The following is a 44,736-nucleotide window of genomic DNA, read 5'->3' on the forward strand; positions in this document are numbered from 1 at the left end:
AGCGCTTCAGTTTCAGCTTACTGCTTCAATTGAAATCGGGAACTAAACGCGACACCATAGGTCGTCTTCAGACGTCTCTTCAAGCCCCTCCGTATCCACTAGAGGATCGTCAAAACGTTCATCTTTCATAGAGACTTGAGGCTTCATATATGCAAAATATGGCACTTTTGCATTTTACCCAAGGGTTTTATTTGGGTGCGCCCACACTCCTTATATGGCACGCGCGCGCGGTGGTCTGCGAGAGATCTCTGATCGTGTTCAGCGTATGGAAGCTAAGGGTTCCCTGCTGAACAGCGCCAAAGTGCACGCCCTTGCATTCGTTTACAAATGGTCGTTTAGTGGTGATATATGAAACTGCAAACGGTCCATTTTGATGCCCTTAATCGGCTACGCCCGCGTCTCGACCGAAGATCAAACCCCCCTGCCCCAGAGCCAAGCCCTGAAATCCGCAGGCTGCGCCGAGATCTTTGAGGAGCAAGGCTCAGGCGGCAATCGTGCGCGGCCGGTGCTGGCGCGAGTGCTGGAGAGGATCGGCAAGGACGACACGCTCGTCGTGGTCCGCATTGACCGCCTGGCGCGTTCTTTGTCCCATCTACTCGAGGTGATCGAACGGTTGGATGCCAAGGGGGCCTTCTTTCGCTCGCTGCTGGACCCAATCGACACTGCGTCCCCGCAAGGCAAATTCACGCTGCAGGTATTGGGCGCGGCAGCCGAGTTCGAACGCGCGCTGATCCGTGAGCGTACCAAAGCGGGCCTGGCCAGCGCCCGCACCAAGGGACGCGTCGGTGGGAACCCTGGTCTGCGAGCCAAAGATCCTGCAGCGTTGCGAAAGGTTCGTCTGGCGCGCCAAGATGGATATATGGAGCGCCTGAATGAGACAGCTCAGGATTGGGTACCCCATGTCCGCCGGTTGCGCCCGGACATGGCCTGGGAAGATGTGCTGCGCATCGTAAATGCCCCCCTGCCCGAAGCGCGGCGCTGGACGCAAAGCCGCCTGTTGCGTGCCGTGAAGGCCTACGTGCGCGACGGCTTCCTGTCTGAGGCCGTTCTTGGCCGTGCCGGGCGACGCGAGACCAACGACCGCCTGCCGGCAGTCGTCGCCGCCATCAAGGGAGCAGACCCTGATATCACGCTACAGGCGATCTGCGCCCGGTTAGAAGCGATGCGCGAACGCACGCCGCGCGGGCGAAATGGCTGGCAGCCTTCATCCGTCAAGATACTGTTGGAGCGCGCTGTGAAGCTGGGGATGCTGTAGTCAATAAATTATAGATGTTCGTCGAGCCACAGACGACATCATGTTTCCAGAATCATCCCCGCCTAAGCCACGAAATCTCGGATTTCTCAACAAAGAAGGGGGGTTACGGTGTCGCCGGGTCATTTTTTTGGTGCAGGGCGTATCGTGGTTAGCAATCATTTTATATATTACTATCAATGCCTTAATTCCTATTTATGCGCGAACAGAGGGTTGTTGCTGTGGATAACTTATACACCACATCTAGATTCTTCTTGCCGGATGCGCGCGTTCATGGCATTTCCATTCTGACGGCGAAACGCGTCAGGCGTACTTTTGATCGTCAGAATGAGAAAGAGCCTTCGAAAAGGCCACGAGAGGCGGCAGAACATGGATGATCGTAACGCTGGATATGCGCAAGGTATAGGCTCATCTGATATTGGAGCCTTCGCGGACAACCTAGCCGAGTCGCTCGATCGGCAGATGAAAATCGCGTTCGAGCCCGAAGAGCGCAAGTCTTTGAGACGTTTTAGTTCGACTGAGGTCGCGAGTGTGCTCCGCGTCAGCACATCAAACCTGCGCAATCGACATAAAGACGGGAGCTTCCCCGACGTTCACACCGATAATCGCGGCCATAGGTTTTACAGCGCCGAGGAAGTAGATACTCTGCGCGAAATCCTCGGTCGCACCGGAAAGAACGCGGACGCCTATCGTCCCGGGCGGCGGGAGGGTGATCGCCTCCAAGTGATTTCGGTGGTCAACTTTAAGGGTGGGTCGTCCAAGACGACGGCGACAATTCACCTAGCGCAACGTTATGCTTTGCGTGGCTATCGAGTGCTCGTACTTGATCTGGACCCGCAGGCCAGCCTGACTACTTTCTTTGGCTTCCGACCTGAACTGGAGTTCGCGGACGGCGGCACCATTTACGACGCTTTGCGGTATGAAGATCAGGTTCCGCTCTCAGAGGTCATTCAGAAGACCTACTTTCACAAGCTCGACATGGTCCCGGCTGGGTTGATGCTTTCCGAGTACGAAACCGAGACAGCAAATGCACTTGCCCGCAGGGCCCAACCGATCTTCGCAGAACGCTTGGCTTTGGCATTGGAAGAGGTCGATGCCGACTACGACATCGTTCTGATCGATTGCCCCCCTCAATTGGGCTTTTTGACATTGACGGCACTGTCTGCATCGACGGGCCTTCTTGTCACGGTCGTCCCGGGTATGCTCGACATTGCTTCAATGAGCCAATTCCTCAAGCTGGCATCCGAGACAATAAAAGCTGTCGAAGAGGCCATTGCGAGACGCGTCACATGGGACTTCGTCAAGTTCCTAGTCACACGATATGAGCCGTCCGACGGTCCTCAGACACAGATGGCCGGATACCTTCGATCCATTCTAGCAGGGCAAGTCATGACGGAACCGATGCTGAAATCCACCGCGATCTCCGACGCCGGCATGACACAACAGACCATTTACGAGGTTGATCCGAACCAGCTCATCCGAAAGACGCTCGATCGTGCGCTGACGAGCATAAACAGCGTCGCTGATGAGCTGGAGCAAACAATTCAGATGGCATGGGGGCGTCGCTGATGGCTCGCAACATCTTTAACCAGCCTCCGAAAGAGGATTCCGAAGTCACGGCTTCACCCCCTGCCCCGGCAAAATCTTCCAGACTTCCAGGATCCGTCGGCGGGTTGCGTGACTCCTTGCGCGAGATCACAGCCAATTCGATTCGCGACATTGATCCTGACCGGATTGACATAGACGGCTTGCGAGACCGTCTCGTGCTTGAAGACGACAGTATAAATGAGCTTGCCGAAAGTATTCGAAAGCATGGTCAGCAAGTGCCTATCATGGTCCGCCCTTCGGACCAGCCAGACAGGTATCGTGTCGTTTACGGTCGCCGCCGACTCGCTGCCATCCGAAAGGTTGGAGGGACAGTCAAAGCGATTGTGCGAACGTTGGACGACGACGCGTCCCTGATCGCGCAAGGCCAAGAGAACAATCTCCGACTGGACCCCTCTTTCATCGAGAAGGCTCTATTTATCAAAGAGATGCAGGAAGCAGGATACAAGCCAGGTGTCATTCAGGACGCTTTGGGCCTTACACGCCAAGGCGTCTCAAATCATCGCGTGGTGATCGAGCAATTGCCAGACGAACTAATCCGCCTCATTGGGCCGGCACATGGCATCGGTCGGCGCCAATGGGGGGATCTGGCCGCGCTGTCTAAGAAAGCTCCCTTGATGGACATCGCAAGGGAGACGCTCTCCTTGGTGAAAAACGATACGCCAAGCCCTGAGAAGTTTCAGGCCGTCTTCGATTCGGCCTCCAGCAAGGCGCGTGGTGTCGCTAAGCGAAAGACCCCAAGTCAATCCAGTGTGGTCAGAGATGAAAGCGGCGCTCCGCTTGCCATGCTTGCCATCGATGGTCGATCCGTCGCCATCAAGATCACGCGGAAAGATAACCCAGAATTCGGCCAATGGGTCGAAGAGAACGCCGAGGCAATGCTTCGCCAGCTCTTCGACCAATGGCGGAATGAGAGAGGCTCGGGGTCCTGACCCCGGCTACAACGAGAAACACGAGCAGAGGAGAGAGACGAAGGCCAATAAGAAAAGAGCCCCCCAAGGTTTCCCCCGGAGAGCCCTCATCATCAGTTTTGCACCTATGATGTAGCAATCTCCAACAATGCGGTCAAGAGTCACCGATTCGGTGGACATCTTTTTATTGCCTTTTCACGCACCAACTTGCGGGAAGAGATGGGGAAGTTGTGGGCAAAACAGCCCTCGTTCATAGAAACATGACATTCACAAAACTGTCCATCAAACGCAGCGAGGCTTACCAAGCCATCGGTGAAGCAACATCTAAGACTGAAACTGACGTCTGGGTCATCTTCAGGGCTCTCAGAGACTCACACACCCAGTTTGGGCTTCGGCCAAACCACATGCAAACACTCCAAGCCATGCTCAGCTTTCTAAAGCCAGGCCAGGGTGAAACAGTGTTTGCCTCCAACTTTGAGATCTGCCGCCGTGTCGGAGGTATTGATGAACGAACTCTTCGCAGACACATTGATCGCTTTCTCGAACTCGGCTTCATGACACGCCACGACAGCCCAAACCGCAAACGGTATCGTGTTCGATCCTCAGACGGCCAATGCATCAGCTACGGGCTGTCTCTCTCTCCTTTGATCGAACGTGCGAACGAGCTCATGGCTATGGCTCAAGAGGTAGAAAATAGACGCCGTGACTGTATCTTTGTTCGCAAACAAATCCTCACAAGACTTGCCCAACTAGAAGAGTTTTGGCCTGAAAGCACTTTTCCATCAGAGGTCAGGAAAACTCTTAGAAGGAAGTTGTCTCTGGCTGAGTATCACGCATTGCTCACTAAGGCAGAGGCTGAATGTGATCTGATGTCCACCGCGGTGGACGCACCCAAAGCAACCTATTTGTCCGCCAATGACGGACAAGTTGACCGGCATCATTCTAAGTCAATAAAAGAAGATAAAGATTTAGAAAGAGCGGAAAAACCGGAAGTCAGGACTTTGACCTCAATATGCAATCAGGCAACGGCATTCGCTACGAACACGCTTAGAACATGGGAAGACGTAGAACATCATGCGCAGACGTTGGCACCAATGATGGGAATACACGCCTCGACTTTCGAAAAAGCTAAGAAAGCCATCGGTGGTCAAAAAGCATCCAGCGCGATCTTCATTATGCTTCAACTCGGCAATCGCATTCGAAACTTTGGAGCGTATTTCCACAGCATTACACTTGGCAGACGCGTACATCAGTTCAACCCATCTCTCTTACTCGAAAGACTAGCAAACTCAGAAAGGGCACACGCATGATGTCCACCGCGGTGGACATTCTCCAATCGCTTAGAGGAAGAGAGTGGCTGTGAAGGGTTTGACGGGAAGTGAGATCGGGAGAGTGGCTTCCGACGCCCGTCGTGGAGAAGAACTGATGGCAAAAGTAACCCAGAAAATCATCCTGTCCCCTTCCCGGGATATCCCCTTTGACAAGCTCGTGCTGAGCCAGTCCAATGTGCGACGCATCAAGGCTGGCGTATCCGTTGATGAGTTGGCCGAGGACATCGCCCGCCGCGGCCTACTGCAGAGCTTGAGCGTGCGGCCTGCCCTGGCGGATGACGGTACCGAGACTGGCAGGTACGAGATCCCGGCCGGTGGTCGGCGCTTCCAGGCACTGTCGCTGCTGGTTAAGCAGAAGCGTTTGAACAAGAGTACGCCTATTCCCTGCATCGTGCGGGACGCGGGCTCTGACATCCTCGCCGAGGATGACTCTCTTGCGGAAAACATGCAGCGTGTTTCTCTGCACCCCCTAGACCAGTTCCGTGCCTTCGTGGCGCTGCGCGAAAAGGGCCAGGGCAATGAGGAAATTGCGGCTGCCTTCTTCGTCACGCCGCAGATCGTGAAACAGCGGTTAAAACTCGCCTCCGTCGCCCCTGCCCTGCTCGAGGCCTATGCCGAGGATGGCATGACGCTGGAACAGCTGATGGCCTTCACTGTGAACCCAGATCAAGACCGTCAGGTTCAGGTCTGGGATGTGATCAATTCTTCCTGGAACAAGGAGCCCTTCCAGATCCGACGCATGCTCACCGAGACCTCGGTCCGGGCGTCGGATCGTCGTGCGGTATTTGTTGGTGTCGACGCCTATGAAGCTGCTGGCGGCACGATGCTGCATGACCTCTTCCAAGGCGACGACGGCGGCTGGCTTGAAGACCCTGCGCTGCTCGATCGCCTAGTGACGGACAAGTTGCAGGCCAAAGCTGAGACGATCGCTGTCGAGGGCTGGAAGTGGATCGAGGTGTCGCTTGATCTCCCCTATGGCTACAGCCATGCGCTGCGGCGATTGGCCGGTGATCCTGCGCCGATGACGGATGACGAGGGCGCGGCCCATGCCAAGCTGCTGGCCGAGTATCGGGCGCTGGAAGAGGAATACGCTGGCCAGGATGAATTCCCCGAAGAGATCGACACTCGTCTCGGCGAACTCGAGCAGGCGATGGAGAAACTTGAGATCCGGCCGCTGATCTTCGATCAAACAGAAGTCGTGCGGGCAGGGGCTTTCGTCACGCTCGACCGTTACGGTGAACTCGCTGTCTACCGGGGCTATGTGCGTCCTGAGGATGAGCTGCGGATCGAGACCGCGGTCCAAGACGGGATCGATCCAGCGGCAGCGGGGCAGGGGGATGAGCTGACTACCACGGATGGCAATGGCAGTGATGCTCATGGTATTGTCGGGACCATCATCACGTCGGGTGGTCAGCCCTTTGAGGTTGGTCTGGCGGATGACGAGGATGATGGCACGTTGAAGCCATTACCCGAGCGGTTGGTCATGGAACTGACAGCGCACCGGACCTTGGCGCTGCGGGAGGCCGTCGGGCGCTCTCCTGACGTCGCGCTGACGCTGCTGCTTATGAGGCTGGTCACCGACACGTTCCAATCTACGGGTGCGTCGGGAGGCTGCTTGGAGGCTTCGGTTCGCCAAGTCTATATGTCCGCGCAGGCTGCCGATCTGAAGGACAGCTCAGTAGCGCAGGCTGTGGACGAGCGTCACGCCGCCTGGGAAGCAGAACTGCCGCTTGGCGACGATGCGGCCCTCTGGGACTATCTGACGAACCTTGATCAGGCGAGCCGCCTGTCGCTGTTGGCCCATTGCCTCAGCTTCGGGATCAATGCGCTGCATGAGAAGGTGAATCCCTATGGTGCGGGTATCTCGGCTAATGGTCTGACCCGGCGCATGGTGCAGGCGGATATCGTGGCACAGGCAGTCGATCTCGACATGGTCGAGGCGGGCTGGGAGCCGACGGTGGACACCTATCTGAACCGCGTGCCCAAGGCCCGCATCATCGAGGCCGTGCGCGAGGCCAAAGGGGAAGGGACCGCTCAGCTCCTTGATCATCTCAAAAAGGGCGAGATGGCGACCGAAGCCGAGCGACTGCTGAAGGGCAGTGGTTGGTTGCCCGAGGTCCTGCGCCGCGGCGATCTGGTGGTACTGGACGGCGAGGACAGTGTGGAAGGGCAGGGGGCGGATACGGCTGATAGCGTCAGTGACTCTGACCTTCCTGCTTTCCTGACAGACGATCTGCCTGCCGATAGCGCGTCGATGCTCGCTGCTGAGTGAGATCAACCAGCCGGGGGCGGGTACTCCCGCCCCTGATCACCATATAAATTAACTATATCAATAGGATGAGTGCGATTTCTCGCATTCGGGAAGAGGAATCATGTCTGCAACAACGATCATCGACACAGCACCCCTCGGGGCGCTCATTCGTTACACCGACGGCAGCCCCAAGCCTCCCTCACGCTTCACCAAGAAGCTGGCGGCCTGGGAACGCTCGAACGGAATGGGGCGCCTTGTAAAGAAGGAACCACCGCGCCCCTATCCGACGTGGACAGCTCCAGCGACGTTTACGCTCCACGAAGGCAACTTCGCCTCTGACGGGGTTATCCTCGTCACCATCATGCGCAGTCACTCGGCTGACAGCACCTTGGTCTTTGAGGTGGCAGAGAAACCGAGAGCCGGGCAGGTGCGCGTCTTGCTGGATTTCGGCGGCAACACGGAACTGCTGCATTTGGCCGAGTCGGTCACGGTGGCCGAACTCTGGATCGCCAAGGAGGGCTATCGCAACGCGCGGCTGGAGATCGTCGGCGAGGACGACAGCGATAGGGCAGGGGGCACGGAGATCGCTGCCTGAGCCCACATAAAACCAGAGGGGCCTACCGAAGGGTGGGTTTCTCACCCATCACAACCCTGTCCTTTGAATTCGCGGGACACCAAGGATCCATCCCCAGGAAGGAGGTCTTCAACCAAGAGCTTGGCCGGAAGGCGGGCGGGGTGCCAAGCATCAGCGGTACAACCGGCTCCAGTCGTCAGGGGACCATCCCCCGCTCGCCATTCCCTTCCTTGCCCCGAATCCCGTCTTCGAGATCAACCCGCGAGGGGTCGGACTACGGGCAAGCCCGTGCCGCCGGATGGATTCGGGCAAGCCGAACGCACCCGGTGATGTCAGCCAGTATTCGGGCCTGCGGGGTCCTGTCGCGCGGGGGATGGTCCCCCGCCTCCAAGACAGGAGCCAAACAGATGTCCCGCAAAGATGCACACGCCTTCGCCGCCTCCCTCGCCGCCACGCTCATGGTCTCGATCGTCGTCTTCCAGGCAGGGGATGGAACCTTTGGCGCCGTCCCCGCCGATGAAATCGACGGCGACGAGGTCGTGATCGTATCGGAATACGATCCCTTCGGGTGAGGCCTCTGGCCTCACTTTCCTTGGGCCCGGGTACGGCGTGGATTTACCTCCGGGCCTATATCGGTGCCAGTGCGCCGCTTCTCAGCGACATCCGGGAGGACCTGTTCAGCTGCTCGCAGGTCTTTTTTGTGTGTCAGCCCAAGACGGTGCAGGACGCGGCCGAACGCCGAGCGGTGTATCTCGATGCCATGGTTTGCCCTGAGTTCGCGCACCAGCGCATCGAGTGTCAGATCGCCCTGCGCCGCAATCCGCTCCCGCACCCGTAGGGCCACTTCCGCCAACTTGCGACGCCACTGATTACCCCGGCACTTTGCCTTGAGCTGCCGGTCTGGTTCCGCAACTTGATCATTTCAGATCAGACCGAAACGGAATCCTGAATCAGGTCAGGGACGACACGCTCTAGATGCAAAGCGATTAGGCCGTGATGCGCGATAAGACGCGAAGCTGCTGATGGACCATCTTTTGTCACGTCTTGGGCATCGCATCTCCCGCGACGGAATGCGGAACATCTGTAGGTAACCGAATGGAGGCCTGGAAACCAGAAGACTCACCCGGACGCGGTGACTCAAGATTGAGCGGGCTTCCGATCCGGTCCGCGATGGCCGCGACGATGGCGAGGCCGAGTCCGCTGCCATCGGTTCTCGTATTTGCCCGCTCGAAACGCGCCGTCAGGCGGTCGAGGGTGTCGCGCAACAGCACGGGACCGTCGTTCGCCACGATGAGCTGCCCGTCCAGCGTCACGGTCACCTCGACCGGGGCGGTCTCCGCCCCATGGCGCAGGGCGTTCTCCACTAGGTTTCGGCAGAGGATAGCGAAGGCATCGGGGTCGATATCGGACAGGACGGGAGTGTCCGGCAGGGTCAGCGCGATCCGGTCCATCGCACCCGTACGTGCCAGATCATCCACCACGACACGTGCGACGGGTCTGAGATCCGTGTTTCGGTCCGTTCGCAGTCGTCCGCCTTCCGCCCGCGCAAGTTGCATGAGGCGTTCCGACATCCGCGTTAATCGCTTGAGCGTCGCTTCGATCTCCGCGGCGCGCGCGTCAATGGCCGGATCATGGGTCTCCGACCGAAGCCTCTGCGCCTGCGCGATGGCGCCTGCCAGCGGGGTCCGCAATTCGTGCGCGGCGTTCGCCGCAAAGCTGCGTTCGGCCTCAAACGCCTCGCGCAACCTTTTCAGAAGGTTGTTTAGGGTTGCGGCCAGCGGTCCGATTTCTGCCGGCAGGTCGTCGGCGGGAACTTCGGACAGGTCGCGGGCGCTGCGTGCCTCGAGCCGTGTGCGGTAGCGGCGCAGGGGGGCGAGGCTGAAGCGGACGGCCAGGATGATTGCAGCGAGTGCGACGGGCAGCACGACCAGCAGCGGCAGAACGAGGCCCATCCGGATTTCCCGCGCGACCGACGCGCGATGCGCAAGCGGCTCGGCGACGGTGATGCGGATTGTCCCCTGAAGGGCCGCGTCGCTGTAGAGGCGATGGGTGGCGGTCTGCTCAAACCCCGGCTCGTTGTAAGCCGGGAACACGGCGGGGTCCGCCGCATGGGATTGCAGCAGGACGCGACCCTCGGCGTCAGTGACCACATAGGTGAAGAACTCGTCGTGCTCGCGGATCGGCGCGAGCCTCTGCGTCACGCCCTGGTCTTCGCGGCCCACGATGTCGGTCACCGCCAGCGGCAGGATGCGCTCAGCGGTCTCGCGCAGGGCGGAGTCGAAAACCTCGTCCAACTCGCCCCTGACGATCACCGCCGTGACCGTCGCGGCCAGCAACCAGAGGATCGTCAGCACGAGGCCGAGAGACAGACCGAGCCGTGCCTGAAGGCTGCGTGGCAGCCTCACGACTTGCCCAGCCTGTAGCCCATGCCGCGCTCGGTCTCGATGACCGCGCTCCCGAGCTTCTTGCGCAGGCGACTGACATGGACCTCGATGGTGTTGCTCTCCACCTCGGCGCCGAAAGCGTAGAGCTTATCCTCCAGCTGCGGCTTGGACAGCAGTTGCCCCGGACGCGCGAGGAAGGCCTCGAACAGAGCCCATTCGCGGGCCGTCAGTTGAACCGGCTTGCCGTCGCGATGAATGCTGCGCGCGGCGAGGTCGATGTCCAGCGCGCCATGGGTGACGATGGGGTTGGGATTGCCGCTGTATCGCCGGGCAACCGAGCCGATCCGGGCCGACAGTTCGGACAGGTCGAAGGGTTTCACGAGGTAGTCGTCGGCGCCCGCGTTCAGGCCCTCGATCCGGTCCGAGACCTGGTCGAGCGCCGTCAGGATGATGACCGGCGTCACATCGCCCCGCGCGCGCAGGCCCTTGAGGAACCCGATCCCGCGCCCGTCCGGCAGCATGAGGTCGAGCAGGATCAGGTCATAGGACGCCCCGCGCAGCGCGTCGCCCGCCGCATCCAGACGCGTGACCCAGTCCACCGATTGGCCATCGGCGGCGATCTGGTCGCGCACGGCAGCGCCGAGAGTCGTGTCGTCTTCGATCAGCAGGATGCGCATGTCTGGTCCCGTTCTTTTCCCGATGACTCCCCATGATCCGTCTGGCTGACACGAAGCTGAAGCTGTTGGGCACGCCGCTTCAGGCTGCCGTCAGCTTCGCCGCGCATGAAGTGCATCAAGAGGCGTGCCACGCGGAGTTTGACGCATGAAGAAGACATTGACAATTCTCGGTTTTCTCGCGGTCTTCCCGGCCGGCGCCGCGTTGGCGGACGACGACTGCTTCGTCCCGATGGCCGATTGGCAGCCGCGCGACGCCGTTGCCCGGCTGGCCGAAGAGAACGGCTGGACGGTGCGCCGCATCAAGATCGACGACGGCTGCTACGAGATCGACGGCCGCGATACCGAAGGGCGCCGGATCGAGGTGACCGTCCACCCGGCGACGCTCCAGGTGATCGAGTTCGAATACGAAGACGAGGACAACGACAAACGCCGCGACAAGGACCGGGGCCGGGATCGGGACGGAGGCGACAATGACTGAGGCAACCACGCATGACGCCCCCAAGATGAGTGCCGGGTCGTCCGGCAAGGTCCGGGTCTGGGATCCGCTGGTGCGGATTTTCCATTGGAGCCTTGTCGGTGCCTTTACGCTCGCCTGGTTGACGGCAGACGAATGGCAGACCACGCATGAAATCGCCGGGTATGTCGTTGCGGGCCTCGTCGGGTTTCGCCTCGTCTGGGGTCTGGTCGGCGGTCGCTATGCGAGCTTCGCCCAGTTTCTGCAGGGTCCCGCAGCGACGCTTGACTATCTGCGAGCGATGTTCGGGCGGCGAGAGCGCCGGTATCTCGGGCACAACCCGGCCGGCGCGGCGATGATCGTGGCGCTACTTGTCACGCTCTCGGCCACCGCCCTTACCGGCTGGCTCATGGAAGACCCCGACCGCATCACGCTGCTACCTGACCTGCCTCAGATCGTGGCACCGGCTTACGCCGACGAGGGCGAGACGGGCGGCAGCGACAATGATGCGCTTGAAGAGGTGCATGAGGCACTCGCCAATCTGTTATTGCTGCTGGTGGCGTTGCATGTCGGCGGCGTCGTACTGGCGTCCTTCCGGCATCGCGAGAACCTCGCCCGTTCCATGATTACCGGCGACAAGCGCGCGCCCGGTCCCGGCGACATCGTCTGACCGACTTTCCCTTCGGCGCGACCTGGCCCCGCTCTCACCGGCGGGGCCTTTTCTTCCTGACGGCAAGCTGAAGCGGGAATCGTTGCTCCGTCAGGAAGCCCTCAGATGGGGCTGGCAGAGTGTTTGCATCAGTAGAGGAGAGGCTGTCATGCAAACAAAACTCATCATCGCCGCCGTCATAACGGCGCTTGCCGTGCCTGCGATCGCGGCTCCGAATGAAACACCCTATGCACTGAGCGCGGTACACGCCGACAATCAGGGCCAGCTTGAACGGATCACCGGAAGGTCCGACGAAATCGGGGCTGCCGCTCGCGCTGCCGCCGACCTCTTGAAGCCGCACAATGCAGCGCAGGAGCGGCTGGTTCTGCCCATGCTCGGTTGGGCAGAATCTGCGACGACTGGAACGGTACTACCGACGGCGATACCTGATCGGAACAGCTTGGAAGCCGAGTTGTCGCAGCTCTACGATGGCGACGTGGACTTGGTCACCGCTCTGGTCGATCTCTACGCAGCGGCAGAAGAAGCGGGGGATTTAGAGACCGCGCGTCTTGCCGAACGGATGATCTGGCACGAGACGAACGATGTCCAGTTGCTGTATCCGGCGGCGCTTCTCGTCCATACTTCTATGACGTCGCGGGACGGGACTACTGGACCGATGGGAATCAGCCTGGAACCTGGTCCGCTCTACGGCGAACATCCGATGCCGATGATGGGCGTCGGGGACCCGCACCGGCCGCGTTCCGGAAACTGAGTCCAGCGGCGGCAGGCGTCGTCGGGACGGAATCCTACGTCCGGCCCGATCTGAGAAGGCCGGCTTTGCGCCGGCCTTTTTCTTCCTGACGGCAAGCTGAAGCGGGAATCGTTGCTCCGTCAGGAAGTCCTCAGGTCGGCTCTCCAGATTGTCCTCAGCAGACCAAAGGAGACCCTGCCATGAAAAAGACCCTGACCGCACTTGCCATTCTCGCACTGCTGCCTGCCGGCGCGGCGCTCGCCGATGACGACGATTGCTCCGTGCCCCGCAGCCAATGGCAGCCGCGCGAGGCTGCGATGCAAGTGGCCCAGAAGAACGGCTGGACCGTGCGAAAGTTCGAGATCGACGATGGCTGTTACGAGATGGAGGGCCGCGACGCGGCCGGACGGGAAATCGAAGTGAAACTCGATCCGGCGACGCTCCAGGTCGTCGAGATGGACTACGAGGATGACGACGACGACCGCGGCGGCGCTCCCAATCCCACGCCTGCAGGCACCGCCCAGCCGCCGCAGAACGGCCTCTTCGGGAACGGCGCGCCGCCGAAGGTTCAGGTGAACTGAGCCGCTCCGAACCAACCTCCCGAACAAGGATGAACCTGATGAAATCACTACTCGCAACGCTGGCGCTCACCACGGCGCTGACGCTTCCCGGTCTCGCGATGGCGCGACCGGTGACGCTCACCACGACCCTCAACAACTATGGCGGCGACGGGGCCTATCTCGCGCTCTATGTCACCGACGCCTCGGGCGCCTATGTCGGCAGTCTCTGGATGGCCGGCGGCAAATCGAAGTACTACGAGCATCTGAGCGATTGGCACCGCGCCACCGGCGGCGACACCGCACAGGTGAACGGCATCACCGGCGCCAGCGTCGGCGCGGGCCGGACGCTGGAGATCACCCTCGATCTGGCCGACGCGCTGTTCGATGCGGGCTACACGCTCCACATCGACGCCGCCGTCGAGGACATGCGCGACAGCCCGAACGAGGTGGCGGTACCGCTCACGACCGATGGCGCCGGCACGCCCGTTCGCGGCCGCCGCTACGTCGCCAGCTTCGCCTACGACATGTGAGGAGTGAGGGCCATGATCCGTGCACTCCATCGCTGGCCGGGTCTTCTGGCCCTAGCGCTCGTCACCGTCCTTTCGCTGAGCGGCGCGGCGCTGTCGGTCTTCCCTGCGGCCGAACGCATCGCCGCGCCGCAGGTGGAAGCCGGTCTGACCGTCGCCACCCTCGCGGACCGCATCCAGGCGGTCTATCCGGGCGTCGAGCAGATCCGCCGGTCGCCATCGGGTCGGATCACCGCCTACTGGTTCGACCAAGGCACGCCCGGCGCCGCCGTGATCGATCCGGCGACGGGTCAGGGTGTGGCCTCGGCCGATCCGAACCAGACCCTCCGCTGGCTCACCAACCTGCATCGCTCGCTGTTTCTCGGGGACGGGGGTCGCATCGCCATGGCGACGGGGGCTTTGGCGATGCTGGTCGTGTCGCTCTCCGGTGCGGCGCTGGTCGCGCGGCGGGTCGGCGGCTGGCGGCACTGGTTCACGCCTCTGCGGGGGCCGCTTGCCGGTCGGCTGCACGTCGAGATTGCGCGGATTGCGGTGATCGGCCTCATTCTGTCGTCCACCACAGCTTTGTGGATGACGGCCTCGACTTTCGATCTTCTCCCTGATGACGGCGCAGCGCCAGTCTTCCCGGCCGAGCTGAGCGGTGAAACGGGGTTTGCCCCTGATCAGATGACGACCTTGCAGCAGACGCCCGCCGCCGAACTGCGCGAATTGAGCTTTCCCTATCCCGGCGATGCGACGGACGCCTTCACGCTGAAGACCGACCGGGGGACTGGGTATCTCGATCAGGGCAACGGAGCGCTTCTGGCCTGGGCCGACCTGACCGGGTGGGAGCGGGTCTCGGAAACCATCTACATGCTGCACACTGGACAGGGCGCGGCGACGCTGGGGCTGGTGCTTGGGCTGATGGCGCTCGGCGTCCCGGCCATGGGAGCTACCGGCCTTCTGATCTGGCTCGCGGGACGGCGCGGGCGGCCCCGCATCCGGGGCAATCAGCCAGTGGGCCGGGCCGAGACGATCCTGCTTGTCGGCAGTGAGGGCGGTAGTACCTGGGGCTTCGCCGCAGCGCTCCACGCCGCGCTGTCGCAAGCCGGGCAGAGCGTGCATGTGGGCCCGATGTCGGACTTCGCCCCTGAGCGCTATGCAAAGGCCGAACGGATCATCCTGCTTGCTGCGACCTATGGGGCCGGCGCGGCGCCGGCCTCGGCCAAGGGGTTCCTTGATCGGCTGAGCGCCCTCGATCGCGCGCCCGACATCCCTCTGGCCGTGCTCGGCTTTGGGGACCGCAGCTTCCCAGCCTACTGCGCCTTCGCCAAAGCTGTCGTGACGGCAGCCGGGGCGAAAGGCTGGCCCGAACTCATGCCGCTCGACACGATCGACCGTCAGTCGCCGCAGGATTTCGCGCGTTGGGGCCGCGCGCTCGGCGAGGCGCTTGGGATCCCGCTGGAACTCTCGCACCAGCCCGTCCTGCCGAAAACCGAGACGTTGACCCTCGTCTCGCGCCGGGACTACGGTGCCGAGGTGCAGGCCCCGACGGCGATCCTGCGCTTCGCCCTGCCGCGCGCAACGCTCTGGCAGCGACTTACCGGGGGAGGGTTCGCGCGCTTCGTGGCCGGTGACCTGATCGGCATCCTGCCCGAAGGCAGCGTCGTACCGCGGCTTTACTCGCTTGCCTCAGGCCAGCGCGACGGGTTCATCGAGATCGTGGTGAGGAAGCATCCCGGCGGTCTTGCGTCCTCCCAGCTGACCGCACTGGAGCCCGGCGACACCGTGACCGCCTTCCTCCGCCGCAACCCCGGTTTCCGTCCGGGCCGGAGCCGCGCGCCCGTGATCCTGATCGGCGCGGGAACCGGCGTTGGGCCACTTGCGGGTATCGTGCGCGGCAACGCGCGCCAGCGGCCGATCCATCTGTTCTTCGGTATGCGTCATCCGGATAGCGACTTCTTCTACGGGGAGGAATTTTCCGCCTGGCAGGAAGAAGGGCGGGTGACCCGGCTGGTCACGGCCGTCTCTCGCGGGGCGCGGCCCCACTACGTGCAGGATGCTCTGCGGGGCGAGGCCACTCAGGTCGCGGATCTCATCCGCAATGGGGCCCGCGTGATGGTTTGCGGTGGACGCGACATGGCGGCGGGCGTGGCCGATGCGCTGGCCGAGATCCTCGCGCCAACCGGGCTCACGCCTGCGGTGCTGAAGGCGGAGGGGCGATATGTCGAAGATGTCTACTGAAATGGTGCGCCACGCTCTGAATGGCTCGACCATGGGCACGCGCTGGTCGGCGATGTTCTTCGCGGAACTGGGTTTCGACGCGAATGCAGTTCAAGGTGCATTGCAAGCGGCGGTTGATGAGGTGGACGCGCAGATGTCGACATGGAAGCCTGAGAGCGACCTGATGCGCCTCAACGCGGCACCGGTGGGCGAATGGGTGGCCGTTCCCGCGCGCCTCGAGCAAGTTCTTCGCCTCGGTCTTGAGATTGGGCGCGCCTCGGGCGGGGCCTTCGACATCGGCATGGGGGACGCGGTGACGGCTTGGGGCTTCGGGCCGGAGGCCGCCGCGGCCGAGGGCATCAGCGCTGCAATGGCCGCCACGCGCCGCCCGGCGCATGAGGTTCTGGGGATCGACGGCGACCAAGTGCGCAAGTCCTCGCCTATCGCACTCGATCTCAACGGCATCGCCAAGGGTTATGGGGTCGACCGGCTGGCCGAGACCTTGCGCGACCACGGGATCGCGGGCGCCCTCGTCGGGATCGACGGTGAAATGCGCGCGCTCGGCCTTCGGCCGGACGGAAAGGCGTGGACCATTGCGGTGGAAGCGCCTGACCCGGAGCGCCGGGCTCCCCATTCGATCCTCGGGCTGCAGGACGCTGCCGTCGCGACCTCCGGCGACTACCGCCACTGGGTCGAGGTGCAGGGACGACGCCTTGCGCACACGATGGACCCGAGGCGCGGCGCGCCGCTGATCGCTTCGCCGGCCTCCGTCACCGTCGTCGCCCGCACCTGTGCCGAGGCCGACGCTTGGGCGACGGCCCTCATGGTTCTCGGCTCCGAGGCGGGCGCGACGCTCGCAAGAAGACGCAGGCTCGACGCCCTGTTCCTCCTGCGCAATGATGACCGCAGCACAAGGGGCGTGGGAGTTGGACGACTTTTTCCCGAAGAGTCAGCGGCAATCGCCTCAGCAGAGGGGAGATGAGCCACGTGGAAACAACCCCTACCGATCGCTTCATGAGTGCGCGTGAAGATGCGGAAAGTCGCCGTTCTTCAGGAATGCCACTTCTGGCGATGTTGAATAAGGGTTCAGTAGGGAATTGCGATGCGGATAACGGCCTGAACATCCGATCGCCCGTTTTCCGTTATGGGCCTGCCGGACCCGCGTCAGGGAAACTCTTACCATATGCGCCGCCACGCATACTCGCGAACCAATGTGGTCTTCGTGGCTGCGCACCCCGTGCCACAACGTTTACTGGTAGCCGGGTGACCGATCATGATAGCTGACTCTTACTTTCTTGTTCCAGCATTCGGGTAGATATTGTGAAAAAGCTGTTCGCTGCAGATCGTGCGATGGTGTTGACGGGCCTGACGGTCCTCGGGATGCTTCTGGCGGCTCTCGCTCTCTGGCCACTGCGGGACATCGCAGCCCAACGCGTTTCCATGGTCGGTCTGCTGCTCGTATATCTGGCCGGGGGGGTGCCTGCGGCGTGGCGGGCGCTTGTGGCCCTGTGGAAAGACCGCATTCTGGATATTGATTTGCTGATGGTTGTCGCGGCCATTGCGGCCGCAGCCGTTGGCGCACCCTTTGAGGGTGCGGTGCTGCTGACGCTGTTCAGCGTTTCGACAACCCTGGAAGAGCGCGCACTCGGACGCGCGCGCCGCGCTGTCGAGGCCCTGATGGCGCTGCGCCCCGAGACCGCCTTGCGAAAGGCAACCGACGGCACGATCATGGAAATTCCCGCCGCCGATCTGAAGGTCGATGACATCTTCGTACTGCGGCCCGGCGCGCGCGTGCCCACCGACGGGGTGATCACTGCCGGGCGTGGAGCGCTGGACGAGGCGAATATCACTGGTGAATCCATGCCCGTCAGCAAGCAGCGGGGCGCAAAGGTGTTCGAGGCAACGGTCAACCTTGACGGAGTGCTGGAAGTCGCTGTTACGAAAACGGTCGAGGAAAGCACTGTCGCGCGGATGATCGCTCTGGTGACCGAAGCGCAGGCGGAAAAGGCGCCGTCCGAGCGTTTCAGCGAATGGTTTGGACAGCGGTATACGATTGCGGTTCTACTCGGCGCCATTCTCGCCTTTGCCGTCTTCATCAGGCTTGAGAATGACTGGCACGAGGCGCTTTATCGCGCGGCAGTGCTGCTGGTGGCGGCAAGCCCCTGCGCCATCGTGATTTCGGTTCCCGCCGCAATTCTGTCCGCACTCTCGGCGGCGGCACGGGGGGGCGTGCTGTTCAAAGGAGGGGCTGCGCTCGAAACGCTCGCCGCGGTCGATACCTTTGCTTTCGATAAGACCGGCACGCTGACCACAGGCAAGGCAGCGGTCACCAAGGTCGTTGCGCTTGATGGCAATGAGGAGAAATTCCTGTCCCTTCTGGCCGGCCTCGAAGCCCAGTCGGAACACCATAGCGGCGCGGCGATCCGGCAGGAAGCGGCCGATCGCGGGATCACGCAAGCCGAGGTCGAGAATGTCGTCGCGCTTCCAAGCGAGGGTATCACCGGCGACAGGGCAGGCGAAACCTTATGGGCCGGCAATCCGCGCATGGCGGCGCGGATGGGGGCCGGGATCGACCATCCGTCCCTAACGGCGCTGGCCGAGGACACGCAGACGGTCATCTACTTTGGCCAGGATTCCAGACTACTCGGTGCAGTCAGCCTCGCGGATCAGACCCGCCCAAGCTCCAGACCCGCCCTTGCGGCGCTTCGCGAGAGCGGCGTTACGAAGATCCTCATGATGACGGGCGATAGAAGGCCGGTCGCCTTGCGCATAGGCCGCGAACTCGGCTTCCAACCCGACGAGATCCACGCCGACATGCTTCCCGAGGACAAACTGCGTATGATCGGCGCGCTGGCGGCCAAGGGCAGGGTCGCTTTTGTCGGAGACGGGGTCAATGACGCGGCAGCGCTCGCGCGGGCCGATGTGGGGATTGCGATGGGCGCGGCGGGGTCGGAAGTCGCGCTTCAGGCCGCAGACGTCGCGCTTTTGTCGGAAGATATGGGGCAACTTGCCGAGGCGCATAGGCTGGCGCGCCGGACCGCCACGATCATCCGTCAGAACCTGATCTTTGCTATGGGCGCCATGGCCGTACTTGTTCTGGGCGGGCTGTTCTTCGATCTGCCCTTGCCTTTGGCAGTGATTGGCCATGAAGGGGGTACTGTTCTTGTTGTGCTCAATGGCCTGCGGTTGCTCCGCACACCCCGTCGGAATGCCGAAACCAAAATGCCTGAGAATGTGGAAGCGGTCGCCTCTTGAAAGTTCAGCAGGCGCTATCGTTAGCCCGTCGCAGCAGAGCCCTGCGACTCCCAGCAGGCGTGGTAGGGGTGACGGAAGTCTGTGCTTGGCATTTTCAGCCGCTAGTCGGATGCTGGACTTGGGTTCACGCAGTCCCGACTGGGCAAGGTGACAGGGTCTCGCATGTGCTCCCCGCGCCTCTCTGTCCTCTGGGCCATCCCTTCGACTGACAATCCCCTAATCCCGTTCGGTCTCCTGCGCGCAACCCCGCGTCAGCCCGGGCCGTGTTGGCCGCCTATGGCGTCCTGCCCGCACCACCCCGGTCCTTTGGGGGTTTCCGGTGTCCGTTCAGTCCACCGTGCACGCATCACCCGACGGGCTTTTTCCGGGTCTTGTCGAAGGGACGGTCCCGAAGACAGGAAACACAGGAGCTAATCATGCAGAACATCGTCATCCTCGCCGGCAACATCGGTCAGAAACCCGAAACCCGCACCACCCAGGGCGGCACCAACATCACCAACTTCAGCCTCGCCACCTCTCGCCCCCGCCTCTCGGAAGGTCGCGTCCTGCGCGACGAGAACGGCTACCGGGTCATGGACACGGAATGGCACCGCATCACCTGCTTCAACGGTCTCGGCAAGACGGTCACGGAGTATTGCGAAAAGGGCATGAAGGTCCTCGCCCACGGCCGTATCCACTACAGCAAGTGGATCGATAGCATGGGCATTGACCGCTACGGCTGCGAGATCATCGCCGAAACTTCCTTAGCCCCCCGAAGTCGACCGAGGGTCAAGACCCCGAGCTGGTCGACCGCGACGACGAGATCCCGTTCTGAAGAACGGTGTCTCCCCCTTCGGCCCGGCGGGACAGCCCGCCGGGTACAATGCGCGCCGTAAACGGTTAGGTCCAGCCTGGTGGCGCTGGCGCACTTATTGACAAACTTTGGCAATCTATGCCATCTTCATCAAAAAGGAGATCACGACCATGGCGACGATGAATGTCTCATTGCCTGATCCGATGAAAACCTGGGTCGAGGCGCAAACCAAGGATGGGCGCTACAGCAACGCCAGTGACTACGTGCGCGATCTGATCCGCCGGGATCAGGACCGCCACCGCGCCATTGCTGAGCTGCAGCAGCTCGTCGATGAGGGCATCGCCAGTGGTCCTGCGCGGCATTTGGATGTCGAAGCATTCCTTGCCCGCAAGCGAGATCAGAATGCCGACACCAACGGTCACTGAATACCGACTGTCTCCCGCAGCATTGAGCGATCTGGACGCGATCTGGGATTACACCCTGCGCATCTGGTCTGTCGGCCAGGCTGAAACCTACATCCGCGCCATTGCCAGTGATATGTCCCTGCTGGTCCGACACCCTGAAATCGCGCGCGAACGGCTCGAAATTCGCCCACCGGTGCGGGTGTACCGCTCAGGGTCCCATCTCATCATCTATCGGATCGAAGACAGCTGGCTGGACGTGCTGCGTATTGTGCATGCGCGGCAAAACTGGACGGCCTATCTCAACGAATGATCCTGTCCTTGTGTCCCACAAGCCGACAGTCGACATTTATCTTCCATATGAGGATTTGACCATGAAGCCCGCTGACGAAGACCGCATCGCGGCCAAACTTGCGAAGATCATGGCTATGATCTGCATCCGCAATTCGCGCCTCGAAGACCTGCACGCAGGCACGGTGCCGATAACCAGGACGGGGGATTATTCCGATGTCCTCGTGATCGATGCCGAGGGCCGCGAAATACCATGGCTTGAGGCCGCCCATATCGACGACGCCCAGATGGCAAGCCTGATGCGGGACATCGTCAACCGCCTGTTCACGTTTCACATGAAGAGTGACGATCCGGGTTTCCGTGAGGATCTGGATCGCTGGATGGCTGTCGCTGGTAAATGGGACGATCCGGTGCTGGATCAGGCCTTCCTTGATGCGGTGGCCAGCTTGAGGTCTAGACCCAACAATTAGACCAGCACCCGGTGTCCCTGTACCTGTGCCGGGCTGCGTGCCGACATGCGGTGCTTCGACCTCGGCCTGCGTTTGAGAGCGTAGCCGCAGCCGGGTGGTGCAGACCGCCGATATCCGATCGAGGCGGCGCGCGACAGACCCGACCGGTTGCAGTTGATCCTGCCGAAGGGTAAAAAACTGCTGAACTTACTTATTTGTGCAAAACGACATTAAGGGCTTCGCAGCAGCAGCCTTCTTGTCCCACGAACTGATATGCATACAGCATATGACCGGTTTCGCGGGCGGTAGGGCGCTCTGGTTCGCGCCCGGATATCGCCCGCGATCTGCCGTCTCGATCAGCCGGTGATCTTTGTGGTCATCTCCACGAGGCGCTTGGCCTGATGAGCCACTGCCGCCTTGCCGGCATCGTCAAAGCCATTGGCGTTGGTCGAGAAGCCGTAGGGGTTGCCGCCAGCGTCAAAAATGGACTGATCGGTAAAACCCGGCGCGACAATGATGGCGCCCCAATGCATCGCAGTGGTGTACAGGCTGAGTATGGTCGCTTCCTGACCGCCATGCGGATTCTGGGCGCTCGTCGTGGCCGTAAAGGTCTTGTTGGCCAGCTTGCCGGCACCCCACAGTCCTCCCAGCGTATCAATGAAGGCGCGAATCTGGCTGGCGGCCACGCCGAAACGGGTCGGTGTCGAGAAGAAATAGCCGTCGGCCCATTCCATGTCGTCGGCCGTCGCTTCGGGGATATCGCCCATCTTGTCCAGCTGCGCTTTCCAGGCGTCCTGGGTTTCGACAACCTCTTTCGGGGCGGTCTCGGGAACGCGGCGAAGGCGGACATCCGCGCCTGCATTGCGGGCGGCCTCTGCCGCCGCCAAGGCGACGGCATGGTTGGTTCCGTAGGTCGAGTAGAAGATAATTGCGATCTTGGGCTGTGCCATAGTCTTTTCCTTTTCAGTTGGTTGGTATTGCGTACCGTGCGGCATCCTCACGCTTGCTTTAGGAAGGTGCCGTTGTTCAGTTCAAAGATTGCCTGCCGTAGTTCTTCTTGGGTGTTCATCACGATGGGGCCATGCCAGGCGACGGGTTCCTGAATCGGTCTGCCGGTCATCAGCAGGAAACGAATGCCATCGTCGCCCGCCTGAACCGTGATCTCGTCGCCAGACCCGAAACGGACCAGCGTGCGGTTGCCGGTCTGATCACGGATATTCAGCTCTTGCCCGCGATATTCCTTTTCGACCTTGATGCCGACAGGATCGCTGGTATCGCGGAACGTGCCGGAACCGGCAAAGACATAGGCCAGCGCATTGGCCCGCGTGTCCACCGGAAGCACCTTGCGCCGACCGGCGGGCACTGAGACATCGAGCAGCATCGGGTTCGCCGCGATCCCGTCGACCGGGCCGGTCTTGCCCCAGAACGAGCCAGTGATCACCTTGACCACCGTGCCGTCGTCATCGCCCTCGACGGGGATGTCGCCGGCGGTAATGTCCTGGTAGCGCGGCGCCGTCATCTTGAGCGACGCGGGCAGGTTGGCCCAGAGCTGGAAGCCGTGCATCTGGCCCTTGGCGTTGCCCGCAGGCATTTCCTGATGCACGATGCCCGATCCCGCGGTCATCCACTGAACGCTGCCCGGGCCAAGCAGGCCGCGGTTCCCAAGCGAATCGGCATGTTCGACCTGACCGTCCAGAACATAGGTGATCGTTTCGATCCCGCGATGCGGATGCCAGGGAAATCCTTTGGAATAAAGCCGTGGGTCATCGTTGCGAAAATCGTCCATCATCAGAAACGGATCGGTCAACGACGGATCGCCGAATCCGAATACGCGCTGCAGATGTACGCCCGCACCTTCCAGTGCGGGTTGTGCTTTGCTGGTGGCTGCGACCGGTCTGAACGTCATGGGAGGCTCCTTTGCTCTTATACATCCAAGATGGGCCTTGGAGGCGAAATCGTGATTGGCGAGGATCTGACAGCCGCTGTGCGATAACGCGCAGATCCAATGCCGCGCAAGCAGGTGCCGTCAGCCGACCGCGCGCAGGGTGACGTGATCGCGGTCATGCGCGCGCGAAAAATCCGGCTCGCCGCCCTTGGGAACGATCTGCGTCGGATTGATGGTCCGCTGGCTCACATAGTAATGTTGCTTGATGTGCCAGAGACTCACGGTCTCGGCGACACCCGGCTCCTGGTAGAGGTCGCGGACGTAATTCGCCAGGTTCGGATAATCCTCGATCCGGTGCAGATTGGTCTTGAAGTGACCGTGATAGACCGCATCGAACCGGACCAAAGTGGTGAACAGCCGCCAGTCGGCCTCGGTCACGCGGTCACCCAGCAGATAGCGTGAGCGGCCCAGCCGGGCTTCGAGCGTATCGAGCGCGTCGAACAGCTGGTCGAAAGCGTCTTCGTAGGCCTGCTGCGTTGTGGCGAAACCGGCACGATAGACACCGTTGTTGATGCGCGGGTAGACGAAGTCGTTCATGGCGTCGATTTCAGTGCGTAATTCTTCGGGGTAGAAATCCAGCCTGTTGCCCGTGATATGGTCGAAGGCGCTGTTGAACATGCGGATGATCTCCGAGCTCTCGTTGCTCACGATGGTCTGCCGCTTTCGGTCCCACAGCAAAGGCACCGTCACGCGGCCAGTCATGTCGGGCACGACGCTGGTGTAGACTTGGTGCAGGAATTTGTGATCCCCGATCGGATCGGGGTCGGCGGGGTCGAATTCCCAGCCGTTCTCGAGCATGTGCGGATGCACAATCGTCAGACCGATCAGGTCTTCGAGTCCCTTGAGCTTGCGGAAGATCACCGTGCGATGGGCCCAGGGGCAAGCCAGCGACACATAGAGGTGATACCGACCCGCCTCGGCCTCGAAGCCGCCCTCGCCGCTTGGGCCAGGGCGGCCGTCGCGGGTGATCCAGCTGCGGAAACGCGCATCCTCGCGCTCGAATTTCCCGCTGCTCTTGCCGGTGTCGTACCAGCGGTCTTCCCATTTGCCGTCGATGAGCAGGCCCATTTTCATTTCCTCCGATGCATTCTGTTGCTTAGCATGTGGGTGAAACGGGGGCTGAGGCAAGTTGATCTCTGCGCAATTGACTGACGCGCTCAGCGCAACAATCCGTTTTTTATTTTCCATATTATGCTCCAAATCATCGCAATTGTTGCGTAAACTAACGCAAATATTGCAAAATCACCCGGCAATCCCCGCGTGGCAACTTCCGTGGGTCAGGGTGCAACTTTACTGCACAGATCGCAGCCTTATCCGCACGGCACGCATGGCAACGGGCAAAATTGGCACAACGTTACGCAAAATTGCTGCGCCTGCCGGGCGCGTATTTCCGTCCCTCATCTTTATCGTGGCTGGATGGGCCGGATTAGCTGTTACGAAGGCACCGCCGGTTACATCGAAACTATCAACATGCCCTGAGAATTTTTGCTGCGGCTCATCGCATTGCGAAGTCGGCGGCGGCAAATGCTACACCACCATCCGACCGCTCATGTCGGGGAAGGCGCGAACCTGTTCCTCGATGAACCCCGTGAAAGCTTCGACTTTCGCGGGGAGCATCTCGTATGGGGGATAGAAGGCCGTCAGCCAGATCTCAGGTGGCGTCCAGTCCGTCAAAATCCGGCGGAGCGTGCCTGCGGCCAGTTCATCACGGACAAGGAAATCCGGCAACATTGAAACGCCCCCGTTGCCGAGGGCAGACGCGACGATCAATTCGCCGCTGTTGCTTTCAAAGCCATGACGAACCGTTGCCGAACGGACCTCGCCGGTTCTGCAATGCGTCAGTTTCCAGCTTTGTCCGCCGGGGAAGTGGCTGTATCCAAGAATGGCGTGTCCGCCAAGATCTTCGGGCTGCTCAAGCGGCGGAGCCGTCTCAAGGTAACCGGGGCTGGCGACGATCGAGCGGCGGATGGGCATGATCTTGCGCCAGATGGTCGAGACTTCTTCCGGCGGCCCCGAGATACGCAATGCCATGTCGAACCCTTCCTCGATGATATCGATGAAACGGTCGGTCAGGTGAATCTTGAGCAGAACCTCGGGATAGCTCTCGCGGAACCCGGCGAGCACCCGCGGAAGGAATCTCTGCCCGAACGAGACAGGTGCCGACAGGCACAGCTCGCCCGATAGCGTGGCGTGTTGCTGATTGATCAGTTCATCCGCGCGGTCCAGGTCGGCCAGAAGCGTTTGCATCCTCTCCAGATAGAGCCGCCCGGCCACGGTGGTTGAGACCTTGCGCGTTGTCCGCACCAGAAGTTGCGCGCCAAGCTCGTCTTCCAACTCGCTGACATAGCGCGTGGCAATCGTGCGCGTGACGCCGAGTTCACGCGCGGCCGCCGCAAATCCATTAAGCTCGGCGACCTTCACAAATACCCTGATACGTTCGATTTGCCCGGCCAAAAATCAGCCCCCCATCCCTGGCCCACTATCGGGCGCATTCCTTTTTCTTGCGTTGCCGGGCAACCTCGAGACCGGCCGCTTTGCGGGGGCGATTGCGCATCGCGCAGTTGACGTATTTGCAGCATCCCGGCGATCGCCGTGCACACCTCACCCCTACTGATAAAACACGCCGCCGAGCGCCCTTCGTGGTTTGGTGTTCGTCTCGGGGAGCGGAATGAAGTCGGATTCATCACCAGGCACAGTGTCAAAGCGACCCCGCCGCCATTCCTCTTGGGCCTGCTCGATCCGTTCCTTGCGCGACGAGACGAAATTCCACCAGATCCAGCGCGGCCCCTCCATCGGCTCGCCGCCAAACAGCATGATACGCGCGGCACTCTTGGCCCGCACGACGATCTGGTCCCCCGGCCTCAGCACCAGAAGCTGGGCTGGCGCAAAGGACTGTCCCGCCACGTCGATCTCGCCCGAGATGGTATAAATGGCACGCTCGGTCACGGACGGTTCGACGGCAAAGCGCGCGCCGGGGGCGAGCTGGACATCGGCGTAAAGTGTTTCCGATGCCGTCGCGAGCGGGGACCGCGCCCCGAAGGCCGCGCCGGCGATCAGCCGCGCCTTCATTCCGCCCTCTTCGATTATCGGCAGGGCCTCTGCGCCGTGATGGACGAAGGCCGGATCGCCTTCCTCCTGCGCCTCGGGCAGCGCCACCCAGGTTTGAAGGCCGAAGAGGCGCTGGCCCTGTCGGCGCCGCTCCTCATCGGTGCGCTCGGAATGGACGATGCCGCGCCCCGCCTTCATCCAGTTGACGGCGCCCGGCTCGATCTCGCGATCCGTGCCAAGGCTGTCGCGGTGCCGAATGCGGCCCTCGAACAGATAGGTGACAGTAGCCAGATTGATATGCGGATGCGGGCGCACGTCGATTCCCTGATCGGTCAGGAATTCCGCCGGTCCCATCTGGTCGAAGAAGATGAACGGACCAACCATCTGCCGCTTGGTCGATGGCAGGGCACGGCGCACCTCCAGCCCGCCGAGATCGACGGCGCGGGGAATGATCAGCGTCTCGATCGCATCAACTGTTTCCGGTTCACCAAGCGTGGGATCGGGGCAGGGGCTCCAGCTCATGATTGCGTCTCCAGTTCAGCGTTTCAGCACATCGTGCCAGTCGGGATGGCGCAAGAACTGCGCCTTGGCAAAGGGGCATAGCGGGACGATGGAACGGCCTTCGGCCCGCGCATCCTCGACCGCGCGCCGCACCAGCGCCTGCCCGACCGAGCGGCCCCGCATCGCATCGGGAACTTCAGTGTGATCGATGATTATCATGCTTTCACCTGCGCGCGAATATGTCATCTCTGCTTCGTCCTCGCCTAACCGGAAGACATAGCGGCCTTTGCTCGGGTGCTCCTCGCGTTCAATGGGCTGCACCTGCGGAATCGGTCTGGACATGATCTGCCTTTCTGCTGTCGGTAGTTTGGCATGTTCGGCGAAGGTTCGCACCCGCCGGCCGAACACGGTTTTCCCCTACGCGACAGTGTCAAGCAACCGCCGGATATGCGCCGGGCCGGTCGGCCGGATGCCCGTCGGATTCAGCGCCTTGATTGAATAGTAGCCGCGCGTGATGTGATCCATATTGACCGTCTCCGCGACGCCCGGCAACCGCAGCACACGCTCCATATGCGCCGAAAGATGCGGGTAATCCGCGATTTGCCGGCAGTTGGTCTTGAATAGTCCGTGATAGGCCGCGTCGAACCGGATGAGCGTCACGAAAGCACGGATATCAGTTTCGGTCAGCTTGTCGCCGAACAGATACGGGCGGCCGTCACCGAGGCGGGACTCGAGCTGGTCAAGCATCGCGAACACCCCCGAGACGGCTTCGTCATAGGCCTCCTGGCTGGAGGCGAATCCGGCCTTGTAGACCCCGTTATTGAGGCTTTCGTAAACCTGCCTGTTCAGCACGTCGATCTCTTCGGCCAAATCGGCGGGATAGAGACGCAGATCGGATGGGGCGATCGCGTCGAAGGCGGTATCGAACATGCGCACGATATCGGCGCTTTCGTTGTTCACCATGACGCCGCGCTTCATGTCCCACAGCACCGGCACGGTAGCGCGGCCCGAGACATGGGGATCGGCACGGGTATAGAGTTCATGCATGTATTTCGACGCGTATAGCGGGTCCTCATCCGCGCCCGGATAGCCGCCGAACCGCCAGCCCTGATCGGTCAGCGTCGGGTTGACCACCGTGACCGGGATCAAATCCGCAAGCCCCTTGAGGCGCCGTGCGATCAGGGTGCGCGAGGCCCAGGGGCAGATCAGCGCGACATAGAGCCGGTACCGCCCGGCCTCGGCCTCGAAACCACCCTCGCCCGTGGGGCCGGGGCGTCCGTCGGGGGTGACCCAGTTCCGGAACTCCGAAACCTGGCGTATGAAACGCCCTTGTTCATCAGCCTTCTGGACCGGCTGCCAGTTCTCGACCCATCTTCCATTCACAAGCATGTCTTGTCTCCGTTTTTACTATCAGCTTCGCAAAGCGCATCACTGCGCCAGCGCGAAGGCGGTGCCCCAGGGATCGATGAAGCGGTCGCCGCCAAGGCGCTGCGTGATCGCCTGACGCGCTGTCGGATCGACGCCGAGGGTGATTTCGCTCAGCCCCGCCTCGGACGCGTCCCGCGTCCCGGCACTGCGGCTGTTCCAGATGTTGCCGGCCAGCTGGTGGTGATAACCGCCGCTGCCGTAGAAACTCGCGCCGGGATAGGTCGCGGCGATGTCGAGGCCGAGCGTGTCGTGATAGAAGCGATCCGCCTCTTTCGTGTCGCCGACCTGCAAATGAACGTGGCCGATGATGCCGCCTTTCGGGAAACCGGCCCATGTCCGGCCTTGCCCCGCGCGCATCAGATCTTTGAGGTCCAGCGGGTCCGTTGCCATGCGGATCTCGCCCGCGCGATCGCGCCACTGGCTTGGTGGTCGGTCGACATAAACCTCAATCCCATTGCCTTCGGGATCGGCCAGGTAGATCGCTTCGCTGACGATGTGATCCGACGCCCCCTGCAGCCGCGTGTCCCTTTCGGTGACATGGCCGAGCCATCGGGCCAGATCGCCGCGCGACGGCAGCAGGAAGGCGGTGTGAAACAGCCCCGCCTGCCTGGGATCGCGCGGACGAAACGACGGGTCGCCATCAAGATGCAGCAGCGGCGTTTCTTCGGTGCCCAGTGTCACGCTGCTTCCGGCTTCTGCCAGCGGCACCAGCCCCAGAACGTCACGGTAGAAGGACGAAACGGCATCCAGATCCCGCACCCTGAGCCGAACGGTATCGATGCGGATCGGCGCGGCATTCATGTCGAATTTTTCGATTGGATTGGCCATCGTGATACTCCTTTGGGGAATGGGGGCGGGGCTGCTTGCCCCGCACCATGAAGGCGGATCGGATCAGTTCCGGCTGCGCTTGAGCGCATAGGCGCCGTCGCCCAGCAGAGCTTGCACGACCAGTGTGATCGCCCAGAATGCGGGATATTCCCAGCCGCCGCCTTCATTCGAGAAGAAGAAACCGGCCGCGCCATGCGGCGCGTAGATCGAGCCGAGCAGGACCGGCACCAGCGCGAGCGACACCCAGCGGGTCCAGACGCCGAGGATCAGCGCCACGCCACCGGCAAGCTCGGCGGCCATTACGAGATAGGCGAGTGTTCCCGGAAAGCCGAGGCTTTCGAAGAAGGCGGTCGTTCCCGCCGGCGTGAAGATCACGAGTTTCAGCCAGCCATGGGCGATGAACAGGATTCCCAGCGCAACGCGCAGGATTGTGGCTGCCAGATCGGCATTCGCCACGCCGGGGATCAGCGGTGATTGAGGCGGGTTATGATGGTTTGCGTTGGACATTGTCTTTTTCCTTTGTTCGGGAGGTTGGGTCAGGCGGAAAACTGCCAGCGCGGCGCGATCTCGGTGCCTTTTCCGAGCACATAGCCGAACTGGATATTCAGGAAGCCAAGCGGCTCAAGCTGACGGGCGGTGGACAGGGAGCCGGCATCGACCGGCTCGAACCCGGCCTCTGCGGCCAGCGTTTTCACAGTTTCGCGCGCCGTCTCGTCGTCGGCGGCGATAAAAGTCTGCAACGGCTGACCGTCCAGCTTGAGATCCCCCGCATAGTGCTGGGCGAAGATCGTGTTGAATGCCTTCACGACGAACGCTCCCGGAACGAGCGCAGCGATCGCCTCGGCGGCCGACGTGGTGGTACCGAGTTGCAGGGCCGAGAAATCCTCGGTGACGGGGTTGGACACATCGATGACGATCTTGCCGGTGAAGTCTGCCTGGTCGGCGATTTCGGCAGCTGCCCCATAGGGTGTCGCGAAGATAACGATATCGGCCTCAGTCACGGCCTTTGCCACATCGTCGGCGCGACCAAAGGTCCCTACTTCATGTTGTGTTTTGCTCAGGATATTTGCCAGACCGGATCCGACATTGCCGTTACCAATGATTGCGATTTTCATGACTTGTTCCTTTCAGTGCGCGCCTTCAGGCGCTGTTTGATCTGTCAGGAAGATACGCCTTGCCTTTAGGCAATGAAATGGCGACTATGGAGAATGACTATCCACAAAATGTACTAAGTAATTTGCCATGGATATCGTCGATGAACTCCGGGCCTTCGTGGCCACCGCGCAGACGGGCTCGTTCACCGCGGCCGCCCATCAACTGGGCGTGTCGAACCGGCTGACTTCCAAATATGTGGCTGCGCTCGAGCAACGCCTCGGTTCCCGCCTGCTTCAGCGGACAACCCGCAAGGTGGGGCTGACACCGGCGGGTGAGGACCTGATTGCGCGGGCGCCGGCGCTGCTCGATGATCTAGATGAGCTGCTCGGCAGCGTTGCCGAAGGATCGCGCGGCCTGACCGGCGTCATTCGCATCTCGGCTCCTGTAACCTTCGGCGAAGTCTATGTAACGGGGATGTTGGCACGGTTTGCCCGACAAAACCCGGATCTTACACTCGATTTGCGGCTCGATGACCGCTATGTCGATCTGGCCAGCGACGGCTTCGACCTGGCTTTTCGCATCGGCCGGTCCGACATGCTGTCACTCAAGACGCTCAGGCTTGGCACCTTCAGCAGCCTTCTGGTGGCCAGCCCGGACTATGTCCGAGCACACGGAAAGCCCGGCTCACCCGAGGAACTGGCTGACCATACCTGTATAGTGGACACCAACCGGCGGGTTCCGCACAGATGGATCTTCGTCAGGAACGGGGTCGAGACAAATGTTCAGATCCACGGGCGGTTCCAGGTCAACTCCGCGCGCGCGGCCATGGATCTGGCCATCGGCGGCCTTGGGATCGCCAACATTCCGCGCTTCGCCCTGAGCAACGCCATCGAGACCGGATCGTTGGTCCCCTTGCTGGAGGAGTTCGGAGGCGACAGCGGTCCTGTCAGCGCGGCCTATCTCGAGGGCCGGGCCTTGCCCCGCAAGATCCGCGCACTGATCGACTTCGCCGCCGAGGATATTCGGTCTACCACGACCCTCTAGAGCATCGAGCCTTTAACTTGATCCATTTCCTGCTTCGCAGAAGTAATTCCAGCATTCAGGCGGTGTGAACAGATCGCAGACTCCGCGAGTGCGTCGAAAATCTGGTCGAATGTTCTGGCCCCTGTCCGTCGCAAGTGCGCCTTGAGTTTCGAGAGCGCCATTTCGATTGGGTTCAAGTAGGGTGAGTACGGCGGCAGATTGTCAATCTGCATCAAAACTGGGTTAGAGCCGATCATCAACGCCGACGGCTCAGTTTGTGAAGGCATCGATAAGGTTGATGACGGAGAGGATCTTTCTGGTGTCACGATCAACCCGATAGGCCCGGTTGCCCTCGCGATAATAGCGCCAATCGTCACGTGGTTCTAGATTTAGCCTACGGGGATCGCGAATAACCACGTAATCACCGATGCGAAGGATGTCCCCGATTCTAGAGCCGTAGTGATCATAGGTCTTGCGTACCTGCCCCGGCGGCACACAGGGCGGGTTCTTTTTTGCAAGTCCTGGCGGGCAATGTCCTGCAAATCCGTTGTGGTGGTCGCCGCGCGCCTTGCCCTTGCCGCGCCCAGGGTCTGCCGATGCAGGCACGGCGGCCATTGACACCGCTGCAATCGCCATTACGGCCAGTGTTCGAGAAAATCTCATAGCTCGCTCCGTTTCAAGTGTTGTCGGATAGATAGCGCTGAGCACGACAGAAGTCAGGCATAACGAACATCACCAGGCCATAATGCAGCAGAAACGGCGAGCTTCCGCCGGCCTCGTTGCCGCCTGCGAACAAGGCCAGGATGGGTCGATAAGCCTGGACGGCCCGGCCTTGAGCTAAGTCAGTTTAGCATTCGGCATGATGCGGGCAGAGCTGGACCGTGGTGCTCGCGGCCTTAATTGCTTATCTCGGTGCGGTGCTGGAGCCGAAGCCCAATAGCGTGTCCGGTGCAATCATCACGCTTCTTGCGTTGTTCCTGCCTGGCTTTGCGCGAGAACAGGACCGCGCTTGATCTGCTGACAAGCATGCAGGCGTGTCCCGAGTTCGCGTCTTGGGCGCGCAACACGGGCGGATTTTTCGAGGATTGGGGTGATATGCATCGGTTTGCCGACCATCTCATGCTGATGGCGGAATTTCGGCGCATGCCTGGAACGTGACGCAGGAGCGAATGGGAACACAGGTGGCAACGGCGGTTGAGGGCCCGTTGGTTTTGAGAAGGACAGGGTCCGTGCCCAGGAAAAGTGAAAGTGTCCTTCGGGTTTTGTGACTGACGGATGAGGGCCTTTGGGGTCCCTCAGATGGGTCCGGGCCGGATTCCGGTCTGTCTTTCCTGATGAAGGGCATTCCCATGCAAACAGGTGTCTTGCGCGTGTTGCGCGCGACCGCTGCCTTGTGGTGGCGGCATAGAGAGCTGCGCCGAACTGGCCAGACGGCGCTGGCACAGCGGCGCGAGCGTGGGATCGTCCTGCGTGATCTCGGCTATCTGAAGCAGGCGGCGTCATTGCCAAACGCGCATGTGATCTGCGGGGAGGGTGGGACATTCATCTATCTTGGTTGGACCACCGTGTCGAGTTTCGCACCGATCGAGCGCTTTCCCTTGGCCACTCTTGCGGTCGCACGAGGGACCCCGTTCATCGATATCCGATCCGTCACCGATGTCACCGCCGTCGCGAACTTGCCGTGCGTGGCGCGGGACGGATCGGTCGACCCTGACCCTTGCGGTCCTGGCAGGTCCGTCTCGCTGACCACCTACATCGACATGGTCGAAGCCCTCGGTGCCAGGATCGCCAACGATCCGCGCCCCCGCCAGTCAACCTGATCACCATTCCCTCTCACCAACACTCGAAAGGAGGCCAGCCATGGCCCGATCCCGCACGCCCAAATTCGATGCCTCCGAGGTCATCACAAACGAAATCATCCGCATCATCGAGCGCGGCGTCCTGCCGTGGCGCAAGCCCTGGACCGCAGGTGGCAGCTGTCGCCCCCTGCGCATGGGCGGGGAACCCTACCAGGGAGTGAACAACTTCCTGCTGACGATGCGGACCGTGATGGCGGGCCACAGCTCTCCCTTCTGGATGACGCTGCCGCAGGCCAATGCGTTGGACGCAAAGGTCCGCAAGGGCGAGAAGTCCTCTGTCGTCGTTTATTACGGTCAAAGCCGGAGAGACGCGGGCGGCGAGGACGACCGTAGCAGCGGGGATGATCACTCCGAGGAAGCCCGCATCTTCCGCTTCCAGAAATCCTACCGGGTGTTCAATGCCTGCCAGATCGAGGGCTTGCCCGACAGTTTCTACCCTGACCCGGAGCCCGTGCCCGAGCATCCGCCGTCCGAGCCCATCCCGCACATGCAGGCGTTTTTCGATGCTATCGACATCACGACTGTCTTCACAGGAACGGAAGCGTACTACCTGCCGCCCGTGGACAAGGTTTACATGCCGTCCATCACGCGGTTCCAGGACCCGCGCAATTTTTACGGGGTCTGGGCCCATGAGCTGGCCCATGCGACAAAAGCCCCCCATCGACTGAACCGTGATTTCGGTCTCTCGAAGTTTGGCAACACCTCTTACGCGCGCGAGGAGATCGTCGCGGAGTTGACCTCGGTGTTCCTGGGACAAACGCTCGGCTTCACGGCGCATACGCTCGAGATGAATGCCGCCTACCTCCATAACTGGTTGCGCGTCCTTCGGTCGGACAAGGGCGCGATCTTCCGGCACGCGGCTGATGCGCAGCGCGCCTGCGACTACCTGATCGCCAGATCGGAGGCGGGCAGGGCAGGGGACAGCGCCGAGGCCGCCTGACCACACAGAGAACGAAGACTCGCATGTCACGCAAGGAACCCAAGACGCTGCGGGTGGCCTGCTTCGAAGACGGCCGCCGCAAGATAATCACCTTCAAGCGCGGTGCCTATTGGTGGAGCCAGTCTGATGGCGCTTATCCGTTCTCGGCAGCGCTCGAGAGCATCAAAGAACAAGGCGGCTGGATCGAAACCATCCCTAACCCGAACTACAGAGTCAGAGGGCTGTTCGGATAAGGCGCCTTCGGCCTCAATTCATCCGCCAGGCGGAAAAGTGAAAGCAGGCTTTGGGAAGGGTGTTTCAACTTCTCAAAGGAGATCCCCATGGCCATGACCGTTCAACCCCAGCCAGATCGTCCCGACTCGACCGTGATCGCGGCGCAGAACGACGCGTTTCGCAAGCTCGCGTGCCTTGGAGTGCCGCCCGCGCAGCCCATCCAGGGCCGGATGCATGTCACCCGCTCGCTTATGGAGGCCGGTGACGGCTTCATGGCCGAGGCGGTGAAGGCAACCGGTGAGTTTGCCACGTTCGAGCCTGAGAATGACCCAGAAGGCTGGCACGATTTCGGGGCGGTCGAGATCCGGGGCGAGACCGTGTTCTGGAAAATCGATCTCTATGAAGCAGACTCGGATTTCCGCTATGGGGCCGAGGTCCCGGACAATCCTGCCACCACCATGCGCGTGCTGACCATCATGTTGGCGCGCGACTGGTAGGGCAGGGGACACCCCCTCCTGATACTCCAGGCAATGAAGGCCCACTGACCCCTCAAAGGGAGAGTGGGCCGTTTGTCGTCGTGATCCCCGAAGCCGGGGATTGGTCACGCGCAAGCGCGCGGGCCGTATCTCACCCACCGAGAAGGACATCCCATGACCACAAGCTTTGCCCCCCTCACCGTCGCGATCGGCGATCTGGTCCGGCATCCCGCCAATGTGCGCAGCAACTCTTCGGAAACCTATGATCCCGAGAACATCGCGCATCTGAAAGCCAGCATCGCTGTTCTGGGCCTGCTCCAGCCGCTCTTGGTCCAGAAGCTTGACGGCAAATATGCTGTCCTCGCTGGTGGCCGACGCCACGCCGCGCTGAAGGAGCTGGTCGCAGACAAGGCCGCCAAGGGGTTCACCGCGAAAACCAAGGTGGACTGCCGCCTTGTGCCGGAGGAGTGCGACGTCACCACGGCGCTGTCGCTCGCCGAGAACATCACCCAGGCGCCGATGAATGCCATCGACGAGTTCGAGGCTTTCGCGCGGATGATGGAGGTCGACGGCCAGACGCCCGAGACCATCGCAAAGACCTTCGGCACCACGATCGCCGCCGTGAAAGGCCGGTTGCGCTATGGCCTGATCCACCCCGACATCCGCGCCGCGGCCCGGGGCAAGGTGATCACGCTCGACACGATGAAGGCCTTCGCCGAGCACCCGAGCCAGGAGGCGCAGCGCGAGGTCTTTGAGGCGCTCACGAAAGACGGCGGCTATCTGCAGGCCTATACCGTCCGTCAGGCCCTCAAATCCCGCGGGGTGCAGGTCAGCGACGATATCGGGGCTTTCGTGCGCGAAGACTACGAGGCACGCGGCGGCGCCGTCGCGGCTGACCTTCTGGAAGAGCATTCCGTGCTCGAGGATGCGGCGCTGGTCGAAACCATCATGCTCGAGAAGCTCGGTGCCGCCGCCGAGAAGGCGCGTATGAAGCTGGGCTTTGCCTGGGCCGATGCGATGGTGCGCTATGATTACGCGACCATGGCCGACTACGGCCGCGTCTATCCCGGCCCGATCGAGCCGGATGAGGCTGCCCAGAAGCGCATCGATGAGATCACCGCCGAGCTTGAGAAATTGCAGCTCGAGATGGAGGATGAGGGGCTCGAGGACGGTGCCTACAATGCCCTTTACGACCGCGTGGACGCCTTGGAAGAGGAAGCGCGCGATCTGCAGGAGGCCTACAGCGCCGAGGACCTCGCGCGGTCTGGGGTGATCGCGTCGTGGCAGGGTGGGCAGATCACGCTCCATGTTGGCCTCGTCCGCCCGGAAGACACCGTCAAAGAGGAGGGCGCGCGCGGCTCCTCGGCCAACCCGACCGGGGAGGAGGCCCCGGACGCCGGCGAAATCACCTATCCAGCCTCACTGGCTGAGGACCTCAAGACCGAGCGAGCCATGGCGCTTGGGGCCGCGATGGCGCTGCATCCGGAGGCCACGCTCGATCTGACGCTCTTCAAGCTGGTCAGTGACGTTCTGGCCAGCGGCATGAGTGTCACGCAGGCGATCAAGATCGAGGCCCGCAAGGAATACCGCAGCCATGCCAAGATGGACGAGATCGACGAGACCTCGCTCGAGCAGGTGGCGGCGGCGCATGATGCGCTTGATCTCTCCTGGCTCGATGACACCCGCGCGCCCGCCGATCAGTTCGCGGCGTTTCGCGCGCTGGAGGCCGGCGAGAAGGCCAAGCTCGTGGCCTATGCCACGGCCAGCACCACGCAGTCCTGCTTCGCGCGGGACCGCCAGCGCGACAGCCTGATGCATGCGTTCGAGATCGAGATCATGCCCGACATCCGCGCCCACTGGACGCCGAATGCGGCGCTCTTCAACCGCTTCAAGAAGGCTTGGCTCCTGAAGATCCTCGGCGAGGATCTGGGTCTCGCCCAGGAGGCGGTGACGCTGGCCTCGTCGAGCAAGAAGGAGATCGTCGCCTTCTGCGACAAGCTCTTCGCCGAGCCCTTCGCCACGCTCACGGACGCGCAGCGCGCTGCCGTGGCCGCCTGGTGCCCGCCCATGATGCAGACCGCCGGTGTCGCCTGTGATGAGGCGGAGCCCGCTGCGGAAACCCCCGAGCCTGACAGCGAGGTCGCGCAAGCGGCCTGAGTCCTCACGCGACCCGCGCGAGGCATTCCCCGCGCGGGTCGACCCTCCCACACCCAACCGAAAGACATCCTCATGGCTATTCTCAAGTTCTCTGCGTCCGCTGTTGCGGCACAGATCGCCCATGCGCGCGCCTGCAAAACCTTCCTGCCCAACTGGAACGGGCCCGTGGACAGGCCCGCCCTGATCCTCATCGTCGGCAATGGTGTGCATCTGCGCTCAAACGGCATCGATGGCACGACCACCCGTATCGTCACCACCGAACAGGCCGATCCCTCCTTCGCCTTCGCCGACGGCATGAACCCGTTTCGGGACGCCGACTGGATGGCGCAGCGCCGCATGGCGTTTCGCGATCTGACCGGCCAGTTCTACACCGACATCCTGGATGACGTGCAGGTGCTCATCGACCGGGGGCGGGGGGCCATCCGGCTCGCCACCGATGGCCACAGCATCCGCGTCTTCGTGCGCCGGGCCTCGGACTATCTCATCGGCGGGACCTACGAGGTGCCCTCGGGCCTCGGCGGCACCTTCCGGGTCATCCTCAAGGATGCCTGCGACACCTTCGCGATCGTGCAGAACTGCGGCAATTGCGAGGATTTCGACGCCATGCAGCCCTACCGCGTGCCGCTCGATGCGCTGATGGAAATCGATGACCGGAGGGCGGCGTAACGCGCCCTTTCTCAAACAAGCATCGCCAATACCCTGCCGGGCCTGCGGCCCTCTCGGGACATTGGCGACAACAGTTTTCCAAACGAGAGAAAGGACTCTGAAATGGGTTGGCTCTTCTACACCGACGGCCGCGTCCAGACCTACGCGGATGAGAAAGCGGAGATTGCTCGGCTGTGCACCTTCGAGGGCGAAAGGCGCAAGACGGAACTGGTCAAAGCCTGCAAGGTGGGTTCGACTTGGTACGCGGCGGCAAAGGTCACAAATATCGACGGCACCCCTGTCGAAGACACGACCTATGTCACCGATGCGGATGGCTCCATCACTTTCGCCGCCGTATTCCTTACCCGATATGATGACGGCTGCTGGGGCTACAAGGACATGGAGGAAAGCGCTGGCCCGAACGAGGCTCGCGCGCCCCTTGGGCTGATCGAACTTCTCTCCGACTTGAAAGACCCGGACAGCTACGCCCAGGACTGGCGTCAGCGCTGCCGGAATTGGGCTGCGATCCCGGACTACGAGGAAGGCGACAAGATCAGGCTCGCCACGCCCGTGACGCTCACCGATGGCAGTACATGCCAGATCGTCACCGCGACGTACTACAAGCGGGGGCGGCAAAAACGCCGCTGCTACCGCATCGAGGAAACCGGTGGGCTCGTACGCCTGTCGAAGGCCTCGCTTGCGGGCTCAGAGCTGCTCAGCTCCGCAAAGGGCGCGGCCAGTCCTGTGCTGGCGGAATTCCTAGCGGGGCGGGACGCTTAGGGGCGCACTGCGAGTAGTGCGCGCACCGTCTCGATTTCCAGCACCCAGTTGCTGGTCGTTTCGTTGCGCCATCTTATGCAGCGGATGATCCGATCAAAATCATCCTGAAGGGCGCGCGGAAAAACAGGCTCATGGTGTGCGATTCTGTTGCGGAGCCTCCTCACGGCTTCAATGTCAGACCTTAATTCAGATCGGCGCTGGCTGGCAGCGACACCACGAGGCGCGTCCGGAAACACTGCGTAGAAATGATCGTCCCACAGTCTGCCTTGGTGCCTGTTTGTCAGCATCTTCTCCCAAAACACGAACTTCAGTTCGGCGACGACCTTTCCGGCAGTGGGTTGCTGTGCTGCGCAACCTTCGAGGTCTCGTTTGGGGCTGTATGCCGGACCGCGCGGGTTCGGTAACGAACGGATGAAGCCTTGTGTCCAAGGCCATGTTCCTCCATGGACAGCTTCGATTGCTTCCACGATCGCGTTTCGCAGCGCAACTTCCAAAACATGGAGTGGAACCATGAACGCGGCTGATACTTGAAGATTCCAGTGGTATAGGTGGAGAGCTCGCGTCCTATCATTGCCGGTTTCGCGCAGATAGGTCGCAAACCTAGGTGCGGATAGGACGTTCGGAAGGTGGTGTTCTTCATCAGCCGTGAACGGTGGATACATTGACAGTAAAGACTTTCGGTGCCATATAGAGCGTGAGCTTTGAGATTGCGGGCACTATGCCTCCCCTCATTGCACAAAGAAAGCAAAAGCCCGTCGCATTGCGGCGGGTTTTTCAGTTTTCTAATCCAACTCCGAAAAACCGTTTGATTGGCCGGCCGTAGATTGGATGCCTCTTGGTCTGAGCTCATCATCCCGAAAAGCGAAAGCGGGCTTTTTGTCCTTTGGAACTCAGACCCTGATCCAAAGGAAACCCCCATGTCCAAGCCCAAACCGGCAAAAACGGCTCTCTCAATCTCCGACACTGACCTCGCCTCTGCCCTCGTGCAGATCGGTGCGGAGGTCGACCACCAACCCCTGCGCAGCTCAGCGCTGGCGCGCATCATGCGCGAGACGTTTCATGGCAGTGATGCCGGGGGCGCCTGGGACTGGCGCATAGCCTATGACATGATGCAGGCTGCGGCCATCCAGGTGCTGCTGGGTGGGGACGGCGCGGCAGGTGACATCGCCGCTGCAAAGCTCCTTGCCTCACGGCTTCTCACGGAAACCCGCCGGTCAGAGCAGCAGATCCGGCTGCAGCAGTTTTCCACGCCGCTGCCATTTGCGGCGCTGGTCTTGCGGGCTGCGGCGATCCGCAAGGGCGAGACCGTTCTGGAGCCCTCGGCTGGCACCGGTGCCCTGGCTGCTTTCGCTGCCCAAACCGGTGCCACGGTTGTGCTCAATGAGATCGACCCCTTTCGCCAGCACCTCCTGCGCGCGGTTTTCGGCGGCGAGGTGACGGGCCATGACGGCGAGCATATCGACGATCTGCTGCAGACGCCGGTTCTACCCGACGTCGTGGTGATGAACCCGCCCTTCGCCTCCTCGGTCGACCGATCCCGCGACAAGCACATCGCTGCCAAACATCTCATTGCGGCTGCAAAGCGCCTGGCACCAGGTGGGCGCCTGGTGGCGATCATGCCGCCGGGGTTCACGCCCGAACGCGATGCCGCGCATTGGTCCCGCGCCTGCGGTCTCCTGACGCCACGATTGGCGCTGACGATGCCGGGGCAGGTCTACCGCAAGCTCGGCACCTCTGTCGAAACCCAGCTCATGGTCTTCGACAAGGTGCAGGAGGGCGGCGAGATGATCCGCGCCACTTTGTGCGATCTGGATGAAGCCCTTCCATTTGTCGATGCCGTGGCCGCAACACGGACCGAGATGAGCCCGGCCCAACGGGTTGAAGCGATCCCTCATGCTCGGCCGACCGTTCGATCATCTGTCCCGCGCAAGACCGCTGCTGGTGTTATCACCGCCCCCACAGCCAGTGCCAATGCCGTCCGTCCGCTCAGCTTCACGAGCCTTCAGACCCCGCGCAACAACATGCCCATCTCGGACATCTATGCGCGCTACCGTCCGCAACGGATCAAGATTGCGGATGCGCAGGAACATCCCACGCCGCTCGTTGAAAGCATCGCCATGGCCTCGGTTGCCCCGCCCATGCCCTCAAATACGGGCCGTGATGACTTGCGCCTGCCCGCACGGTTGATCGAGGAGGGACATCTCTCCGAGGCGCAGCTGGAAACCATCATCATGGCGCATGACGCCCATCGGCGCGACCTGCCGGGTCGGTTCGCGATCGATGACGACCAGACCAAGCTGACGCGCGCCGATGATGACCCGGATGCACGTGCCTATCGCCTTGGCTATTTCCTCGGTGACGGCACCGGTTGCGGCAAGGGGCGCGAATGCGCGGGGCTCATTCTCGTGAACTGGCTTTCCGGGCGCAGGAAGGCGATCTGGGTCTCCAAATCCGCCACGCTCATCGAGGACGCCATCCGCGACTGGACCGATCTCGGCGGCTCGCCTGCCGACATTCAGCCACTTTCCAAATGGAAACCGGACCAGCCGGTCCCTATGGGCGACGGTATCCTCTTCGTCACCTACGCCACGCTGCGGTCCGCGGGCAAATGCGGCACCACGCGACTGAGCCAGATCCTCGCCTGGATGGGCGAAGACTTTGAAGGCGTACTGGCCTTTGATGAGGCCCATGCCATGCAGAACGCGGCCGGGTCCGAGCAGGGCAGGGGGGTCAAACCCTCCCAGCAGGGCCTTGCTGGCCTGCGGCTGCAACTGGCAGCACCCCGCGCTCGCGTCTTCTACATCTCGGCCACGGGTGCCACGAGCGTGCACAACCTGGCCTATGCCGCGCGGCTGGGGCTCTGGGGGCAGGGCCCCGAATACCCCTTCCCAAGCCGCGAGAGCTTCGTTTCTGCGATGGAAGCCGGCGGTGTCGCTGCCATGGAGGTGGTCGCGCGCGATCTCAAGACGCTCGGGCTTTACACGGCGCGTGCCCTCAGTTTTGATGGTGTGGAGTATGACGTGCTCGAACACGCGCTCACTCCGGTCCAGATCGAGGTCTATGACGCCTACGCTGGAGCGTTTCGCACCATCCACCACAATCTCGAAGCCGCGCTGACGGCGACCGGCGTCAACGACGCCTCGGGCGAGACCAATGCGTCGGCCGCACGCGCCTCGGCCAAGTCCCGCTTCGAAAGCACGAAACAGCGCTTCTTCAACCATCTCCTGATGGGCATGAAGGCTCCAAGCATTATCCGCGCCATCGAGGACGATCTGGCGGCGGGCAAGGCTTGCGTCATCCAGGTGGTCTCGACGGGTGAGAGCCTGCTGAAACGTCGACTTGAGACGATGGATCCCGAGGATGAACTCGTCGAGGGTGCCTTGACGCCGCGCGACTATGTTCTCGGCTACCTCGAACAGGCCTTCCCAATCCATGCTCAAAAGCTCGTGGAGATCGATGGCAATATGGTGGCCGAGCCGCTCCGCGATGAAACTGGCGCGCTGGTTGTCTCCCGCGAAGCGCTTGCCCTGCGCGATGCGGCCATGATGGAGTTGATGACGCTCGCCCCGATCCCCTCGGCGCTGGATCAGATCCTCTGGGCCTTTGGCGACGAGGCAGTTGCCGAGGTCACGGGTCGATCGATCCGGCCCCTCAAGGCCGAGGATGGACATCTCTTCATCGAGAAGCGCGCCGCCAGCAGTAATTCGTCCGAGACCCAAGCCTTCATGGATGGCGAGAAGGATATCCTGATCTTTTCTGACGCGGGCGGGACGGGGCGCTCCTATCATGCGGCGCAAACGGCGAAGAACCAGAAACGGCGGCGGCACTACCTGTTGGAGCCCGGCTGGCGCGCCGATGCGGCCATCCAGGGGTTGGGCCGTACGCATCGCTCGGCCCAGGTCAGCGCGCCTTTCTTCCGGGTCTGCACCTCGGATGTGCATGGCGAAAAGCGTTTCACCTCGACTATAGCCAAGCGCCTCGACCAGCTGGGGGCCTTGACCAAGGGTCAGCGCGAGACCGGCTCGCAGGGCATGTTCCGGGAGGAGGACAATCTCGAAAGCCCGATCGCGCGGGCGGCGCTGCGTGGGTATTTCGCCGATCTTGCCGCCGGGCGCGCTGAGGCGATGAGCTACGAGAGCTTCACCGACTGGACAGCCCTGCGGCTGATCGACAAGGACGGGGTGCTGCTCGAGGAATTGCCGCCGATCCAGCGGTTTCTGAACCGGGTTCTGGCCCTGCCCATCCACATGCAGAACGCGCTCTTTGCCGAGTTCATGCGCCGGATTGCCGATCAGACTGAACGGGCGCGCGCGGCGGGCACGCTCGATCTCGGCGTGGAAACCCTACGTGGCGAAAAGATCGAGCAGGTCTCCACCGAGGATCTCTGGACCTGCCCGAAATCCGGCGCGGTGACGCGGATCATCGGACTTGAGGTGACGGACCCGGTCCACGTGCTGTCAGCGGATGGCGCCCTGTCGCGAAATCCCGACAAGCTGCCGATGGTCAACCGCGCTTCCGGTCGCGCCGGGCTCATTTCGGCGCGCCCCATGCAGATGTATGACGAGGACATCGTCACGCTAATGCGCAAGGCGGTGCGGCCAAACGGGTCCAGCTATCTGGAGGAGACGCGGTTTGAGTCTTCTGCCTGGGAAGACATCGGAAGGCCCGAGTTTGCAAGGCTTTGGGATGCCGAGGCAGCGTCCCTGCCAAAAACCACCACGACCAAGCTCTACCTGCTGACCGGGCTGCTGCTGCCGATCTGGAAGGACATTCCGACCACCAATGAGCGCATCTACCGGGTCACGCCCGATGGGGCGACCGCCATGATCGGGCGCACGCTGAGCGAGGAAGGGGCGGCCGCGCTGCGCGCCCGCTTCCTCGTGTCCAACCCGCAAACACCGCAGGAGATGTTGACCACCGCCCTCGGCACCACCGCGCCTGTCGATCTGGGCCGGGGTCTCACCTTGACCCGTCGCCGTGTCGCAGGCGAGATGCGCCTCGAGCTGGGCGGCGCGGATCGGGGCATGATCGACGGCCTCAAGGCCCTCGGCTGCTTTACCGAGATCATCGCCTTCCAGCTGCGGGTGTTCCTGCCGCATGGTGACGGGATCGATACGGGAAGCATTCTGGCCCGGATCGTGGGGCAGCGAGCCGCTAGAGCTGCAGAACAAGCCGCCTGAAAAGTCAAAGCGAGCTTCCGGTCGGGCGGCGTGGATCGGGATTTGGCCGATCTGCGCTTTCCGGATGCGCGCTGACCAATGCCAGGCCCGGCCCCCCAACTTCAGATAAGAGGACAGACCCATGACCAATCCCCAAATGGACTATGCCGCAATGGCGGCTCAATGGCGTGCAGAGCGCGAAACCACCTTGAAGGCGACTCGAGCGGAACTGCTCGCGCAACTACGTGCGCTTGGCATCAGCGAGGTCACTGCCGAATACGAAGGCTATGGCGACTCCGGCAATGTCGAGGATGTGACGGTGCAGCCTGCAGAGGTCCAACTGCCGGAGCCGCTTGCCACAGAGGTTGGCGACTTCGCCTGGTCGCTCGCCTATCACCATCACCCAGGGTTCGAGAACAACGAGGGCGGCTACGGCACGCTGACCTGGGACTTGCGCAACGACAGCATCACCCTCGATCACGCCGACCGCTATGTCGAATGCTCGCACAGCTATGACGAGGGGCTGTGAGATGGCCCATCCGCTTCATCATGCCGAAAGCTCTGCCCGGAAATTCGGCGGGGTGCCATCTGACTATCAGGCTGTGCACGATTGGTTTGACGCCTCGAAAGAGCACCTCGCGCTCTTCACGCACCGAGCCATGCGCCACCATGCCCAAGGCCTGTTCGAGGCCGAACGTGTCTTCGGCCTGACCCTGACCAATAGCGCAGGTCGGGACATTCCCGTGCGCTGGATCGGCGAGCAGCATGTCCGCGAAGACTGTCAGGGCCGTATCCCGAGCATGGCGGACTGGCTGCGACGGATACAGCCTGAGCCATGGATGGCCAATGGCCATATCGACCGGCATGCCGGCGATGAGCCCTGCGGCGACCCAAGGGTTGCCTGGGCCTCCGAGGTTGCCGCCGGAAGAACGGTTCTTGGTCTGAAGGATTGGATGGCGGCGCGCGCGACGCAAACCACGCGAAGCGCCTGACAGCTCTCGGCTCTTTGCAAAACGAATGCTGCATGGAAGCCCGGTCGGAAGATCGGGCTTCTTGCGTCGTTTCCCCACCATTCTTCTTAAGGAGGATCACATGACACTCGATGACATCAAGGCGGCCGTCGATGCCGGGCAGACCGTGCATTGGGCCAATACCGGCTACGTTGTCCACAAGGACCGGCTCGGTCAGTACCTCATTACCTACGTGCCGAATGGTAGCTGCATCGGCCTGACCGACCGGGGTGGGCAAAGGTTGAACGGCAAAGAGACGGAGTTCTTCATCGCGCGATCGGAGGACGGCGCGGAAAATCCGGGCAGCCAATC

At 61.9% G+C, this 44,736-nt stretch carries 46 protein-coding genes and 2 pseudogenes; 32 read left to right on the plus strand and 16 right to left on the minus strand.

What is annotated here, in order from left to right; translation table 11 throughout:
- Positions 1-373: 373 nt before the first annotated feature.
- The 8 genes from P1U48_RS15155 to P1U48_RS15190 all read left to right on the plus strand — a co-directional run bounded on the left by P1U48_RS15155 (position 374) and on the right by P1U48_RS15190 (position 8,762).
- Positions 374-1,255 carry a recombinase family protein gene (locus P1U48_RS15155; RefSeq protein WP_301070028.1) on the plus strand — a complete coding sequence of 294 codons (882 nt, stop codon included), beginning with the start codon at positions 374-376 and terminating at the stop codon, positions 1,253-1,255.
- 366 nt (positions 1,256-1,621) lie between these two features.
- Positions 1,622-2,821, plus strand: coding sequence for a plasmid partitioning protein RepA (gene repA / locus P1U48_RS15160; RefSeq protein ID WP_301070029.1), 1,200 nt, complete (start codon positions 1,622-1,624; stop codon positions 2,819-2,821).
- Positions 2,821-3,789 carry a plasmid partitioning protein RepB gene (gene repB / locus P1U48_RS15165; protein ID WP_301070030.1) on the plus strand — a complete coding sequence of 323 codons (969 nt, stop codon included), beginning with the start codon at positions 2,821-2,823 and terminating at the stop codon, positions 3,787-3,789. Before repA ends, repB begins: the two co-directional genes overlap by 1 nt.
- Before the next feature lie 239 nt (positions 3,790-4,028).
- Positions 4,029-5,078 (plus strand): plasmid replication protein RepC, encoded by a 1,050-nt coding sequence (gene repC, locus P1U48_RS15170; protein ID WP_301070031.1) that lies wholly within the window; start codon positions 4,029-4,031, stop codon positions 5,076-5,078.
- Between the two features lie 115 nt (positions 5,079-5,193).
- Positions 5,194-7,371, plus strand: coding sequence for a ParB/RepB/Spo0J family partition protein (locus tag P1U48_RS15175; RefSeq protein WP_301070032.1), 2,178 nt, complete (start codon positions 5,194-5,196; stop codon positions 7,369-7,371).
- 100 nt (positions 7,372-7,471) lie between these two features.
- On the plus strand, positions 7,472-7,945 hold the full coding sequence (locus P1U48_RS15180) for a hypothetical protein (RefSeq protein ID WP_301070033.1): 474 nt from the start codon (positions 7,472-7,474) through the stop codon (positions 7,943-7,945).
- A gap of 386 nt (positions 7,946-8,331) precedes the next feature.
- Complete coding sequence (locus P1U48_RS15185) at positions 8,332-8,496, plus strand: hypothetical protein (RefSeq protein ID WP_007803240.1); 165 nt, start codon at positions 8,332-8,334, stop codon at positions 8,494-8,496.
- A gap of 20 nt (positions 8,497-8,516) precedes the next feature.
- Positions 8,517-8,762: a hypothetical protein gene (locus tag P1U48_RS15190; protein ID WP_301070034.1), complete on the plus strand. Its 246-nt coding sequence runs from the start codon at positions 8,517-8,519 to the stop codon at positions 8,760-8,762.
- A 199-nt stretch (positions 8,763-8,961) separates the two neighbouring features.
- Here P1U48_RS15190 and P1U48_RS15195 read toward each other — a convergent pair whose 3' ends face one another.
- Both P1U48_RS15195 and P1U48_RS15200 read right to left on the minus strand, forming a co-directional pair.
- Positions 8,962-10,329, minus strand: coding sequence for an ATP-binding protein (locus tag P1U48_RS15195; protein ID WP_301070035.1), 1,368 nt, complete (start codon positions 10,327-10,329; stop codon positions 8,962-8,964).
- Positions 10,326-10,985 (minus strand): response regulator transcription factor, encoded by a 660-nt coding sequence (locus P1U48_RS15200; protein WP_301070036.1) that lies wholly within the window; start codon positions 10,983-10,985, stop codon positions 10,326-10,328. Before P1U48_RS15200 ends, P1U48_RS15195 begins: the two co-directional genes overlap by 4 nt.
- A 145-nt stretch (positions 10,986-11,130) precedes the next feature.
- Here P1U48_RS15200 and P1U48_RS15205 point away from each other — a divergent pair, with 145 nt between their 5' ends.
- The 7 genes from P1U48_RS15205 (at position 11,131) to P1U48_RS15235 (ending at position 17,110) form a co-directional block, all read left to right on the plus strand.
- Complete coding sequence (locus P1U48_RS15205) at positions 11,131-11,463, plus strand: PepSY domain-containing protein (RefSeq protein WP_301070037.1); 333 nt, start codon at positions 11,131-11,133, stop codon at positions 11,461-11,463.
- On the plus strand, positions 11,456-12,109 hold the full coding sequence (locus tag P1U48_RS15210; protein ID WP_301070038.1) for a cytochrome b/b6 domain-containing protein: 654 nt from the start codon (positions 11,456-11,458) through the stop codon (positions 12,107-12,109). The genes P1U48_RS15205 and P1U48_RS15210 overlap by 8 nt, the downstream gene beginning before the upstream one ends.
- Positions 12,110-12,257: 148 nt before the next feature.
- On the plus strand, positions 12,258-12,860 hold the full coding sequence (locus tag P1U48_RS15215) for a hypothetical protein (protein ID WP_301070039.1): 603 nt from the start codon (positions 12,258-12,260) through the stop codon (positions 12,858-12,860).
- A gap of 179 nt (positions 12,861-13,039) precedes the next feature.
- A complete protein-coding gene (locus tag P1U48_RS15220) occupies positions 13,040-13,420 on the plus strand; it encodes a PepSY domain-containing protein (protein ID WP_301070040.1) in 381 nt (126 codons plus the stop codon).
- Positions 13,421-13,458: 38 nt separating this feature from the next.
- Positions 13,459-13,929 (plus strand): DUF2271 domain-containing protein, encoded by a 471-nt coding sequence (locus P1U48_RS15225; protein ID WP_301070041.1) that lies wholly within the window; start codon positions 13,459-13,461, stop codon positions 13,927-13,929.
- 12 nt (positions 13,930-13,941) lie between these two features.
- Positions 13,942-16,149 (plus strand): PepSY domain-containing protein, encoded by a 2,208-nt coding sequence (locus P1U48_RS15230; RefSeq protein WP_301070042.1) that lies wholly within the window; start codon positions 13,942-13,944, stop codon positions 16,147-16,149.
- Complete coding sequence (locus P1U48_RS15235) at positions 16,130-17,110, plus strand: FAD:protein FMN transferase (protein WP_301070043.1); 981 nt, start codon at positions 16,130-16,132, stop codon at positions 17,108-17,110. Before P1U48_RS15230 ends, P1U48_RS15235 begins: the two co-directional genes overlap by 20 nt.
- 30 nt (positions 17,111-17,140) lie before the next feature.
- Here P1U48_RS15235 and P1U48_RS18225 read toward each other — a convergent pair whose 3' ends face one another.
- A complete protein-coding gene (locus P1U48_RS18225) occupies positions 17,141-17,311 on the minus strand; it encodes a DUF924 family protein (protein WP_366142908.1) in 171 nt (56 codons plus the stop codon).
- Between the two features lie 167 nt (positions 17,312-17,478).
- Between P1U48_RS18225 and P1U48_RS15240 the strand changes: the two genes are divergently transcribed.
- The 5 genes and pseudogenes from P1U48_RS15240 (at position 17,479) to P1U48_RS15260 (ending at position 21,338) form a co-directional block, all read left to right on the plus strand.
- Positions 17,479-19,383 carry a cation-translocating P-type ATPase gene (locus P1U48_RS15240; protein ID WP_301070065.1) on the plus strand — a complete coding sequence of 635 codons (1,905 nt, stop codon included), beginning with the start codon at positions 17,479-17,481 and terminating at the stop codon, positions 19,381-19,383.
- Between the two features lie 416 nt (positions 19,384-19,799).
- Positions 19,800-20,197 (plus strand): annotated as a pseudogene (locus P1U48_RS15245) (single-stranded DNA-binding protein).
- Between the two features lie 107 nt (positions 20,198-20,304).
- On the plus strand, positions 20,305-20,601 hold the full coding sequence (locus tag P1U48_RS15250) for a type II toxin-antitoxin system ParD family antitoxin (protein WP_366142909.1): 297 nt from the start codon (positions 20,305-20,307) through the stop codon (positions 20,599-20,601).
- Positions 20,579-20,890 (plus strand): type II toxin-antitoxin system RelE/ParE family toxin, encoded by a 312-nt coding sequence (locus tag P1U48_RS15255; RefSeq protein WP_301070044.1) that lies wholly within the window; start codon positions 20,579-20,581, stop codon positions 20,888-20,890. Before P1U48_RS15250 ends, P1U48_RS15255 begins: the two co-directional genes overlap by 23 nt.
- A 10-nt stretch (positions 20,891-20,900) precedes the next feature.
- On the plus strand, positions 20,901-21,338 hold the full coding sequence (locus P1U48_RS15260; protein WP_301070045.1) for a hypothetical protein: 438 nt from the start codon (positions 20,901-20,903) through the stop codon (positions 21,336-21,338).
- A 335-nt stretch (positions 21,339-21,673) separates the two neighbouring features.
- Here P1U48_RS15260 and wrbA read toward each other — a convergent pair whose 3' ends face one another.
- The 10 genes from wrbA to P1U48_RS15310 all read right to left on the minus strand — a co-directional run bounded on the left by wrbA (position 21,674) and on the right by P1U48_RS15310 (position 30,182).
- Positions 21,674-22,267, minus strand: coding sequence for an NAD(P)H:quinone oxidoreductase (gene wrbA, locus P1U48_RS15265; RefSeq protein WP_301070046.1), 594 nt, complete (start codon positions 22,265-22,267; stop codon positions 21,674-21,676).
- A gap of 47 nt (positions 22,268-22,314) precedes the next feature.
- The gene (locus tag P1U48_RS15270; protein WP_301070047.1) at positions 22,315-23,223 is read right to left on the minus strand and encodes a pirin family protein; all 909 of its coding nucleotides are present in this window, start codon (positions 23,221-23,223) and stop codon (positions 22,315-22,317) included.
- A gap of 120 nt (positions 23,224-23,343) precedes the next feature.
- Positions 23,344-24,330: a glutathione S-transferase family protein gene (locus P1U48_RS15275; protein WP_301070048.1), complete on the minus strand. Its 987-nt coding sequence runs from the start codon at positions 24,328-24,330 to the stop codon at positions 23,344-23,346.
- Between the two features lie 459 nt (positions 24,331-24,789).
- Positions 24,790-25,716 carry a LysR family transcriptional regulator gene (locus P1U48_RS15280; RefSeq protein ID WP_301070049.1) on the minus strand — a complete coding sequence of 309 codons (927 nt, stop codon included), beginning with the start codon at positions 25,714-25,716 and terminating at the stop codon, positions 24,790-24,792.
- Positions 25,717-25,869: 153 nt separating this feature from the next.
- Positions 25,870-26,832 (minus strand): pirin family protein, encoded by a 963-nt coding sequence (locus P1U48_RS15285; RefSeq protein WP_301070050.1) that lies wholly within the window; start codon positions 26,830-26,832, stop codon positions 25,870-25,872.
- A gap of 15 nt (positions 26,833-26,847) precedes the next feature.
- Positions 26,848-27,153, minus strand: coding sequence for a GNAT family N-acetyltransferase (locus tag P1U48_RS15290; protein ID WP_301070051.1), 306 nt, complete (start codon positions 27,151-27,153; stop codon positions 26,848-26,850).
- A gap of 75 nt (positions 27,154-27,228) precedes the next feature.
- Positions 27,229-28,200 (minus strand): glutathione S-transferase family protein, encoded by a 972-nt coding sequence (locus tag P1U48_RS15295; RefSeq protein WP_301070052.1) that lies wholly within the window; start codon positions 28,198-28,200, stop codon positions 27,229-27,231.
- A gap of 39 nt (positions 28,201-28,239) precedes the next feature.
- The gene (locus P1U48_RS15300) at positions 28,240-29,040 is read right to left on the minus strand and encodes a VOC family protein (protein WP_301070053.1); all 801 of its coding nucleotides are present in this window, start codon (positions 29,038-29,040) and stop codon (positions 28,240-28,242) included.
- A gap of 90 nt (positions 29,041-29,130) precedes the next feature.
- On the minus strand, positions 29,131-29,574 hold the full coding sequence (locus P1U48_RS15305; protein WP_272011226.1) for a DoxX family protein: 444 nt from the start codon (positions 29,572-29,574) through the stop codon (positions 29,131-29,133).
- Positions 29,575-29,603: 29 nt separating this feature from the next.
- Positions 29,604-30,182 carry an NAD(P)-binding domain-containing protein gene (locus P1U48_RS15310; protein WP_301070054.1) on the minus strand — a complete coding sequence of 193 codons (579 nt, stop codon included), beginning with the start codon at positions 30,180-30,182 and terminating at the stop codon, positions 29,604-29,606.
- 127 nt (positions 30,183-30,309) lie between these two features.
- On the opposite strand from P1U48_RS15310, the gene P1U48_RS15315 reads away from it, so the two are divergent.
- A complete protein-coding gene (locus P1U48_RS15315; protein ID WP_166195042.1) occupies positions 30,310-31,206 on the plus strand; it encodes a LysR family transcriptional regulator in 897 nt (298 codons plus the stop codon).
- Between the two features lie 12 nt (positions 31,207-31,218).
- On the opposite strand, the pseudogene P1U48_RS15320 reads toward P1U48_RS15315, so the two are convergent.
- Both P1U48_RS15320 and P1U48_RS15325 read right to left on the minus strand, forming a co-directional pair.
- Positions 31,219-31,403, minus strand: a pseudogene (locus P1U48_RS15320) (IS630 family transposase); the annotation flags it as partial.
- Between the two features lie 52 nt (positions 31,404-31,455).
- On the minus strand, positions 31,456-31,821 hold the full coding sequence (locus tag P1U48_RS15325; RefSeq protein WP_301070055.1) for a hypothetical protein: 366 nt from the start codon (positions 31,819-31,821) through the stop codon (positions 31,456-31,458).
- A 698-nt stretch (positions 31,822-32,519) separates the two neighbouring features.
- Here P1U48_RS15325 and P1U48_RS15330 point away from each other — a divergent pair.
- The 7 genes from P1U48_RS15330 (at position 32,520) to P1U48_RS15360 (ending at position 38,255) form a co-directional block, all read left to right on the plus strand.
- Positions 32,520-33,005 (plus strand): hypothetical protein, encoded by a 486-nt coding sequence (locus P1U48_RS15330; RefSeq protein WP_301070056.1) that lies wholly within the window; start codon positions 32,520-32,522, stop codon positions 33,003-33,005.
- 40 nt (positions 33,006-33,045) lie between these two features.
- Positions 33,046-33,984, plus strand: coding sequence for a zincin-like metallopeptidase domain-containing protein (locus tag P1U48_RS15335; RefSeq protein ID WP_301070057.1), 939 nt, complete (start codon positions 33,046-33,048; stop codon positions 33,982-33,984).
- A 23-nt stretch (positions 33,985-34,007) separates the two neighbouring features.
- The gene (locus P1U48_RS15340; RefSeq protein WP_081508710.1) at positions 34,008-34,217 is read left to right on the plus strand and encodes a DUF6330 family protein; all 210 of its coding nucleotides are present in this window, start codon (positions 34,008-34,010) and stop codon (positions 34,215-34,217) included.
- 87 nt (positions 34,218-34,304) lie between these two features.
- Positions 34,305-34,694, plus strand: coding sequence for a DUF3768 domain-containing protein (locus P1U48_RS15345; protein ID WP_301070058.1), 390 nt, complete (start codon positions 34,305-34,307; stop codon positions 34,692-34,694).
- Positions 34,695-34,847: 153 nt separating this feature from the next.
- Positions 34,848-36,830 (plus strand): ParB/RepB/Spo0J family partition protein, encoded by a 1,983-nt coding sequence (locus P1U48_RS15350; protein ID WP_301070059.1) that lies wholly within the window; start codon positions 34,848-34,850, stop codon positions 36,828-36,830.
- 72 nt (positions 36,831-36,902) lie between these two features.
- A complete protein-coding gene (locus tag P1U48_RS15355; RefSeq protein ID WP_301070060.1) occupies positions 36,903-37,496 on the plus strand; it encodes a regulator in 594 nt (197 codons plus the stop codon).
- A gap of 102 nt (positions 37,497-37,598) precedes the next feature.
- Positions 37,599-38,255, plus strand: coding sequence for a hypothetical protein (locus P1U48_RS15360; RefSeq protein WP_150282765.1), 657 nt, complete (start codon positions 37,599-37,601; stop codon positions 38,253-38,255).
- Here the strand turns inward: P1U48_RS15360 and P1U48_RS15365 are convergent.
- Positions 38,252-38,767, minus strand: coding sequence for a hypothetical protein (locus P1U48_RS15365; protein WP_223866110.1), 516 nt, complete (start codon positions 38,765-38,767; stop codon positions 38,252-38,254). The two genes, P1U48_RS15360 and P1U48_RS15365, sit on opposite strands and share 4 nt — an antisense overlap.
- 405 nt (positions 38,768-39,172) lie before the next feature.
- Between P1U48_RS15365 and P1U48_RS15370 the strand changes: the two genes are divergently transcribed.
- The 4 genes from P1U48_RS15370 to P1U48_RS15385 all read left to right on the plus strand — a co-directional run.
- Positions 39,173-43,435, plus strand: a complete 4,263-nt coding sequence (locus P1U48_RS15370; protein WP_301070061.1) for a strawberry notch-like NTP hydrolase domain-containing protein — start codon at positions 39,173-39,175, stop codon at positions 43,433-43,435.
- Positions 43,436-43,556: 121 nt separating this feature from the next.
- Positions 43,557-43,943 carry a DUF6878 family protein gene (locus tag P1U48_RS15375; protein ID WP_301070062.1) on the plus strand — a complete coding sequence of 129 codons (387 nt, stop codon included), beginning with the start codon at positions 43,557-43,559 and terminating at the stop codon, positions 43,941-43,943.
- Between the two features lies 1 nt (position 43,944).
- Positions 43,945-44,406 carry a hypothetical protein gene (locus P1U48_RS15380; protein ID WP_301070063.1) on the plus strand — a complete coding sequence of 154 codons (462 nt, stop codon included), beginning with the start codon at positions 43,945-43,947 and terminating at the stop codon, positions 44,404-44,406.
- A 100-nt stretch (positions 44,407-44,506) separates the two neighbouring features.
- Positions 44,507-44,736, plus strand: a 230-nt coding sequence (locus P1U48_RS15385) for a hypothetical protein (RefSeq protein ID WP_301070064.1), incomplete at its 3' end; no start/stop codon positions are given.

Source organism: Pseudooceanicola sp. (assembly GCF_029213205.1).
Classification (GTDB): Bacteria; Pseudomonadota; Alphaproteobacteria; order Rhodobacterales; family Rhodobacteraceae; genus Pseudooceanicola.

What these genes read in the sequence shown, in the direction of transcription:
- P1U48_RS15380 (WP_301070063.1), top strand. Translation starts at nt 43,945, where the DNA reads ATGGCCCATCCGCTTCATCATGCCGAAAGCTCTGCCCGGAAATTCGGC.
- P1U48_RS15275 (WP_301070048.1), bottom strand. Translation starts at nt 24,330, where the DNA reads ATGGGCCTGCTCATCGACGGCAAATGGGAAGACCGCTGGTACGACACC.
- P1U48_RS15180 (WP_301070033.1), top strand. Translation starts at nt 7,472, where the DNA reads ATGTCTGCAACAACGATCATCGACACAGCACCCCTCGGGGCGCTCATT.
- P1U48_RS15210 (WP_301070038.1), top strand. Translation starts at nt 11,456, where the DNA reads ATGACTGAGGCAACCACGCATGACGCCCCCAAGATGAGTGCCGGGTCG.
- P1U48_RS15220 (WP_301070040.1), top strand. Translation starts at nt 13,040, where the DNA reads ATGAAAAAGACCCTGACCGCACTTGCCATTCTCGCACTGCTGCCTGCC.
- wrbA (WP_301070046.1), bottom strand. Translation starts at nt 22,267, where the DNA reads ATGGCACAGCCCAAGATCGCAATTATCTTCTACTCGACCTACGGAACC.
- P1U48_RS15310 (WP_301070054.1), bottom strand. Translation starts at nt 30,182, where the DNA reads ATGAAAATCGCAATCATTGGTAACGGCAATGTCGGATCCGGTCTGGCA.
- P1U48_RS15330 (WP_301070056.1), top strand. Translation starts at nt 32,520, where the DNA reads ATGAAGGGCATTCCCATGCAAACAGGTGTCTTGCGCGTGTTGCGCGCG.
- P1U48_RS15365 (WP_223866110.1), bottom strand. Translation starts at nt 38,767, where the DNA reads ATGGTTCCACTCCATGTTTTGGAAGTTGCGCTGCGAAACGCGATCGTG.
- P1U48_RS15290 (WP_301070051.1), bottom strand. Translation starts at nt 27,153, where the DNA reads ATGTCCAGACCGATTCCGCAGGTGCAGCCCATTGAACGCGAGGAGCAC.
- P1U48_RS15240 (WP_301070065.1), top strand. Translation starts at nt 17,479, where the DNA reads ATGGTGTTGACGGGCCTGACGGTCCTCGGGATGCTTCTGGCGGCTCTC.
- repA (WP_301070029.1), top strand. Translation starts at nt 1,622, where the DNA reads ATGGATGATCGTAACGCTGGATATGCGCAAGGTATAGGCTCATCTGAT.
- P1U48_RS15355 (WP_301070060.1), top strand. Translation starts at nt 36,903, where the DNA reads ATGGCTATTCTCAAGTTCTCTGCGTCCGCTGTTGCGGCACAGATCGCC.
- P1U48_RS15285 (WP_301070050.1), bottom strand. Translation starts at nt 26,832, where the DNA reads ATGAGCTGGAGCCCCTGCCCCGATCCCACGCTTGGTGAACCGGAAACA.
- P1U48_RS15360 (WP_150282765.1), top strand. Translation starts at nt 37,599, where the DNA reads ATGGGTTGGCTCTTCTACACCGACGGCCGCGTCCAGACCTACGCGGAT.
- P1U48_RS15255 (WP_301070044.1), top strand. Translation starts at nt 20,579, where the DNA reads ATGCCGACACCAACGGTCACTGAATACCGACTGTCTCCCGCAGCATTG.
- repB (WP_301070030.1), top strand. Translation starts at nt 2,821, where the DNA reads ATGGCTCGCAACATCTTTAACCAGCCTCCGAAAGAGGATTCCGAAGTC.
- P1U48_RS15200 (WP_301070036.1), bottom strand. Translation starts at nt 10,985, where the DNA reads ATGCGCATCCTGCTGATCGAAGACGACACGACTCTCGGCGCTGCCGTG.
- P1U48_RS15185 (WP_007803240.1), top strand. Translation starts at nt 8,332, where the DNA reads ATGTCCCGCAAAGATGCACACGCCTTCGCCGCCTCCCTCGCCGCCACG.
- P1U48_RS18225 (WP_366142908.1), bottom strand. Translation starts at nt 17,311, where the DNA reads ATGGTAAGAGTTTCCCTGACGCGGGTCCGGCAGGCCCATAACGGAAAA.
- P1U48_RS15325 (WP_301070055.1), bottom strand. Translation starts at nt 31,821, where the DNA reads ATGGCGATTGCAGCGGTGTCAATGGCCGCCGTGCCTGCATCGGCAGAC.
- P1U48_RS15155 (WP_301070028.1), top strand. Translation starts at nt 374, where the DNA reads ATGCCCTTAATCGGCTACGCCCGCGTCTCGACCGAAGATCAAACCCCC.
- P1U48_RS15315 (WP_166195042.1), top strand. Translation starts at nt 30,310, where the DNA reads ATGGATATCGTCGATGAACTCCGGGCCTTCGTGGCCACCGCGCAGACG.
- P1U48_RS15235 (WP_301070043.1), top strand. Translation starts at nt 16,130, where the DNA reads ATGTCGAAGATGTCTACTGAAATGGTGCGCCACGCTCTGAATGGCTCG.
- P1U48_RS15370 (WP_301070061.1), top strand. Translation starts at nt 39,173, where the DNA reads ATGTCCAAGCCCAAACCGGCAAAAACGGCTCTCTCAATCTCCGACACT.
- P1U48_RS15305 (WP_272011226.1), bottom strand. Translation starts at nt 29,574, where the DNA reads ATGTCCAACGCAAACCATCATAACCCGCCTCAATCACCGCTGATCCCC.
- P1U48_RS15350 (WP_301070059.1), top strand. Translation starts at nt 34,848, where the DNA reads ATGACCACAAGCTTTGCCCCCCTCACCGTCGCGATCGGCGATCTGGTC.
- P1U48_RS15375 (WP_301070062.1), top strand. Translation starts at nt 43,557, where the DNA reads ATGACCAATCCCCAAATGGACTATGCCGCAATGGCGGCTCAATGGCGT.
- P1U48_RS15340 (WP_081508710.1), top strand. Translation starts at nt 34,008, where the DNA reads ATGTCACGCAAGGAACCCAAGACGCTGCGGGTGGCCTGCTTCGAAGAC.
- P1U48_RS15300 (WP_301070053.1), bottom strand. Translation starts at nt 29,040, where the DNA reads ATGAATGCCGCGCCGATCCGCATCGATACCGTTCGGCTCAGGGTGCGG.
- P1U48_RS15205 (WP_301070037.1), top strand. Translation starts at nt 11,131, where the DNA reads ATGAAGAAGACATTGACAATTCTCGGTTTTCTCGCGGTCTTCCCGGCC.
- P1U48_RS15175 (WP_301070032.1), top strand. Translation starts at nt 5,194, where the DNA reads ATGGCAAAAGTAACCCAGAAAATCATCCTGTCCCCTTCCCGGGATATC.
- P1U48_RS15295 (WP_301070052.1), bottom strand. Translation starts at nt 28,200, where the DNA reads ATGCTTGTGAATGGAAGATGGGTCGAGAACTGGCAGCCGGTCCAGAAG.
- P1U48_RS15230 (WP_301070042.1), top strand. Translation starts at nt 13,942, where the DNA reads ATGATCCGTGCACTCCATCGCTGGCCGGGTCTTCTGGCCCTAGCGCTC.
- P1U48_RS15225 (WP_301070041.1), top strand. Translation starts at nt 13,459, where the DNA reads ATGAAATCACTACTCGCAACGCTGGCGCTCACCACGGCGCTGACGCTT.
- P1U48_RS15335 (WP_301070057.1), top strand. Translation starts at nt 33,046, where the DNA reads ATGGCCCGATCCCGCACGCCCAAATTCGATGCCTCCGAGGTCATCACA.
- P1U48_RS15270 (WP_301070047.1), bottom strand. Translation starts at nt 23,223, where the DNA reads ATGACGTTCAGACCGGTCGCAGCCACCAGCAAAGCACAACCCGCACTG.
- repC (WP_301070031.1), top strand. Translation starts at nt 4,029, where the DNA reads ATGACATTCACAAAACTGTCCATCAAACGCAGCGAGGCTTACCAAGCC.
- P1U48_RS15215 (WP_301070039.1), top strand. Translation starts at nt 12,258, where the DNA reads ATGCAAACAAAACTCATCATCGCCGCCGTCATAACGGCGCTTGCCGTG.
- P1U48_RS15345 (WP_301070058.1), top strand. Translation starts at nt 34,305, where the DNA reads ATGGCCATGACCGTTCAACCCCAGCCAGATCGTCCCGACTCGACCGTG.